Origin of the sequence: Caldivirga sp. MU80, assembly GCF_001663375.1 — an archaeon.
GTDB lineage: Archaea > Thermoproteota > Thermoprotei > Thermoproteales > Thermocladiaceae > Caldivirga.
Window position 1 is genome coordinate 1 of the sequence record NZ_LCTF01000001.1, and the last position, 57,242, is coordinate 57,242.

Annotated in this window: 59 protein-coding genes and 1 pseudogene; 23 read left to right on the forward strand and 37 right to left on the reverse strand. The window is 48.0% G+C overall.

Features of this window, described 5'->3' with window-relative positions:
* The first annotated feature begins 126 nt into the window (after positions 1-126).
* The 3 genes and pseudogenes from AAX04_RS00005 to AAX04_RS00015 all read left to right on the forward strand — a co-directional run bounded on the left by AAX04_RS00005 (position 127) and on the right by AAX04_RS00015 (position 1,674).
* Positions 127-951: a zinc ribbon domain-containing protein gene (locus AAX04_RS00005; protein WP_369818393.1), complete on the forward strand. Its 825-nt coding sequence runs from the start codon at positions 127-129 to the stop codon at positions 949-951.
* A pseudogene (locus AAX04_RS00010) lies at positions 897-1,181 on the forward strand (SDR family oxidoreductase); the annotation flags it as partial. The gene AAX04_RS00005 and the pseudogene AAX04_RS00010, both read left to right, overlap by 55 nt.
* Before the next feature lie 142 nt (positions 1,182-1,323).
* Entirely contained in the window at positions 1,324-1,674 is a 351-nt protein-coding gene (locus AAX04_RS00015) for an arcadin 1 (protein ID WP_066792513.1), read from the forward strand.
* Between the two features lie 136 nt (positions 1,675-1,810).
* Here AAX04_RS00015 and AAX04_RS00020 read toward each other — a convergent pair whose 3' ends face one another.
* From AAX04_RS00020 to AAX04_RS00035, 4 genes are all read right to left on the reverse strand, one after another.
* Positions 1,811-2,011 carry a 30S ribosomal protein S27e gene (locus AAX04_RS00020; protein ID WP_066792515.1) on the reverse strand — a complete coding sequence of 67 codons (201 nt, stop codon included), beginning with the start codon at positions 2,009-2,011 and terminating at the stop codon, positions 1,811-1,813.
* Between the two features lie 75 nt (positions 2,012-2,086).
* Positions 2,087-2,347: a 50S ribosomal protein L31e gene (locus AAX04_RS00025; protein ID WP_066792692.1), complete on the reverse strand. Its 261-nt coding sequence runs from the start codon at positions 2,345-2,347 to the stop codon at positions 2,087-2,089.
* Between the two features lie 5 nt (positions 2,348-2,352).
* On the reverse strand, positions 2,353-2,511 hold the full coding sequence (locus AAX04_RS00030; protein WP_066792517.1) for a 50S ribosomal protein L39e: 159 nt from the start codon (positions 2,509-2,511) through the stop codon (positions 2,353-2,355).
* A 4-nt stretch (positions 2,512-2,515) separates the two neighbouring features.
* On the reverse strand, positions 2,516-2,866 hold the full coding sequence (locus AAX04_RS00035; RefSeq protein WP_066792519.1) for a DNA-binding protein: 351 nt from the start codon (positions 2,864-2,866) through the stop codon (positions 2,516-2,518).
* A gap of 391 nt (positions 2,867-3,257) precedes the next feature.
* Between AAX04_RS00035 and AAX04_RS00040 the strand changes: the two genes are divergently transcribed.
* On the forward strand, positions 3,258-4,514 hold the full coding sequence (locus tag AAX04_RS00040; RefSeq protein WP_066792694.1) for a Glu/Leu/Phe/Val dehydrogenase: 1,257 nt from the start codon (positions 3,258-3,260) through the stop codon (positions 4,512-4,514).
* A 169-nt stretch (positions 4,515-4,683) separates the two neighbouring features.
* Positions 4,684-5,736 carry a M42 family metallopeptidase gene (locus tag AAX04_RS00045; RefSeq protein ID WP_066792521.1) on the forward strand — a complete coding sequence of 351 codons (1,053 nt, stop codon included), beginning with the start codon at positions 4,684-4,686 and terminating at the stop codon, positions 5,734-5,736.
* 22 nt (positions 5,737-5,758) lie between these two features.
* Here the strand turns inward: AAX04_RS00045 and AAX04_RS00050 are convergent, their stop codons facing one another.
* Entirely contained in the window at positions 5,759-6,931 is a 1,173-nt protein-coding gene (locus tag AAX04_RS00050; protein WP_066792695.1) for a UxaA family hydrolase, read from the reverse strand.
* Between the two features lie 5 nt (positions 6,932-6,936).
* On the reverse strand, positions 6,937-7,257 hold the full coding sequence (locus AAX04_RS00055) for a UxaA family hydrolase (RefSeq protein WP_066792523.1): 321 nt from the start codon (positions 7,255-7,257) through the stop codon (positions 6,937-6,939).
* 194 nt (positions 7,258-7,451) lie between these two features.
* Between AAX04_RS00055 and AAX04_RS00060 the strand changes: the two genes are divergently transcribed.
* Genes AAX04_RS00060 through trxB form a run of 3 tightly spaced genes read left to right on the forward strand, consistent with a single transcriptional unit; the run spans position 7,452 to position 10,099 of the window.
* Positions 7,452-8,336 (forward strand): NAD(P)-dependent oxidoreductase, encoded by an 885-nt coding sequence (locus AAX04_RS00060; protein ID WP_066792525.1) that lies wholly within the window; start codon positions 7,452-7,454, stop codon positions 8,334-8,336.
* 40 nt (positions 8,337-8,376) lie between these two features.
* Positions 8,377-9,006, forward strand: coding sequence for a V-type ATP synthase subunit D (locus tag AAX04_RS00065; protein ID WP_066792527.1), 630 nt, complete (start codon positions 8,377-8,379; stop codon positions 9,004-9,006).
* Positions 9,007-9,064: 58 nt separating this feature from the next.
* Positions 9,065-10,099: a thioredoxin-disulfide reductase gene (gene trxB, locus AAX04_RS00070; protein ID WP_066792529.1), complete on the forward strand. Its 1,035-nt coding sequence runs from the start codon at positions 9,065-9,067 to the stop codon at positions 10,097-10,099.
* Positions 10,100-10,132: 33 nt separating this feature from the next.
* On the opposite strand, the gene AAX04_RS12440 is transcribed toward trxB, so the two are convergent.
* The 3 genes from AAX04_RS12440 to AAX04_RS00080 all read right to left on the reverse strand — a co-directional run bounded on the left by AAX04_RS12440 (position 10,133) and on the right by AAX04_RS00080 (position 10,887).
* Entirely contained in the window at positions 10,133-10,255 is a 123-nt protein-coding gene (locus tag AAX04_RS12440; protein ID WP_255363384.1) for a hypothetical protein, read from the reverse strand.
* Positions 10,256-10,352: 97 nt separating this feature from the next.
* Complete coding sequence (locus AAX04_RS00075; RefSeq protein ID WP_066792535.1) at positions 10,353-10,592, reverse strand: Lrp/AsnC ligand binding domain-containing protein; 240 nt, start codon at positions 10,590-10,592, stop codon at positions 10,353-10,355.
* 73 nt (positions 10,593-10,665) lie between these two features.
* A complete protein-coding gene (locus AAX04_RS00080; protein ID WP_066792537.1) occupies positions 10,666-10,887 on the reverse strand; it encodes a hypothetical protein in 222 nt (73 codons plus the stop codon).
* Positions 10,888-11,068: 181 nt separating this feature from the next.
* Here AAX04_RS00080 and AAX04_RS00085 point away from each other — a divergent pair, with 181 nt between their 5' ends.
* Positions 11,069-11,695 carry a superoxide dismutase gene (locus AAX04_RS00085; RefSeq protein WP_066792539.1) on the forward strand — a complete coding sequence of 209 codons (627 nt, stop codon included), beginning with the start codon at positions 11,069-11,071 and terminating at the stop codon, positions 11,693-11,695.
* A gap of 35 nt (positions 11,696-11,730) precedes the next feature.
* On the opposite strand, the gene AAX04_RS00090 is transcribed toward AAX04_RS00085, so the two are convergent.
* From AAX04_RS00090 to AAX04_RS00100, 3 genes are all read right to left on the reverse strand, one after another.
* Positions 11,731-11,961: a hypothetical protein gene (locus AAX04_RS00090; protein WP_066792540.1), complete on the reverse strand. Its 231-nt coding sequence runs from the start codon at positions 11,959-11,961 to the stop codon at positions 11,731-11,733.
* A gap of 67 nt (positions 11,962-12,028) precedes the next feature.
* Entirely contained in the window at positions 12,029-12,520 is a 492-nt protein-coding gene (locus AAX04_RS00095) for an Lrp/AsnC ligand binding domain-containing protein (RefSeq protein ID WP_066792696.1), read from the reverse strand.
* 138 nt (positions 12,521-12,658) lie between these two features.
* Complete coding sequence (locus tag AAX04_RS00100) at positions 12,659-13,681, reverse strand: hypothetical protein (protein ID WP_066792697.1); 1,023 nt, start codon at positions 13,679-13,681, stop codon at positions 12,659-12,661.
* Positions 13,682-14,095: 414 nt separating this feature from the next.
* On the opposite strand from AAX04_RS00100, the gene AAX04_RS00105 reads away from it, so the two are divergent.
* On the forward strand, positions 14,096-15,601 hold the full coding sequence (locus AAX04_RS00105) for a hypothetical protein (RefSeq protein WP_066792541.1): 1,506 nt from the start codon (positions 14,096-14,098) through the stop codon (positions 15,599-15,601).
* A 234-nt stretch (positions 15,602-15,835) separates the two neighbouring features.
* Here AAX04_RS00105 and AAX04_RS00110 read toward each other — a convergent pair whose 3' ends face one another.
* The 9 genes from AAX04_RS00110 to AAX04_RS00150 all read right to left on the reverse strand — a co-directional run bounded on the left by AAX04_RS00110 (position 15,836) and on the right by AAX04_RS00150 (position 22,262).
* Positions 15,836-16,603 (reverse strand): isopentenyl phosphate kinase, encoded by a 768-nt coding sequence (locus tag AAX04_RS00110; protein ID WP_066792542.1) that lies wholly within the window; start codon positions 16,601-16,603, stop codon positions 15,836-15,838.
* A gap of 50 nt (positions 16,604-16,653) precedes the next feature.
* A complete protein-coding gene (locus AAX04_RS00115; RefSeq protein WP_066792543.1) occupies positions 16,654-17,973 on the reverse strand; it encodes a glycoside hydrolase family 76 protein in 1,320 nt (439 codons plus the stop codon).
* Positions 17,974-18,017: 44 nt separating this feature from the next.
* Positions 18,018-19,286 carry a tRNA (N(6)-L-threonylcarbamoyladenosine(37)-C(2))-methylthiotransferase gene (locus tag AAX04_RS00120; protein WP_066792545.1) on the reverse strand — a complete coding sequence of 423 codons (1,269 nt, stop codon included), beginning with the start codon at positions 19,284-19,286 and terminating at the stop codon, positions 18,018-18,020.
* A 116-nt stretch (positions 19,287-19,402) separates the two neighbouring features.
* Positions 19,403-19,762: a hypothetical protein gene (locus AAX04_RS00125; RefSeq protein ID WP_066792546.1), complete on the reverse strand. Its 360-nt coding sequence runs from the start codon at positions 19,760-19,762 to the stop codon at positions 19,403-19,405.
* Positions 19,763-19,910: 148 nt separating this feature from the next.
* Positions 19,911-20,255 carry a cupin domain-containing protein gene (locus AAX04_RS00130; RefSeq protein WP_066792547.1) on the reverse strand — a complete coding sequence of 115 codons (345 nt, stop codon included), beginning with the start codon at positions 20,253-20,255 and terminating at the stop codon, positions 19,911-19,913.
* Between the two features lie 36 nt (positions 20,256-20,291).
* A complete protein-coding gene (locus AAX04_RS00135; protein WP_066792552.1) occupies positions 20,292-20,513 on the reverse strand; it encodes a hypothetical protein in 222 nt (73 codons plus the stop codon).
* A gap of 105 nt (positions 20,514-20,618) precedes the next feature.
* The gene (locus AAX04_RS00140; protein WP_066792560.1) at positions 20,619-21,125 is read right to left on the reverse strand and encodes a hypothetical protein; all 507 of its coding nucleotides are present in this window, start codon (positions 21,123-21,125) and stop codon (positions 20,619-20,621) included.
* 301 nt (positions 21,126-21,426) lie between these two features.
* Complete coding sequence (locus AAX04_RS00145; RefSeq protein WP_066792565.1) at positions 21,427-21,849, reverse strand: UPF0179 family protein; 423 nt, start codon at positions 21,847-21,849, stop codon at positions 21,427-21,429.
* 35 nt (positions 21,850-21,884) lie between these two features.
* Complete coding sequence (locus AAX04_RS00150) at positions 21,885-22,262, reverse strand: roadblock/LC7 domain-containing protein (RefSeq protein ID WP_162270093.1); 378 nt, start codon at positions 22,260-22,262, stop codon at positions 21,885-21,887.
* Positions 22,263-22,396: 134 nt separating this feature from the next.
* On the opposite strand from AAX04_RS00150, the gene AAX04_RS00155 reads away from it, so the two are divergent.
* The 3 genes from AAX04_RS00155 to AAX04_RS00165 all read left to right on the forward strand — a co-directional run bounded on the left by AAX04_RS00155 (position 22,397) and on the right by AAX04_RS00165 (position 26,270).
* Complete coding sequence (locus AAX04_RS00155) at positions 22,397-23,569, forward strand: LUD domain-containing protein (RefSeq protein ID WP_066792569.1); 1,173 nt, start codon at positions 22,397-22,399, stop codon at positions 23,567-23,569.
* Positions 23,553-25,271 carry an amylo-alpha-1,6-glucosidase gene (locus AAX04_RS00160; protein WP_162270094.1) on the forward strand — a complete coding sequence of 573 codons (1,719 nt, stop codon included), beginning with the start codon at positions 23,553-23,555 and terminating at the stop codon, positions 25,269-25,271. Before AAX04_RS00155 ends, AAX04_RS00160 begins: the two co-directional genes overlap by 17 nt.
* Positions 25,272-25,649: 378 nt before the next feature.
* Positions 25,650-26,270: a hypothetical protein gene (locus tag AAX04_RS00165; RefSeq protein ID WP_066792573.1), complete on the forward strand. Its 621-nt coding sequence runs from the start codon at positions 25,650-25,652 to the stop codon at positions 26,268-26,270.
* Positions 26,271-26,287: 17 nt separating this feature from the next.
* Here the strand turns inward: AAX04_RS00165 and AAX04_RS12445 are convergent, their stop codons facing one another.
* The gene (locus AAX04_RS12445; RefSeq protein ID WP_255363387.1) at positions 26,288-26,410 is read right to left on the reverse strand and encodes a hypothetical protein; all 123 of its coding nucleotides are present in this window, start codon (positions 26,408-26,410) and stop codon (positions 26,288-26,290) included.
* Between the two features lie 83 nt (positions 26,411-26,493).
* On the opposite strand from AAX04_RS12445, the gene AAX04_RS00175 reads away from it, so the two are divergent.
* The 7 genes from AAX04_RS00175 to AAX04_RS00210 all read left to right on the forward strand — a co-directional run bounded on the left by AAX04_RS00175 (position 26,494) and on the right by AAX04_RS00210 (position 33,417).
* On the forward strand, positions 26,494-26,730 hold the full coding sequence (locus tag AAX04_RS00175; RefSeq protein ID WP_066792577.1) for a hypothetical protein: 237 nt from the start codon (positions 26,494-26,496) through the stop codon (positions 26,728-26,730).
* A 44-nt stretch (positions 26,731-26,774) separates the two neighbouring features.
* Positions 26,775-28,028, forward strand: a complete 1,254-nt coding sequence (locus AAX04_RS00180; RefSeq protein WP_066792579.1) for an SLC13 family permease — start codon at positions 26,775-26,777, stop codon at positions 28,026-28,028.
* 97 nt (positions 28,029-28,125) lie between these two features.
* Entirely contained in the window at positions 28,126-28,488 is a 363-nt protein-coding gene (locus tag AAX04_RS00185; protein WP_066792581.1) for a 4Fe-4S binding protein, read from the forward strand.
* Positions 28,489-28,673: 185 nt separating this feature from the next.
* Positions 28,674-30,110: a nitrite reductase gene (locus tag AAX04_RS00190; RefSeq protein WP_066792583.1), complete on the forward strand. Its 1,437-nt coding sequence runs from the start codon at positions 28,674-28,676 to the stop codon at positions 30,108-30,110.
* Positions 30,111-30,184: 74 nt separating this feature from the next.
* Positions 30,185-31,015 (forward strand): DMT family transporter, encoded by an 831-nt coding sequence (locus AAX04_RS00195; protein WP_066792698.1) that lies wholly within the window; start codon positions 30,185-30,187, stop codon positions 31,013-31,015.
* 958 nt (positions 31,016-31,973) lie between these two features.
* Entirely contained in the window at positions 31,974-32,477 is a 504-nt protein-coding gene (gene tsaA / locus AAX04_RS00205) for a tRNA (N6-threonylcarbamoyladenosine(37)-N6)-methyltransferase TrmO (protein ID WP_066792586.1), read from the forward strand.
* Between the two features lie 169 nt (positions 32,478-32,646).
* A complete protein-coding gene (locus AAX04_RS00210; protein ID WP_066792588.1) occupies positions 32,647-33,417 on the forward strand; it encodes a hypothetical protein in 771 nt (256 codons plus the stop codon).
* Positions 33,418-33,500: 83 nt separating this feature from the next.
* On the opposite strand, the gene AAX04_RS00215 is transcribed toward AAX04_RS00210, so the two are convergent.
* From AAX04_RS00215 to AAX04_RS00260, 10 genes are all read right to left on the reverse strand, one after another.
* On the reverse strand, positions 33,501-33,860 hold the full coding sequence (locus AAX04_RS00215; RefSeq protein ID WP_066792590.1) for a hypothetical protein: 360 nt from the start codon (positions 33,858-33,860) through the stop codon (positions 33,501-33,503).
* 140 nt (positions 33,861-34,000) lie between these two features.
* Positions 34,001-35,344 carry a hypothetical protein gene (locus AAX04_RS00220; RefSeq protein WP_066792591.1) on the reverse strand — a complete coding sequence of 448 codons (1,344 nt, stop codon included), beginning with the start codon at positions 35,342-35,344 and terminating at the stop codon, positions 34,001-34,003.
* Between the two features lie 609 nt (positions 35,345-35,953).
* Positions 35,954-36,703, reverse strand: coding sequence for an SDR family NAD(P)-dependent oxidoreductase (locus tag AAX04_RS00225; RefSeq protein WP_066792593.1), 750 nt, complete (start codon positions 36,701-36,703; stop codon positions 35,954-35,956).
* Between the two features lie 178 nt (positions 36,704-36,881).
* Positions 36,882-37,706, reverse strand: a complete 825-nt coding sequence (locus AAX04_RS00230; RefSeq protein WP_066792595.1) for a YhfC family intramembrane metalloprotease — start codon at positions 37,704-37,706, stop codon at positions 36,882-36,884.
* Positions 37,707-37,715: 9 nt separating this feature from the next.
* Positions 37,716-38,084 carry a heavy metal-binding domain-containing protein gene (locus tag AAX04_RS00235; RefSeq protein WP_066792597.1) on the reverse strand — a complete coding sequence of 123 codons (369 nt, stop codon included), beginning with the start codon at positions 38,082-38,084 and terminating at the stop codon, positions 37,716-37,718.
* A 466-nt stretch (positions 38,085-38,550) separates the two neighbouring features.
* Positions 38,551-39,612 (reverse strand): RNA 3'-terminal phosphate cyclase, encoded by a 1,062-nt coding sequence (gene rtcA / locus AAX04_RS00240; RefSeq protein WP_084761102.1) that lies wholly within the window; start codon positions 39,610-39,612, stop codon positions 38,551-38,553.
* Between the two features lie 180 nt (positions 39,613-39,792).
* Positions 39,793-41,142, reverse strand: a complete 1,350-nt coding sequence (locus AAX04_RS00245) for a signal recognition particle protein Srp54 (protein WP_066792599.1) — start codon at positions 41,140-41,142, stop codon at positions 39,793-39,795.
* Between the two features lie 7 nt (positions 41,143-41,149).
* Positions 41,150-42,121 (reverse strand): ATPase domain-containing protein, encoded by a 972-nt coding sequence (locus tag AAX04_RS00250; protein ID WP_084761103.1) that lies wholly within the window; start codon positions 42,119-42,121, stop codon positions 41,150-41,152.
* A 184-nt stretch (positions 42,122-42,305) separates the two neighbouring features.
* Positions 42,306-43,871, reverse strand: a complete 1,566-nt coding sequence (locus AAX04_RS00255) for a PINc/VapC family ATPase (RefSeq protein ID WP_066792601.1) — start codon at positions 43,869-43,871, stop codon at positions 42,306-42,308.
* Positions 43,872-44,327: 456 nt separating this feature from the next.
* A complete protein-coding gene (locus AAX04_RS00260; protein WP_066792603.1) occupies positions 44,328-47,024 on the reverse strand; it encodes an alpha-L-rhamnosidase in 2,697 nt (898 codons plus the stop codon).
* 110 nt (positions 47,025-47,134) lie between these two features.
* On the opposite strand from AAX04_RS00260, the gene AAX04_RS00265 reads away from it, so the two are divergent.
* Both AAX04_RS00265 and rhmD read left to right on the forward strand, forming a co-directional pair.
* On the forward strand, positions 47,135-48,181 hold the full coding sequence (locus AAX04_RS00265) for a galactitol-1-phosphate 5-dehydrogenase (RefSeq protein ID WP_238377736.1): 1,047 nt from the start codon (positions 47,135-47,137) through the stop codon (positions 48,179-48,181).
* Between the two features lies 1 nt (position 48,182).
* Positions 48,183-49,379 (forward strand): L-rhamnonate dehydratase, encoded by a 1,197-nt coding sequence (rhmD, locus tag AAX04_RS00270; protein WP_084761109.1) that lies wholly within the window; start codon positions 48,183-48,185, stop codon positions 49,377-49,379.
* Here the strand turns inward: rhmD and rqcH are convergent.
* The 5 genes from rqcH to AAX04_RS00295 all read right to left on the reverse strand — a co-directional run bounded on the left by rqcH (position 49,376) and on the right by AAX04_RS00295 (position 56,693).
* Positions 49,376-51,319 carry a ribosome rescue protein RqcH gene (gene rqcH, locus AAX04_RS00275; protein ID WP_066792607.1) on the reverse strand — a complete coding sequence of 648 codons (1,944 nt, stop codon included), beginning with the start codon at positions 51,317-51,319 and terminating at the stop codon, positions 49,376-49,378. The genes rhmD and rqcH overlap by 4 nt on opposite strands.
* Before the next feature lie 369 nt (positions 51,320-51,688).
* Positions 51,689-52,369 (reverse strand): translation initiation factor IF-6, encoded by a 681-nt coding sequence (locus AAX04_RS00280; protein WP_084761104.1) that lies wholly within the window; start codon positions 52,367-52,369, stop codon positions 51,689-51,691.
* A gap of 41 nt (positions 52,370-52,410) precedes the next feature.
* Entirely contained in the window at positions 52,411-53,112 is a 702-nt protein-coding gene (locus tag AAX04_RS00285) for a ribosome assembly factor SBDS (protein ID WP_066792609.1), read from the reverse strand.
* A 31-nt stretch (positions 53,113-53,143) separates the two neighbouring features.
* On the reverse strand, positions 53,144-54,385 hold the full coding sequence (locus tag AAX04_RS00290; protein ID WP_066792611.1) for an enolase C-terminal domain-like protein: 1,242 nt from the start codon (positions 54,383-54,385) through the stop codon (positions 53,144-53,146).
* Between the two features lie 121 nt (positions 54,386-54,506).
* Positions 54,507-56,693, reverse strand: coding sequence for a sodium-translocating pyrophosphatase (locus tag AAX04_RS00295; RefSeq protein WP_066792613.1), 2,187 nt, complete (start codon positions 56,691-56,693; stop codon positions 54,507-54,509).
* Positions 56,694-56,847: 154 nt separating this feature from the next.
* Between AAX04_RS00295 and AAX04_RS00300 the strand changes: the two genes are divergently transcribed.
* The gene (locus tag AAX04_RS00300) at positions 56,848-57,219 is read left to right on the forward strand and encodes a hypothetical protein (RefSeq protein ID WP_066792616.1); all 372 of its coding nucleotides are present in this window, start codon (positions 56,848-56,850) and stop codon (positions 57,217-57,219) included.
* Positions 57,220-57,242 lie beyond the last annotated feature (23 nt).

Sequence of the window (57,242 nt, forward strand, 5' to 3'; positions counted from 1 at the left end):
GGTAGGGTTAAGTGGAGTGGTAAGCAGGGCGTACTCGTAATTAAGCTTGAGGGCAATAGGTGGTTTGCCTATGTGCCAATAAGCATTGGTGAGAAGCCTGCTAGGAGTAACCCGAGGGGTTACGTGATGGGTGTTTACGAGAAGATACGGATTGAGGAGCCTAGGGGTGGTAATAAGGCATTCATAGACATTGGCTTAAACAACTTGTTTGCTGTAGTGTTTAATCACACTGACGTTGCAATCCTAATCAAGGGTTCGACGATTAAAGCTGAGTACTATTACTGGAAGAGGGAGGTTAAGACCTACCAAGCCATTAGGGATTGGTTGAGGAACCACGGATTCAAGACATGGCGTAAGTACCATGCATTCTACCTTCATGCTGTTTACAAGAAGAGGGAGAGACTTAGGCATTACTATCGTACAGCCATTAGGTTCCTGGCTAAGGCACTGTGGCAGATGGGCATTGATGAAGTCTTCGTTGGCTACCCATACATGGTGAGTCAAGATGATGGCAATGAGTACAACACCAATGTTTGGTGGTTCAACAAGATCATTAATTGGCTTAAGGATGTTCTTGAGGAGTATGGGATAAGGCTCAATGTGGTGAATGAGTATGGGACTAGCAAACAATGCTCCATCTGTGATATGAAGCATGAGAATGGTAGAGTGAAGAGGGGACTCTACATATGCCAGACAACTGGCATAGAAATCAACGCCGACCTAAACGCAGCAAGGAATATTGCAAAAAGAGTGGGCTATGAGACGCCTATACCAAAGAAGATACTGAGCTACATAATCACCACTAACGGCGTAAAACCAATAACCCCCAAAGAGGGGGCAACTGTCGAGACCCCCACAATGAAACCCTCGCCCCCAAAGGGCGAGGAGGGGGTCATCATGCCCAACACCCAGCCGGTAGGGTTGGGGATCCGATGGATGTGGCCAACCTAGTGGCCTTCCTGGTCTCCGACGAGGCCTCCTGGATAACTGGCGTTAACTTCACTATAGATGGTGGTATGACGATTAAGATGATTTACATGGACCCAGACGTTATAGGTGGTTCAATAGGCACGTTGGTTCAGGATCCTGAGGTGGGTGAGTTAATAATGAGGGTGCTGCTCAGTGGGAGGGATAAGGTGCAGGAATTGAAGAGAGTGCTTAAGACACTTACGCAACAGTAGCGCTCATCAATGGTTCATGGGTCTCATTGAGTAAGCACCATAAGGTTTTATCATCATCAGTATTCATTGTTCATGTTTAAACGGTGATGGCCTATTAATAAGGCTGCGGAAAGTATATTAAGTTAATAGAGGTCACTGAACTATGGCTGGGTTTAAGGGTTACGTGGTTAGTAAGACACTGGTAATGGATCCCTTCGGTGGGAGGATGTTTAAGATCGACATTGTTGAGGAGAGGGAGAATCCTGGGCTTGTTGCCACAACCTCAGGTGAGTCTGCTGGGTTAACTAGGGATATGCTTGAGATGATGCAGAACATATTCAGGTCCATACCAATGCTAGGCCAGATGGTCAGTGGTAAAATACCCGTACCCAGGGTGACTCTTATGTTAACTGAGGAGGAGATGGAGGAGTTAGGTGGGAAAATTGACGTGGGTGAGTACGTCTACGTTAAGATACAGGGCGGGAAGATAGAGATACTTAAGGAGGAGCATTAAACCGCTAGGGGTAGGGAGTATTTTCCACGGTAACCAGCATCCCTGTTCCCTGATATTAGGCTTTCACCTTAGTGGTGAATAGCAATGGAGAGGAGATTCCCTACCCTAATGGGTAGTATGAAATGGAAAGGGCAGGTTACTCAAGTACCTTAACCACGGTACCCAGTATCTCAGCCCTACCCCCAGTTGGCCTAGCTAGCAGGTTGCCGCATACTAGACACCTAACCTCCACTGTGGCGTGATCAAATATCACCTGCTCGTTGCCGCACTGGTTGCACCTAACCCTGATGAACCTTGACTTGGGTGCCGGTATTAGTACGTTCCTGAAGTTCGGCATACCCGTGCATGCAACTCATTGGGTTTTTAAAGATTACTTAACAACACACCGGACAATGGCCACGTTTTAATGAACTTAGCCCTGGTACTCAACGAGGACTGTGCCGTCCTCACGCTTAGTTATCTTAACCTTGATTTTAGACGGTGGCCTTTGTATGCCATTACTCCAGAGCACGTTATTGAGGCTTTCACTCAGCTTAACCTTATCCTCATCAACCTTTGCATGCCTAGCCGCAATACTCTTGATTAACCTAGCGGCGTATGGGGCCCTTCTGGTCCTTGAGGCCTTCTTAACATCCCTCAGGTTTATGGATAACACCACCTCATTACTGGCCATGGCCATCACCCTAGTTCAAGCTTCACCCTCCTCCAATTTCTACGCTTAACGTTGTACGTGAACCTCCTGTTTGTTTTAACCATAACCCAGGCTGGCGGGTTCCTATTTGACTTCCCCGCTGACGCTAGCCTTAACTTGAATGCCGGTGATTTATGGGTTGCCATGCCATCACCTGAACCTAATCCTATACTCCCTCCTGGTTTGGTTATAGACGGCCTCCAGTATCTTTTTAAGTTCTTCGTCCGTTATAGGTACCTTAATCCTACCTGACTGGGCGAGTGTAATTAACTGGCTTTCAATGGACTCAACAAGCTCAGGCTTAACAAGCCTAAGGTTATCCAGCCTACTCCTGGCCTCTGGTGTCAGAATAACCCTAATAATGGCTCTCCTTTGGGCCTCCTCGGCCCTTTTCCTCTCCTCTTCCTCTGCCTTTCTCTGAAGTTCCTCAAGCTTCCTCCTCCTAGCCTCCTCAAGTTCTTCATCATTAACCGTGTCTTCTTCGTCATCGTAGTAGCTCATACATCACTAAGCCCACGCATAGGTTTAAAAACCTACTGCATCCCGAGATACCTCCGATTCACAGTAGCCGCTAATAGGTTTATTTTCGTATAAACCCGGGAATAACCGTGAATTGGTTCATCTACGTGGTAAATAGTCATTAAGGATGGGTACTCATAACGACTGTGTTGGGTGAATCAATAGTTGTAAACATCTCCATATTTTACAAATTAAAAGTATTAATGATAAGTACGAAGTGATCAGTTCAGTTTAAAGCTACTCACCTTTACACACTCAGGTAATAAAATATATATTATATATCGATATATTGTGTTAAATAAAATAATTAGAAAAATTTATAAATGCAGAGCCGCTAGGCTGTTCGGTGAACTAAGTGAGCTCCATATTTGGAATGCCCATGCAGTCGGTGTTCCTACAGGACACGTTAAAGATCCTTAAGAGGGCCGTTGAGATAGGCGGCTTCGATGAGGTAGTCTATGATTACCTATCTAGACCTATGAGGGTTGTGGCTGTGTCAATACCGGTGAAGGTTAATGGTTCAGTTAAGTTATTTGAGGGTTACAGGGTTCAGCACAATAATGCCTTGGGGCCATTTAAGGGTGGCATTAGGTTCCACCCCGAGGTAACCCTTGAGGATGATATAGCTTTGGCTACTTTAATGACACTTAAGAATAGCCTAGCCGGCATACCATACGGTGGTGGTAAGGGTGCTGTTAGGGTTGACCCAAAGGCCCTTAAGCCAAGTGAACTTGAGGAATTATCCAGGGCCTACGTAAGGGCAATCTACATGGCCATAGGCCCTGAGGTGGATATCCCAGCACCTGACGTAGGAACTAACCCCCAAATAATGGCCTGGATGGTTGATGAGTACAGTAAGATAACCGGCAGAAATGTTCCAGCAGTCTTCACAGCCAAGCCAATTGAGCTGTGGGGTAACCCAGTCAGGGAGTACGCAACTGGCTTTGGCGTTGTGGTTATGGCTAGGGAGGCGTGGAGTAGTCTATTCAACGGTAATTTAAGTGGCGTTAGGGTTAGTGTGCATGGCTTCGGTAACACGGGCCAGTGGGCAGCCTACTGGGCTAGTAAAATGGGTGCCAAGGTGGTTGCGGTAGCTGATACGTCAGGCACGGTTTACGATCCAAATGGCATAGACGTTGGGAAAGCCATGGAGATTAAGAACAAGACAGGTAAGGTTATCAACTACCCAGGTGGGCAGAGGCTAGCCCCCGATGACGCACTGTACGTTAATGCCGATGTGCTGATGCCCAGCGCCATAGAGAACACTATTAGAGCTGATAACGTATCCAAGGTTAAGGCCAAGTTGATAGTTGAGGGTGCCAATGGGCCAACAACACCTGAGGCTGAGGAGTACCTAACGAAGAGGGGTGTCGTTATAGTGCCTGACATATTGGCAAACGCAGGTGGTGTCATAATGAGTTACCTTGAGTGGGTTGAGAATCTGCAGTGGATGACTTGGAGCGAGGAGGAGACTAGAAGCAGGCTTGAGAATATACTAATCGGCAACTTCAAGAGGGTACTAGACGAGTACGGTAAGATTAAGAGGGAGGGAGTCACAATGAGGGATGCAGCAATAGTGCTGGCTGTGAGTAGGGTGGAGAAGGCGATGAGACTTAGGGGTTGGATCTAGGAGCTACGGTGATTGTTTAAACCCACAGTTTTTCCAAACTCTTATAATTATCATTAACCTGATGAAGATGCCTATCTTTCATTTAAAAATCAACAATAAATGGTAGTACAATTTGCTGAGACCGATCACCGGAGGTTAAGCATTAATACTCCGGCATTATTTAGGCATCATGGATACCTTGAGGTTATCGAGACTAACCCTCGAACTAGGCCCCTCTGGTTTTGAGGATAGGGTGGTGAGGTTGATACTAGGCATGGTTAGGGATCACGTCGATAAGGTTAATATCGACAACATGGGTAATTTAATAGCCAGGGTTGGTAACGGGCCCTTTAAGATAATGGTAAGTGCCCATGTTGATGAGGTTGGGTTCATGGTCTCTCACGTTGATCAGAGGGGGTTCATTAGGGTTGTGCCGATTGGTGGTATTGACACGTGGACAATGATTGAGCAGGAGGTGGTTTTCATGGGCCGCAATGGTGATGTCTACGGTACGGTGGGCGTTGATCCACCACACCTCAGGAGGGAGAAGCCGCCATCACGGTTTGAGGAGATTTACATCGATGCAGGTTTTTCTTCGGCTGAGGATGCGTTTAAGAATGGCATAGCGCCAGGGGTAGCGGGGACCTTCGCCGGGTCGTTTAGGGAGAGGGGTGGTGTGGTTATTGGTAAGGCCCTTGATAATAGGGTTGGCTGCGGCGTGTTAATAGACATTGCGGAGGATGCTGGGAGGTTGGTAACTGGTGACGTTTCACTTTACATGGTGTGGAACACCCAGGAGGAGGTTGGTTTAAGGGGCATTAATGCTGCGGTTAACGCAATCAACCCGGATATGGCTATCGTGGTTGAGACCACCGTGGCCGCTGACGTACCGGCAAACCCTGAGAATGAGTGGGTCACTAGGGTTGGTGGCGGCGCCGCCATTAGGGCTCTGGATAGGTCAATGGTAACTAATCCACGCCTACTCTCAGCGGTACTGGGGCTTGCATCGTCAAGTGGAGTCAAGTATCAGGTTCAGGTTAACCCCTACGGCGGCACTGATGCAGGGGTGGTGCATGTGCATGGGGTTGGTGTTCCAACAGTAGTGATTTCAACACCGGCAAGGTACATCCACACGCCTCACTCTGTGGTTAACCTTGATGATGTTAAGCAGGTGGAGTCCCTGGTAAGCCTAGTGATAAGGGAACACGGAGAGTTGAGTAAGGCAATTAAGATTACCCTATAATTTCACTTAACTCGGCTGCGCATTAAAATGATGGTATGATCTTGTGTATTACGAATTCCCTGAAGCCCAGTAACTCAGCCTTAGTTTGCCTACCCCTGGCAACCTCAAGCATTAGGTTGAATAACCTCTCCCCAGCCTGCTCCACAGTCTCCACACCCCTAACAACGGTGCTGGCATCGAAGTCGATGTTCTCCTTCATCTTGTTGTAGGTGTATGGGTTGGCGGTTACCTTTATGACTGGGGCAATTGGGTTACCGGTTGGAGTCCCTCTACCCGTTGTGAAGATCACCAGTGTTGCGCCGCCTGCCACCATGCCAACCACCGACATTATGTCGTAACCTGGGGTGTCCATTATGAACAGCCCCTTCCCCTTAACCTCCTCAGCGTAGTCTAGGACACCTTGTATTGTCCTTGAGCCACCCTTAATTATGGCGCCGAGGGACTTCTCCTCTATTGTGGATATGCCACCAGCTATGTTACCTGGTGCTGGTTGAGTACCCACTAGGTCGACGTTGTATGAGGCCGCTAACCTAACCCACTTACCAACAATCTCGTAAATCCTATCAGCCACCTCCTTGGACACGGCCCTCTTAGCCAGTATCTCCTCAGCCCCTATCATTTCCGGGGTCTCGGATAGGATTACCGTGCCCCCGAGGTCAATTAACTTATCTGACACGTAACCCACGACTGGGTTTGAGGCTAACCCCGACGTTGCATCTGAGCCGCCGCATTCAACCCCCATGACTAGTGATGATGCATCAACCTCAGTGGGCCTTTGGGCCAGGGTCTCCTCAGCCATCCTCCTCAACAACGTAACACCCCTCTCTATGGCTGCTGGTGTGCCGCCGTTAACGTCCTGTATTACAATCCTCTCAACCGGCTTACCAGTCTTAGCAATCTCATCAGCCACTTCATCTGCCTGAATCTGCTCACACCCAAGTCCAACAACTAGGACGGCGCCAACATTAGGATTCTTCGCCATACCCACCAACGTTCTCTTGGTTACTTGTAGGTCTGGTTCAAGTTGGCCACAGCCGAATGGGTTCTCAATGGCCACAGCCCCATTAACCTGCTCAGCTATCCTACGGGTAACCACACTTGAGCATATCACGGTTGACATGACTAGTACGTGGTTTCTAATACCCACCCTACCGTCAGGCCTAACGTAACCCATCACAGTTGGAGCATTGGCCATTCCAATCACCCTTTACAGGCGCTGTGAACTGAGGTTAAACTTTCAACGTTATGAACGTGGACATGCTCCCCAGCCTTAATATCCCTCTTAGCCCTACCAATCACATGCCCATACTTAACCACTAACCCGCACATTGGTATATCCCTCACGGCGAACTTGTGGCCGAAGGGTATATCATTAAGAAGCCTAATCACCACGGTTGAGGAACCGATGCTTAACTTCACTGCATCTCCAGCCTTTAAATCCCTTAACGCTATGGCCACGTTATCGCTTGGGTTAAGTAGGGTAGCATCCCTAACGTCAGGTAGGCTTTGCGCAGTCTGCATTACCAGGACACCCACGCATTGAATTTAAGTACTCCGGCGTAGACGAATCCACCCTGGAAGCTGAGGGAGGTGGCGTTTACAATGTTTAGTGTAAATTATGTCTTTCACTAGGCTATAGGGCCTAGGCTGTATCATCATGAGTGTTTAAGGGGGTTGTACGAAAATGTTTTAAATGACGGCGAATTTTGTTGCTTATGGTCCTTAGGGTTGGTTTCATAGGGTTGGGAACGATGGGTGCGCCGATGGCAATGAATATCTTTAAGGCTGGTTTTCCGTTAATCGTCTATAACAGGACCCGTAGTAAGACTGAGCAGTTCAGTAGGTTAGGTGTGCCAGTCGCCTCATCGCCTAAGGAGGTTGCTGAGAAGTCGGATGTAGTGGTATGCATGCTTGTTGATGCTCCAGATTTAATGCAGGTATTGTTTGGGCAGGGTGGTGTGGTTGAGGGGAGGCATGATGGATTAGTGGTTGTTGATATGAGCACCAACTCACCGGACCATGCTGTTGAGTTCAGTGAGAGGTTGTCTAAGTTTGGCATTGAGTTCCTTGATGCACCAGTGACTGGTGGTGATAAGGGGGCTAGGGAAGGTACCTTAACAATAATGGTTGGAGGTAGACATGAGGTCTTTGAGAGGGTTAAGCCCGTCTTCGAGGCGATGGGTAAGGTGATAATATACGCCGGTGACGTTGGGTCAGGGCAACTACTCAAGTTAATCAACCAAGTCGTGGTTGGGTTAAATACATTGGCTATGGTTGAGGCGCTTGCCTTAGCTAAGAGGGCTGGGGCTGATATCAATAAGGTTCAGCAGGTACTGATGAGTGGCATGGGTAATTCGGAGGTTATTAGGCAATTAATGCCAAGGGTACTTTCAGGTGACTTTAAGCCGGGCTTCAAGTCCTCCCACCTCAGGAAGGACTTGAAATATGTCGTGGATCTGGCCACTAGGTTAAACATGCCGATGCCCGGTGTTGGCGTGCTACTGCAGCTCTACAATGCCCTAGTGGCCCTTGGGCTGGGTGAGGAGGGTACCCACGCATTGGTTAAGTTATACGACCTGTTGATGCAGGGTGGGGCTTAAACTTTTAAAATAAAGCCACTGCCCAGTCGAGTTGAGAGTAATGTCTGTATCGGCGCTTCAAAGGCCAACTCCATCAAGGCTAATGTTGATTAGGTTAAGGACCCAGGAGGCGCTGTATAGGAGGATTAGGAAGACTATTGAGGACGCCAGGAACGCCACCCTACAGAGACTGAGGGCGCTGATACCAACGCTTGAGAGTAAGAGGAAGGTTTCCTATGGTGAGATAGGCAGGGTTGCTGAACTTTACCAGGCGGCTAAAAATAGGGTTGGCGCGGAGGCGTTGAATCTAATGGCATCATCAACGAGGGTTAGGGTTGATGGCTACGTTGAGGATAGGGTTATTGGTGGGTTAAAGTTCGGTGTACTTAACGTCAAGGGCTTTGGCGGCCCAACATACGGCATATACAGCGTGCCCACGGAGCTTGACTCAGCCCTAACGGAATTAGTCTCAATATTACCATCACTAATGGAGTTAATTAACCTGGAGAACATATTCTACACCCTCCTATACAGGGTTAGGGAGTACCAAAGGATGATAAACGCCATTGATAACGTAATACTACCCAGGATAAGGGACTCATTATCGTTCATAAGGCTTGCCCTTGATGAAATAGAGAGGGAGGACTTCATAAGGAGGGTAATAATAAACAGAATAATAGGCACCACCTAAACTAAACCAGCGGTGAGGCTTGAGAAGGGTTTATAAGTGACCTGGATAATGAGGCCTTATGTCATCTGGAGGTGGTTTATTAACGTCAACGCTGCTCAACACCACAGGCCTAGAGTTATCCGGTGAGGTGGCTGAGAAGTTTAAGGGTAAGGTACTTGATACCATAATAGTTGGTGGTGGACCAGCTGGGCTCAACGCGGCCATATACGCGGCTAGGTTTGGGTTAAGTTCAATAATCATAACTGAGGAGGTTGGTGGGCAGGTTGGTAAGGCTGGTTGGGTTGAGGACTACCTAGGCTACACTAGGATAACTGGACCTGACCTAGTGAATAAATTTGAGGAGCACGTTAAGTACTACAACGTGCCAATACTGCTTGATTCAGTGGAGAAGGTGGTTAAGGAGGGTGAATTATTCAGGGTGATCACGGTATCCGGCGACGAATTTACCTCTAGGACCGTTATAATTGCTGTTGGTGAGAAGAGGAGGAAGCTTAACGTACCTGGTGAGGATAAGTATAACGGTAGGGGTGTTAGCTACTGCGCACCCTGCGATGCACCATTATTTAAGGATAAGGTGGTCGCCGTGGTTGGCGGTGGTGACTCGGCGGCATCGGCAGCGTTGCTGCTAACTGAGTACGCAACTAAGGTTTACATGATACATAGGAGGGATAAGTTAAGGGCACAGCCTATATACCAGGAACTTTTACTTAAAAATAACAAGATAACCATAATATGGAACACGGTGGTTAAGGAGCTTAAGGGTGACAAGGTGCTTAAATCGGCGGTACTGCAGAGGGTTGACACTGGGCAGATTACCGAGCTACCCATAGACGGCATATTCGTTGAGATAGGGGCTGAACCACCCATCAATTTCTTTAAGTCAATGGGCCTTGAACTTGACGGCAACGGTTACATAGTAGTGAACCACATGATGGAGACCAGTGTTAAGGGCGTATACGCAGCCGGCGACTGCGTGAGCCTAACACCAAGGGGGTTTAGGCAGATAATAGTGGCCGCGGCCCAAGGTGCCCTAGCAGCCTACTCAGCCTATAACTACATACTCACTAAGTATGGTCAGAACAGGGAAAAGTAAAAATTTTAAATTAATTCTTTACCGCATTAAATGTTACTTTAACCTAGCCTTAGCGTCAATCATAGTTATACCCCTAACCCTATACCCAAGGCATAGCCTTGGGTATAGTATCTGACAGGGTGAATACACGTAATTTCTAAGGGTAATTATCTGCATACTTCCCACCAAGTATTAGTACTCTAATATGCTTAAAAAACTTACGCAGATGTAATATTATGCATCCTTTTCAGACTAAGCTAGAATTATGTCCAATTCAGCCGTGTTTCCTAATGACCATTGCTGTTAAGGTTCTCTCAACACCATCAATCGAGTGTATCATTTTTATCAAGTTCTCCAGGTCATCAACCCTATCCACCTCAGCTAGGGCGATTACATCGTAAGGGCCGGTTACTGAGTACGCTACCTTAACCCAGTTAATGGCCTTTATCTTCTCCGACACCTCAAACACCTTTCCAACCCTTGTCTGGACCAGGAGGAAAACCTCAAACGCCATATATTACTTCACCTGGTTTGAATTTATAAATATTTAGCATTGGGTAGGTTTAAATGAATTTAACTAAGAGGAATTAGACACTATTATGAACGTTTTGGCCGTTATAATATAATACATTCCTTATGTACTGCACGGCTTGAAGCCCAGTTAACACGATATTACCGGTTATCACTATTGGCGTGGGGAGTTCATCGCCATAAGCCTTAATCAACTTAATGTTGGCGGCACCCCTATTTAACAGGTCCTTAATTAGACTCATGGTTGAGTCATCGTAGATCAGCGTGATCGTGTCCACACTGTTACCACCTATTGAGCGATTTTTAAGTAGCGGATAATATAACCAGAGTCCCCTGCACATAAATAACCACGCACCAAGACTGAAATTTAAGTCTCATGATGCATCACTAAAAGTTTTAATCCACAGCGAAGGTTAACAGCGGTGAATTATTTATAAAGGGTTAACCGGTGGTTGAGTTATGGCTTCCCAATACCTATTCAAGAGGTATGAACTACCCCCACTACCGTACTCGGTGAATGCACTTGAACCACACATAAGCGGGCAAGTCATTGACGTACACTATAACGGCCACCATAAGGCCTATGTAAATGGCGCAAACGCCACCATTGAGAGGCTTGAGAAGGTACTTAGAAGCGAGGTCACCAGCTACGACATACAGGGGCTACTTAGGAGCCTATTCTTCAATATAAATGGGCATAAGCTACACACCCTGTACTGGCACTCAATGGCCCCCGCTGGGAAGGGTGGGGGTGCTCCAGGTGGTTACCTTGGCGATTTAATAGTTAAGCAGTTCGGCAGCTTCGATAGGTTTAAGGCCATATTCACGGAGACCATGAGGTCACTACCCGGCTGCGGATGGACAGTGCTCTACTACGATACGGAGACCGGTAACCTAGAGTTCACCACCTTCGAGAACCACTACAACCAGCACATAGCTGAGTTACCGATACTGCTGATAATTGACGAGTTTGAGCATGCATACTACCTACAGTACAAGAATAATAGGAATGGCTACATAGACGCCATTTGGAATGTGGTGAATTGGGAGGAGGCCGAGAACAGGCTGAGGAAGTACACGAAGTAAATATGGCAATTAGCAGTGCAGATTAACATTTAATTTCAACTAGTCCTCTTTCCACGAGAACCATGATTCATAATAATATTAATGCTAATTAGGTAGAGGCCAAGTATAAAGAGGACCAGTGTTGATGTGTATATTGCTGATGCCAGGCGTTTAAGGAATGGTAAGGTGGCTATTAGTAGCGGCATGAGGATTATCAAGGCACCTACCGATACCACGTGGTTAAGGTACCTCCTTATATCCGTGGGTTTGCTTAGGGTTCTTCTCATAACCTTAAGTTTAAATTATGCTAAATAAATGTTGGTTTTAAATTAATTTTAAATTGAGTAGTGTTGATTACTCCTTAATTACCTCAAGTGATATGAACGTCCTGGTGTCCTCAATACCCTCCATTTGGCTCATTATCCTTAAAAGATCGTTTATGTGTATCTCCCTAGCTATTATTACCAAGTCGTAGTCACCTGAAACCCTGTAGGCCTTCTCTATGGGTAGCTCCTTAAGCTTATCGTAGACCTGTTGCCTATACTTAGGCGCAACCTTAGCCATTACTATGGCCTCAGCCCCACTCATCCTAAGGACCCTAAGCGCCTTCTCCGTAACATCAACGAACTCCCTACCCGTCCTTATTAGGCCAAAGTCCTTAAGCTTCTTTAGGTGGACAGAGAGGGCCTGCCTAGTCATTCCTAGTTCCCTGGCTATTTGATCCTGGTCGGCGTAGACTGTGTAGACCCTCAGTGGTTGAGCCTTCTTCAGGAGGAACTGTAGTATTTGTAACTGCCTTTCCGTTAACTCCCTCCCAATGGTCTCAGTTTCAACTTGACTTTCCATACTCATCGAAAAACTAAAAACGGCACTGGTATATATACTTATTGGTTTATCTACACTATATGCTAAGGAGATAAGGCATTCTGTTTAAAAATGAGTCCGAATTAGGGATATATCACCTTATTTTATTTAAATCTTTCTCTAAGTCTTAACAATTATCCTCCTGCCTAAAGCGTAATGAATGATAATGTCGATAAAGGCGGTGTAAAGTGCAAGTAGTGATACGTATAATGCCCATAGGCCGAAGTAGCCATACACCAGTCTGAGTAGTGCGGATGCCTCAACCAGTATTGGGGTTTCCCACCCATAACCCCTCGGCCATAGCCAAAGGTAACCGGGTATTAGCATCGGTACACATAGCGACGACATCATGACGGCGATGAAGCCCACTAGAATCATGTGAACCACGTCCAACTGTGGCGCGTACAACGAGGCCGCTAGGGATACAGCTAGGCTAAATCTACCTAAGACAGCCCCAATTGGGTACGCTGCAGATAGGCTACTTCGCTTAGGCAATGTTGAGGGTATTCCAATGGCCATTAGCTCAAAAAGAACCAGCAGTGACACGGCTACGTTACTATCAATGAAGTACATTAACACTGGTATCGTGAAGAATGGTGCATCAAGGTAACTTGGCTTACGCCTATCCTCAACCCTCCTCATTAAGCTGGTTAATGAGGCAAGCGGGAAACCCACCAATGAGAGGGGGTTATTAGTGAACACGGCGGTTAACATCGAGGCTAAGCCAATTACCGTGAATGCATTTGGGTAAAGCAGGGGAATCCTACCCATCCCCCTCTCGACGAACACCATAATATAAAGAACAACCCACGCAATCAATAGGGCCTTCCAGATAAATGAACCCAAGTTTAAAACATAGGTTAAGGCCCATGATATTGATAACGTTGCTATTGCCAGTGAAACCAGCCGTGAAGGCATAAACCTAGTGAAGCCAGGGTGTTGACTATACATTACGCTTAGGTAAAAGAGAACTAGGCCACTCACCATCACCCTCCCATGGGTGATTGTGAGTGGTGACAGTATGGGTCCAGTTATAAGTAATGCTAGGGATGCTATGAGGATTACCTGGGATACCCTAACCTGGTACTTAAACAGCCTACTGTATATGCTTGGAGGCAGCCCACTTGTCACGTAACCAAGCATTGCGTTAAGGACTGGGTTAAGTTTATTAGCATTAAGGCTAGTTGAGTATTGGTGATGAGCACTCCTGATCATGACTGGTGAATGAGCCATGCCCCAGACTGAGGGTAACCATTCACTACCATTCACAGCTAGGCGTTAGGCACCTAAACCATGGTGAATATAACCACCAATGAGCATTACTAATGGGTTTAATCGGCATCATGGGTAAAGTTTAAATAATTGCTGTGGTACATTAGGTTAATTGGCCGACGCCCAACCGGCCCGCCGGTGACTCCCGGGTTCAAATCCCGGCGGCCCCACCAGGAATCTTTGTTTCAACACTGCTTAATCAATGTTTGAGTGTTTCCCGTGGGTATAGGATGAATAGTGCAGTGGGGTAGGTTTTTATAAAGGTTTTGTGGGGTGTGGGTTTTGATGGGTGTGGGTGGGTTGGTTTGGGTTGTTTTGTTGATTGTATTGGCTGTTATCTTGGTGACAGCTCTAATACTCCCCACAGTGCATGTTGCCAGTAAGCAAGGCACGCCGGCGAAGGCTAACTCCAATGCACCAACGCCAATAAGCCCACCAATTAACACCAGCCTAAATACGCCAATTTACGTCATCGGCCCACAATCACTAACCCAAAGACTAATCAACACCGGCATACCACAATCACTGATTAGGTTCATTACTGTCCACAACTTATCCCTCGTTCCCCCTGGCTCCGTGGTTGTTATTGATTGGGGCTACTTACTGAGTTACCTCGGCAACAACGCATCCTTAGTCATAGACTCGCTGAATCCATTACTTAAGGGTGAGGATTTAGTCATTATTGCTGTTCCAAGCCCAGGCAAGGCACCAATAGCCTTTAACGCATTGGCCATTGCGTGGGCTAGGGCTTACGGTAGTAAATTCACAATGTCTCCAGCAATTGGTGGATTATACGTGGCGGCCTTCGGTAATAACCACAGCCTAATATTCACAGCAAGTTATAGTGCCAAGGGAATAATAGGTTTCGTAAACGAGTACGAGAACATTAGGGAGGCATGGGCTGAGACGGCACAGGAAACTGAGGCAAACCTAAATCTAGGTATTTATGAAGACCAATTAAGCCCAGGCACAAACATGTTAGACCCATGTTTCGGCTCCAACCTTCAAAATGGTACCTATGAATTAGCGTTTGGCTACGTACCCATGTATGATGGTGTAGATTTGCTGGCTTACAGTGATGGAAACGGATCTTTCCTTTATGACACCTGCATTTTCATTCACAAGGATTTAATCAATGCAAGCGGCGTTCTCGAGTATGCCATAAACCCCGCTGTGTGGTTCGCTTACATTCCAAGTAATGCAATAATTAGGAATGGTGGTCGTATACAGTATTTCATTGGTACGTTTGATCACGAGAGCGGTTGGATTGATTACGTGTATCATTACGATAAATATCTAGGAACACCCATAAACTCATACACTGAGTATACTCCTCCCTCGGCAAGTCCATCGTCTACATATGGTGAAGCATCATCGGTGCATGTGATACAGGAAAACACAGGCGGTACTAGTAATTACGCCTTAGTTAATAACACTTGGTATTTCTACTTAAGTGGCCCTGAGATGGTGAATCAACCATACTCGGTTGCTTACGCAGAAGCTGCTACGTGGGCCTTGCCTCAGGGTAATGAGACCTCCCAGACAGCCATTTTGTTTGAGGAGTTTGGTGTGAAGTTATTAACAGCCCGCTTGGTTAAGTTTCAGTTCCTATTTATCTGCTACGTGGAATATGACCACGAGTTTGTATGGACGGACTTCGCGTGGGTGCTCCATTACTCACCTAAGTCCGGCATGAGTGCCAGTGGTTTGATAATTAATCAGCAAAGCCCATACTACGTCAGTGGTATCTCCTCATACAACCAAACTGTGTACGTAGGTTGCCTAACCTAATAAGTAAAACTTAAGATCGAGATGCTTCCTTTCACCTTTACCGCACGGCTCACTGATTATTTAATTCACGCTTACTACCATGACTAGGGCATCGCCATTAAATCATCAAATAAGCCTAATCAATAACCTCATGAGTAATGGGACTCAAGGAACGGATAAATGATGTTTTACTAAAATCCATAGCTTCTCTCCATTTAGATTACCTGCGCTATGGTAATTCATGAAGTGGTTAAGCTAATCAGCCTCAACCTTAGTGCACCTCATGGGCTTGATGCCGCTTAGTACGCGGCTTATTGATTCCCCGTCGTTAATTGAGCATAGGTATGTCTCTACGCCTAGGCTGGATATCTTAATTGCGCTGGTTAACTTATTCGCTAATCCTCCTGTGGCGTCTATGCCACTGTTACCATAGGCAACCCTCATGCTTGGCTTAAACACCCTAATCAACTCACCCCTACCAGGTCCCTTCGTGTAGACGCCGTCAACGTCCATTAGGAATAATGCCTTACTTGGCTTAAGCGCCCTAGCTAACTCAACCATTATGTCGTCACCACTGAGTATGCTAAAGCCAAGTTCATCGTCAATTATAACGTCACCGTACAACATGGGTATGACACTCATGCTAACCAGTCTCCTCATTAGGTGGACTGCGTCGTCACTTAACCTAGGTTCCCGCCCACTACGCATAAACACAGCCCCTGTCCTTAGGGTGTATGTTGGTAACCCAACGCTTGAGAATATTGATGTTATCCTCCCGTTAAGCATGGTTAAGGTTAGTGAGGTTAAGGCCACCCCTATCAACTGCCCCTCATCCCTAATACCCCTATCCAACCCATAGGCCTTAGCCACGGGGTGGGCAAATGAACCACCACCATGTACAATCACCGGCACCATGCCGTGGGACCTTATTAGTAGTGCTAACCTTCGTATTGGTGCCTCGTTGAATGATAGCGGAATAGTCTTATTGCTGAACGCCGACCCCCCAATTTTAATGATGATCATTGAGGCTGTTCTAAGGCCTAGCTTTTAAACAATTCACCATGCGCTTCCCGTTAATGTTTAACCCCCTTGAGGATTAGGTAAATTGCAATGGCTATGGCCGCTACTAGTATCAATACTAGGGTTGTTGATGTGGTTAACCACGCCTGAGAAGGCCTAGGCGCCTTAATGGGGGTAAGCGCCGGTTGCTGGGCACCCGCTATTAGTGAGTATAGTTGAACCATTGCCGCGGTCCATATTTCCACATCATCTGGGTTCACTGAGCTTAGGGGTTGACCCATGGTTATTAGGCCGGTTTCCTGATCCCTATAGGTTAACCAGGTGTTGTTAACGTACTGAAGTAGAAGGTTCCAGTACATCTTGGCTAACGTATTGTTGTTACTTATGGTAATAACCTTCCTGATACTTCTGAAGTATATTGCGTTAAATTCAGGTGGCTGGGAGTATATGGCACCTTGGCTGAAGTAGCTTAGTGATGAGTAAGCCGAGTCCTCAGCTAACTTCAGGTAAGACTCGTTGTGAGTGGCCTCGTATATTGATACTGCGGCCGCTGCTGTGGTGCCCTGGTTGTAGCTCCAAATGGTCTCGTCAATGGTTCCGTCTGGGTTTATGTGGTCGTAATAGAGGTGGCTTGGTGAACCTAGACACTTGTTAACCCAGTTGAGTATCCTAATCGCCCACCTAAGGTAACTCTGGTCACCAGTTATTAAATACAGCTCAGCCGCAGCCTCGGCTGCCGGTGAGTTTGAGCATGTGTTTCTCGATAGGTCACCAACCCTCCAGTATATACCGCCTGGGCATCTTAACGATGAGTTGCTGCTCCACCCGCTGATTATGAAGTTGAATAGCTCCTCAGCCCTATTAAGGTAACTTGTGTTGTTGGTGATCAGGTACATGTCTATTAGGGCTAAGGTAACCCACTCATTATCATCGTAATAAGTGTCTCCACCTGGACCCAGTGGTGGTGTTACCGTTGACTCGTACCCTGATAAGGGATTTATGGGGTTAGCGTAATGGCTTAAACCCGAGTAGTAACTGCTGAAAAGTGTCGTGAAGTTGCCTAGGCCTGGGGTTAATGCCAGGTAGACCACAGCCGACATTACCTGGGAGTATGTCCAAAGACAGCTGTACTTGCCGCATGTTAAGCCTCTGTACAGGTTTAACCCACTTAAGTAGTAATGGGCCTGAAGTGAATTAAATGTTTCAACAGCCCTCTTGGCGTATAACTCCCTTAAGCTTGATGGTACATAGGTATTATTAGTTTCGGTAGCCTTAACAAGCCCCATTGATGTGTATGCAGCTAGCAGCGTCAATATTATTGACGCAACTATCTTTAATGTGAGGGAAGTGTTACGTATCTTGCTGTTACCCATGTGCTGGTTTAGTTAACCCTGCACTTAAAAATCTGCAACCTAAGCTACTCCAGAACCTCACCCACCAGGTTTATTGGTGTGGCGTCGGTCACCTTAACCTTGGTGAAGGAGCCTAGGAAGCCCTTTTCAACAACCACGGGTCTATAGTCCATTAACCTAACCATTAGGCCCTTACCCCTAAACCCCACCGAGCTTACAATGCCCTCGTAAACCCCACCAACGTACTGGAGGTTCCTTGAATAAGCCACTTCAAGGGCAACCTTACTGAGGGTGCTGCTCCTCTGCTTCTTAACCTGGTCAGGGATTTGCCTCATATACGCCGCCTCGGTGAATGGCCTTGGGCTATACCTGGCCACGTGAACCTTATCTATGCTCAAATCTTTAACAAGCCTAACGCTCTCCTCAAAATCCTCCTCAGATTCCCCAGGGTGCCCAACTATAATGTCGGTGGCTATGAAGGTTGTTGGGAAACTCCTCCTAATCAGGTTAACCTCCCATTTAAACAGATCCACATCGTACTTACGCCTCATTAACCTAAGAACCCTATTACTGCCGCTTTGGACTGGTATGTGGAAGAACCTGTAGACTCTCCAGTCACTCTTAATAACGTCAATTAGCCTGTGTATTATTCTTTCAAGTTCAAGGGGCTCGAGCATGCCAAGCCTAATCAGGTACCTTCCATCCACGCCCTTTAGTATTGACTCAAGTAGGTCGACCAAATCGTAGCCCTTATCCTTACCGTACGCTGAAACCTCCTGTCCAGTTAGGTAAATTTCCCTAGCACCCCTGGCCACGGCCTTAGCTACGTACTCCTTAACCATGCCTAGGTCAGCGCTCCTAACCCAACCCATACCACCCCTCGTGTACTTGACCACGCAGTATGTGCAGTTACCTAGGCAACCAACTTGAATGGGCACCACGTAAATGTGTCCAATCCCATTGAACTGGGGTATCCTAGCCATGGTGCGTTCACTCGGCTCCTCACCACCCTGAAGAACCCTTGCAGCGTTCTCAACAGCGTTAGGCGTTAGTAGCTGGACGTTGGGGGCTATCTTCACTATCTCACTGGGTCTGGCCTTAGTTAGGCACCCGGCTACCATCAGTCTCTTACCTAACCTGTAGTACCTCTCAATAGCCTTAAGCTCCCTAGCCTCTGAATCCTCCCTAACTGCGCATGTATTAATCACTATTAAATCAGCCTTAACTGGGTCGTCAACCTTAACGTACCCCATCTTACCCAAATCCTCCTCTATCAAGGCTGAGTCGGCCTTGTTAAGCCAGCAGCCGTAGGTCTCGATATAGTACGTGGGCACGTTACCACATGCCTAAACCAGCTTTAAAAAACTTGACAGTAGGGTTAACGGCAAGTCGACTCTGACTTAAACAATGGCGTTAAATAGCTTTATTGCCTTTATCCTTACAAGGAGCATTACTTTATAGACCTTGTAACCTTAACTTCATAAGCCTCCCTGACCACTGCGCCTCCTTTTCTCAACTCGTCCACGGCCTTTTCGAACAAGCCATCCTTGGCCTCATAGATTAACAGTGCCATTGCTAAGTCTTCGCTCACGGTATATAGGTATGTTAGGACTAGGTTTAGGCCCAGTTCAGCAAGTGAGGAGGCTAGCCTCGCCAAGGCACCGGGCCTATTGGGAAGGGCTATGAAGAAGATGAAGACACCACTGGGTGAGGCCAAGATACTCCTATACACGTGGCCAAAGACATTACTGACCTCGCCAAGGATTGTGCTTAATGATTCTGGGCTATTTGCAAATCTAATAGCCGACATACACGTGCCTGTGGTTTATGCTAATTTAAGGTTTTCGCTGTTTTTATCTTAGGCAAAAATAGTTACTGATTTTATTCTAGGCCTAACAGCAAGCATATTTTTACATTATCTTAGGTTAAATTTTAACATTATAAGGTCGCTTACTCAGCTACCTCAAGTACTTGTCCTCACCCCTAAGCCAATCCTCCCTAATTGGACTATAGACATCTATTACTATTGAGTCTTCAAGTACCTCAACCTCGTGCTCCACGTTGGGTGGTATGTAAACCACATCACCATCACTTGCCACGTACTCTTCATCACCAACCCTGAACCTTAACCTACCCGTCAGTACTATCGAGAATTGCTCATTGATGTGGGAATGCCTCCTCACCCTAGCCCCCTTCTTAAAGGTGAAGTGGGCTATGGTAACCCTCTCACCATTAATATACTTCCTTGTGGTTAGTTCATTAACCGCCTCCCCCTTAATGCTGCCTAACCTGTACAACGGCATTTTTAGTGGGCCCAGTGCAGGCAATTAAACTTAACCTCACAGCTTCGCTTGGTTGACAATTTCCATGCCCCTACTCACCCTATCCCCAATACTATAGCTCACGTGTCTAACGTCAAGCTGATTAAACCTGTAGCCGCAGTATGGGCACCTCCCACCCGTCCTCTTAATGAGTAGCTCCCAGACCTCACTATAGGGTCTTAATCTCCTAAAGACCATTACAACCCTGCCGCAGTTTACGCAATACAGTATTATGGCCATGTGTCGGTGACCCTTTGGTGATATTTAAGGCTATCGTCACCATATCTAACAGGAAATACTGAAGTAATATCACATGCATTAACAGTACGCTACTTAAGCATCGTTTTAATTAACTATGAAGCTTATCGACTCTTTACCACCAACCCTAATGCCACTTCCAACCCTCGCCAGGAGTATGTTGCCCATGACGTTAATGTCACCTGGCATGCGAACCTCAACCACCTTACCAGGTAGCCACCAAAGTATGTCGTAGGGGTACTCTGTGACCTCCTCCTCATATTCATCATCGTAGGTGTTTAAACCACTCCTTAAAGGACCCCTGAAGGTTATTAGGAATTCTATGAATGGTGTGCTTATGGTCATTAAACCGACGTTAACGTGAATGACCCTAGCCCTCACCCTCTCCCCATTAATCCTGATAACCTCCTCATCTAGGAACTGCTGCATGTTACGTCTCAGCATGTTAAGCTCCCTCTTAAGCTCCTCCTTGGATAAGCCTGCATAGTAGTGGTCAGGGTCTGTGTAGAAGAAGACCGTGTACTGCTTAACAACCCCCTGCGTATCCATGCTGAAGAAACCCTTAGCGTAAATAGGCTTAACCCTCTCCGACATTAAGTTACCTCACCGTCTCTCTGGAGGTGGTGGAGGCTTGATGCCTCTACCGTCCTCTTCTTGGTGGTCTTCCTGGGGCTGCTTACCGTAGTGGCTCCCCGCCCGTCGCCGAGGGTTCCCAGCCTCTGTGGGTCTTGGGATCCCAGGGGCACAATTAAGAGTGTTAAGGTTAGGTTAAAAACCTAACCGGAGATTAACCATCAACAGAAATAAACACTACAAAATGATTATGAAAACCGAAACAGCCCAATTCTTAATAAGGATTTAATCGCCCTAACTTAAGCTCAACCCCTTAGCATTTTTAATCCAGGGGCTTTGCCTCAACTATGAAGAACTGCTCGTTGCCGCACTGCCTCCGCTCAATCACCTTAACAACCTTAACCTTACTTGGTAATGCCCCAGTGGGGCATGGGTAGCAGGTGCACCATGACTTGTCGAAGGAGGTCACAACCCCCTCAATTACGTAGGGTAACTTAACTGGTAGTATCAGGTTCTCCTCTTCCACGACCACGGGCACCATTTCATCGCCGTTGAGTAGGCACCTGTATGGTGACGGGTACTTAAGTGGCCTCACCTCAATTATCCTATAAACCCTACCTGGCTTCAACCTACCCATACATATGTCGTATAACTTGCACCTGCCGCAATCCTCAGGTATCTTAAATACCCTGAAGCTTCCATTAACCCTGGCCTGTGGTTTACTCACTAATGTAACTATGGCCACTGCGGATTATAGCTGGGTAGATTAAAAAGCGTTAATCACCGTTTACCAGTTAAGGAACTGGTTATTAACGCCACGGCCATGTTTAACTCATCAGGGTTGTCATCGATGATGGTTACGGCGTAGTCGTTAAGCCTGAAGTTTATTATGAAACCTTTATCCGACTGTATTAAGGTGTAAATATGCCTGTGGTTACCTGCCATTAGGTTAGACATCTCCTTAACGTAAGTACTACCCAAGGCAGCCAGGGTGGCGGTTAAGGCAGCCCACTTATCAGGATCCCCTGCACCAATGTAGCTAACCAGAAGGCCGTCTAGGCTAGCCACGTAGATTCCCACAAGATTCTTAAGCCTGGCCTTGACACTATTAATTAGGTCAATATCAATGCTGCCGACACCCTGACCAATTATATTCATTGGTGACATTAATTGCTCGTCAAAAATAGCCTTTTTAAAGATGCCTCCATGACCTAGTGTGCACCCTAAATTAACCCAACAGTGTTAGTGTTTAATAAGGAGTAACCAGGCTGTACTGGAGTTAGTGAGGTTAAATGGGGGTTGATGAGGCGATTAAGAGGGCGGTTGAGGCCAACGTACCTAGGACTATGAGTATACTTGAGAAGTACCCCTACGTAACTGAACTAGCCAAAGAGCTCAGGAGGGCTAAGGAGGAGGTCATTAGAAATCTCGATTACTACGTCGATAAGACCATTAAGTCCCTTGAGGCCATTGGGGCTAGGGCTTACCTGGCTAGGGATGGTGAGGAGGCCAGGAGTATAATCAGTGGTATTGTGGGTAAGGGTAAGGTGATAGTCCTCGGTAAGACCATGGTTGGGGCTGAGATTGGGCTTAGGGAGTACTTAACCAGCATTGGTAATGAGGTTTGGGAAACCGACCTAGGTGAATTCCTCCTCCAGTTGACTGGGGATAAGCCAACGCACATAGTAGCCCCGGCGCTCCACATGACTAGGGAGAGGGCTGCTGAGGTGATTAAAAGGAAACTTGGCATTAACGTTAAGGCTGATCCCTCGGAGATAGCCCAGGCGGCCAGGAGGTTTCTTAGGGATAAGTTCTTTAGGGCGGACTTCGGGATAACTGGGGCCAATGCGGTTGCTGCTGATACGGGGGCTGTGCTGTTGATTGAGAATGAGGGTAACATAAGGTTCACCACCGTGTCACCACCAGTCCATATAGTGCTGACGGGTATTGAGAAGATTGTGCCGACTCTTCACCATGCAATGATGGAGGTCCTTGTTCAAAGCGCCTACGCCGGCCTATATCCACCAACTTACGTTAACCTGGTGGCTGGCCCATCATCAACCGCTGATGTTGAACAGACCAGGGTATCCCCATCCCATGGGCCTAGGGAGGTTCACGTTATTCTACTTGACAACGGTAGGTCTAAGGCTGCTAAGGATGAACTGCTCTGGGAGGCCCTACTATGCATAAGGTGCGGTAGGTGCCACTTCCACTGCCCAGTCTACAGGGCACTGGATGGTTCATGGGGGGAGTCACCCTACGTAGGGCCAATGGGGGTCATGTGGACGGCCATAGTTTACGGAATAGAGAAGGCAGGTCCACACGCAATGCTCTGCATGCACGCGGGTACATGCCGCGAGGCCTGCCCAATGAAGATAAACATACCTGAAATCATCCAAGGCATTAAGGCCAGGTACGTGAGACTAATGGGCAATGGGGGGATGGTTCATGAGGATCGCCGGTAAGAATGAGATTTCAGGTAACATAATGTCAATAGTGATGAATAGGGATGGAATAGGGTTAGGTAGGATCTTCTACGGTGAGTATGTTGAGGGTGGATTAATTGGTGAAGCCGGTAAACTACTAAGTAGTGTATGGGACTTTGGAGGTGTAAGGAGGCGTTGGGGTAACGGGGCCAGTGAATTCGCCTCAATCTACGGTGACTTAGCAATATACGTGCTGAGGGGTTATAATGGAACCCTTAAGGGTATGTTTAAGGTTAGGGGCTTCGGTGGTGCTAACGAGCTTAATGATGGGTCGATTGACGTTAAGCATGAGGGTGGCGTATTTAGGATTAAGCCAAGTCAAGGAGTCGAAGTCAACATAGCCGGCGATGGCTTTGAGATTAAGGTCAACACCAGTGGTGAGTTTAAGGTTGCCTTCGCCGGGGGAGATTACGTAAATAGCATTGACAGTGCGCTAAGGGATGAGGGCTACGTTGAGACTAGGAGGAGGTATTGGCTAAATGCACTGATGAACGGCGTTGATGGACGGTATTTAAGGACTGATTTAATGAGACTGTGCTGGTACGTTATATTGACCAATAGGTGCGTCGTTAAGAACCACCCAGCGCTAAGGTTGCCATTCAACATGCCCAGTAAGTACGTTTTTAGGCACCAGTGGCTGTGGGACTCATCATTCCACGCAATAGTGTTGAGGCACTACGACCCGAGAACAGCCATGGAGGAGTTAGAGAATCTACTCCTAAACCAGAAGCCTGATGGTAGGATACCGCATGAAATATTCATGTCGAAGGAGGCCTGTAGATCCTTCTGGGGCATTGACGATTACTCACCCTGGACAACCCAACCCCCAGTCCTGGCCGTTGCGGTTGACGCGGTGCTCTCTAAAGCCTGGAACAGCGAGTTCGCTGAGAGGGCCTTAAAGGTGCTGGTTAAGTATGATGAGTGGTTTAGGGCTGGTAGGGACGTTGACTCGGATTACCTGTACTCTTACCTTGACCCCTTGGAGAGTGGCTGGGATGATAGCCCCAGGTGGGATGAGGCTATAGGCATGTTTAAGGCTAACCCTGGGCGTTATGGGAAGTACGGTAAATTAACCATGGCCCCGGTGGAGGCTGTTGATCTAAACAGCCTGATTTACCTTCAAAGGAGGGTTATCGCAAAGTTGGCTAGAAGGCTTGGTGATCCTGGGCTTGCCGATGAGTACGATGACTTAGCTGATAAGACCGCTGAATCCATAAGGAGGGTCATGTGGAGTGATGTGGATGGCTTCTTCTACGACGCCTACGAGGAGGACCACAGGTTGATTAAGGTTAAGACACCTGCGGCTTTCTTAACCCTATTCGCCGGGGTGGCAACGGCTGAGCAGGCGGAGAGGCTGGTTAGCCACTTGTTCAATGTGAGGGAGTTTTGGACCACATTCCCGTTACCCAGCGTCAGTGCTGATGAGAAGACCTACGACCCAACAGGCTACTGGAGGGGTAGGGCCTGGTTAAACCTAGTCTGGTTCACCTACCATGGGTTAAGGAACTACGGCTACTTCAATGAGGCTTCGAGACTGCTTAATAGGGTTATTGAGGTGATGAGCAGTAGCATGACGTGTAATGAAAATTACAACAGCCGCACCGGTGAGCCAATGGGTGCAACTGACTTCGGCTGGTCAACGTTAGTGTTAGATATGGTTATTAGCGAGGCGGGTTCCTAGAGCTTGGCTTCATCGCTCTTTTTCCCTCCCAGTGCCGTCTACGGGGCTGACTCCCTTCGAGGACACGGGGGAGTTTCATTGGGTGTCTCCCTCTGCCTCGCGACTGCTCATCGGCTTCACAGTGGCACTCTCCAATTAAAAATCCGAAAGAAACACATTATAAACCCTCCGCCACCTACTTAACAGCATTAAAGAGACTTAGAGGTAATCAAAAACAATGATATAGTCATGTAAAATGTTACAGGCTGAAATTCCCTTTACTTAAATCGTTATGGCATCTTTGCTAATTTAAAGAAGCTAAATAGGGCTTAATAGATACATACTGAATAACCTTTATTAACACCCCCTCCTCTGAATTCTAAAGAGGAGGCGGGAATTGTGAGCACCCACACCTGCGATAGGGGTGAACTGGAGAACGCGATTAACCAGTTGATAATGGATGATTTAGTTAATAATATTCAAAACATAAGCCCTAACGAGATTAGGGTATTAGCATCCTTTGCTAAGGACGACTTCATAATCTACATCAGGACTCTCCACGGGGGTGGGTCCCTGAACTACCTATGTAGACTTTATAGGAGGGGTAAGCTAAGTGATTTCATTAATGAGTGGGTTAGCCTATGGATAGTTAAGTGGAGGCAGAGGGTTAAGTTAATGTTCCGTGAGGACCAGGAGATGCAGGAGGCCGCAGACCTAGATGACCTAAAGATGATTGGCAAGAGGGTGGTGGGTAAAATAAGTAGGATCATTAGGAGGGCCTTAATTGAAAACAACGAAATATGTGGTATTGATGCAGTCTCCAATTACCTAACCGTGCAGTTCCTAAGGGAGTTAATAGACCTATACGGCGTGACCAAGGTCCGTGAAATGATTAAGACAAGTGACCCCAATGTACTGTCATACGTGGTTTCCAGGGTTAGTGACATTGCCAGGTCACAGCAGCCACTGGTCATACTGTTCCTCAAGATAGATGAGAGGAGGCAATTATTCATGTATTAGTAGGTTCATGGGTTAGGTTAGTTTGCGTTTAACTGCCTGACCTTAACGCCGTAATGCCTAAGGCGCTCTGCATTAGTTGGGTGCTCCCTAATTATGACTATCCATGGGTTATCCCTAAAACTATTAGTGTACTTATCCACATTACTCAGGCAATTAAGGCCTACTTCAGTGTAATGGTTAAAATAACTATTAGCCTGATAATTCTTAACCCAGTTAATAAGCAATGGCCTTTGAAATTAAACTAACCCTAACCTGCCCCCGTTGCGGTAGTAGGTTAACGTTAAGGGAGTATGGTAAGTACGTTCAGTTGTACTGCAGTGAATGCGGCTTGAGTGTAGCCATAAGGAAGAGGGTGATTTTAATGAGACATGTTAACTACGATGAGGAGGTCTTGGACTGGTCAAGCGCATTGGACTTCCTGTACTCACTACTGAAGGGTAAGGCAACTGCCTCATACTAGCCATGGGCATAGTTTTATAAAGCATATGTCACTTGGGCATTGGCATGATGTATAGGCTCATAGCGGCCTCAATAGCGTTAATAATCACCTACAGCCTGATAGCGCTTAGGGGGGTTTCAAGGAGGATTGATGTACCCGCCTGGGTAGCGATGCTAATAGGGGCATCAATAATGATAGGGACTGGTGTCGTCACCCCCAGCGAGGCCTTGAGTTCAATTAACCTCAACGTCATCCTATTCCTATTCTCCCTATTCACAATAGCCTCAGCCCTTGAGGTTAGCGGCTTCCTATCCTACGTAGCCTACAGGTTAGTTTCATCAACTAGGAGGATGTACAGCCTAATAGGTAAGGTCTTCCTAACATCAGCCGTGTTAGGCATGTTCATCTCAAATGATGGCTTAGCCGCCAGCTTCACGCCAATGATAACTGAGAGCAGTAAGGTAGCTAGGAACATTGACGTTAAGCCACTCCTCTACGCACTGGCCTACGGAGTCACCATAGGCTCCGTAATGCTGCCGATAGGCAACCCGCAGAACCTCCTCATAGCCATCGAGTCGGGTATACCTAAACCCTTCATAAACTTCGTGAGGTACCTGGCAATCCCAACTTTAATCAACCTAGCCGCCACATACGCCATAATGCTCCTCCTCTTCAGGAGGAACGCCATGGATGACCTTGAGGTTAAGGGGCTTAACGTAAGGATAAGTGACCCCGCCCTATCCAACCTAGCCCTAGTGGTCCTAGCCCTAATAGTCCTAACACTGGTGTTAACCGACTTAATGGGGCTTAATCTGGATGCCGCATTGGTCGCTTTAATTGGGGCCACTGTGATTTACACATTAAGCGGTAGGAGGAATGAGGTGTTAAGTAACTTGGATTGGCAAACCATAGTGTTCTTCATAGCCCTCTTCATAGTTAGTGAGGGGGCCTACACGTCCGGTGTCTTAAGTTACCTGGCTCACCTACTACCAGCCCCAACAACACTGTGGGGCATATTCACGGCTAGTATACTACTTAGCCAGGTCATAAGCAATGTACCCATGGTTGCCCTATACCTACCACTAATGAGGGGGCTGGGCCTTGGGCCAGGCAATGTGGTTGCTTGGGTTGGTTTGGCGGCTGCAAGTACCATAGCCGGCAACTTAACCTTAATAGGGGCTGCCAGCAATATAATAATACTACAGGCTAGTGAGAAGAGGGGTGGGCCACGCCTAAGCTACCTCGAGTTCTTGATGTACGGCATACCGGTTACGCTGGTTAACGCCCTAATCTACTACGTGTACCTCAACATTATATAGGCGTGTGAATCTACGTGGACTGTTAAGTAGAATCCACGTAAGGAGTACCTATGGTAAAGTGTATAAGATGTGTTGGGTGAATCCAGCCGGTGGTGGTATGTCTAGGCGCAGTGAAATACCAACCACACCTGAGGGTTTAAGGAAGTACGTGAGGGTTATTGATGACCAAGACATATGCATTGGCTGCGGCGCCTGCGTCTCCGTATGTCCAACAAATGCGTGGGAGCTTGATGAGAACGGTAAAGCCAGGTTAATATGGGACTGGTGCATTGACGACTTCAGCTGCATACCAGTATGCCCAGTGAACTGCATATGGAAGACACCAGAGGCACCTAACACGGCTAAGCCTAAGGATAACTGGTACAGGTTCAGCCATGAATTAACTCCGGAGGAGCAGAAGGTATTCGAGGAGTGGGCTAAGAAATTCGGCATAACCGGCAAGCCAGCTAGGGCTGCTTAGAGGGGATGGTGGTTAATCAAATATCTTAAATAATCTCCTTGTTACCTAACATTGATTTAAGTTAATTCTCAGAATTGCACCTTACTTATGCATCAACTTTAAGTTAAATGTTACTAATCAGTTCCCTAAAAGACATCCACGTAACATGGCATAGGGTTATTAAGATGCCTGACCTAACCTCCCATATGAGTGGGTTCAAGTACTCCGATATTCATAAAATTATTTATCCAAGGAGACATGAAGGCATCTATAAGAATCGTGGTGATAACCCATGGGTTTCGGTTAGGATTAGGCAGGGTGTTGGTAGAGATCCCAGCAAGTGGTTCACCGATCAACTGAGGACCTTGGCCGAGGTCTCCAGGAGGTATGGTGATGGGAGGGTTATGCTTGGGACTAGAGGAGACGTGGAGATATTTAAGGTTAATTACAGGCTCTTCGATGAAGTAGTCTCTAGGCTTAAGGCCGTGAACCTAGACCCCAGGGACTCCTGTGGAAATTCCGTGCGGAACCCAATCCCATGCCCAAGCAACCACTGCCCCCTCGCCCAGGTAAACGCTGAGGCATTGTCAAAATTCATAGGTGACTACTTTAGGTATAAGGCTGAGTATGAGGGCCCATCAGCAATGCCCCATAGGTTTAAGATCTCCATATCCGCCTGTGAGAGGGCCTGCGCCATCCCAGTGGCCCAGGACGTGGGTATAGTGGCTAAGGGCCGCGACACCTTCGACGTCTACGTGGGTGGTGGTATTGGGGAACATGCCTTCTCAGCTAAATTAATGTTCTCAGGAGTTAAGGCGGAGGATCTCCTGCCAATAATAGTTGGTGCAATTGAGGTCTTTAAGAGGGAGGGTGAGAGACGTGGGTTTAAGTGGGTTGTGGCTAAGTACGGTATAGATAGGGTTAGGAGCATGATACTTGACGTTGCCGGTAAAGTTAAGCAAACACTACCGGCACCAGATCTAAGCCCAAGGTTCATCAACACCAGGTTGATTAAACTCCATTATCCCACTGGTTGGGTTGAGTCGAGCGAATTGGAGAGGATAGCTGACATTGCTGGTAAACACGGGTTAGGCTACGTCATACTCTTCAATAACCAGACCATATACGTGCCTGTGAGGGTAATGAGCAGTGAGTTAAATGATGTTGAGGTTAAGGATCCGGGGCCATTCAGCACCGAGGGTCCAACCACAGTGGCTTGCATTGGTAGTGAACTATGCCCACCTGGGCTCATTAACACAACAAGCCTCGGTTCAAGGATACATATACACCTTAAGGGCACTAATAGGCCCATTAGAATCGGCATTAGTGGGTGCACTCACGACTGTGGAATGTCGTGGGTATCCGACATAGGGCTGGAGCCATACGGCTTTAAAACTAGGATTCTCATAACCCTAGGCGGCGGTCCCACTGAGCTTGGGTATGTGGTGGGTACTATTGATCCCATGGATGCTGAGCAGGCCGTTGATCTAATACTCAACATGTATGTTGAGTCCAATAGCCAAAGTATAACCGAATTCATCAGTAGGGTTGGTGTCGATAAGGTTAGGGAGGTGCTTGCGATGAGGATACCCTCATTTAAGGCCCCGGATAAAAGCATCTCCTCAGTCTTCGGACCCAACTAATGCCATCCCTACTCACCACTAGGGTGGGAGCCTCAAGGTGCCAGGTTTATTTACTGACACAATTAACCATCTCTATGATTATTGATGCTGCACCGGCACTATCCACGGCGTTCATATGGGCTTGGGCATCTATAACTTACGGGGACTTCATGAGGAGGATTAAGCCTATTACCGTTAACTTCCTTAGAATGCTGTACGCATCCACGGCTCTCCTGATCCCGGCCATTTTGCTCAGGTTTAATGTGGGCGCAGTATGGGGTTCATTAAGTGGGTTACTGTCGCTGGCCATCGGCGACTCCCTTTATTTAATGTCGATAAACTACTCAGGCGTATCGGTGGCTGCGCCGGTATCCTACACCTACATACCCATTACCGTGCTACTGGCGACGCTGCTGGGTGAACCATTAACAGCGCTTAAGGTTGCCTCGGGCATACTAGTCGTGGTGGGTGTTTACCTGCTTTCCCACGGCGAATCGAGGGTGACCATTAGGGGTGTTTTACTGGCACTTGGTGCATCATTGGCGTGGGCCATTGGCCAAACACTGATTAAGGTCGCCGACGTCAATGGCCTAAACCCAATAACGCTGGCCTTCACCAGAGTTGCGGCAGCCTGCATAATACTCCTCATAGTTAACTACATTACGCATAATGATTTAAAGGGCGCCATCAAGTCAACCATACGCACTAGGCTACCCCTAGTGGCGATACTTGATCTGGGCATTGGTGTAGCCCTATACGCATACTCAATCGACCTAATAGGATTAGGTTTAACAGTCATAATGACCGGCAGTATGCCACTCATTGCTCAAGCCATGGCTAGCGTAATGGGTAGGGAAAGATTAACAATCAATAGGCTACTGGGCGCGGTGGTGGTAGTACTAGCCATATTGCTAATATTCCTGTAACTTATAACTTAACTTGCCTCCACCTGACTAAAGGTAAGCCTGAAGCCACCATGTATCAGCTTAACGCATCACGACTCAACTACGGCTAATGTTAATGAATTTTGAAACAATGATGAAGAGAGTTTATGCGCCTAATGCCATCCTTATTAACAGCTCTTATGAGTAATAAACATCATTGTTCTTACCATCCACGAGAAGTCTAAGAGGTGTGTCTCCCGGCTAGTGTTCTTTGCCGTTGGGTTAACGAGGACTTACCAGTCCTCCTAAAACCAAGCACCAACGTTATTGGTGAATATAAACCCTCAAGTCCCTTAAGTTTATTCAATTCCTCCTAACTATCAAATAAATCATTCTTATCCTCCTTAGGCAGTAAATCAAAAAACACTACCACCCCCGGAAGTAGCTTCCGTCCCCAGAAGCTTAAAAACTAATGTTGCCGTGAAGCATGACGGCTATGACAACAACAGCAAGCCTCGCCCTTTAGGGCGGGGTCACCCCACTACGTGGGGTCTTATGCGTCAGGTTATAAGTTCCAGTTTTGCATGGGTGTTTGGTGCTTGGGTTGGTGCCTCCGGGAGGGGGTTTACTTCTCTTCATCAGATGGGTCGGTGGGGCGATACCCCACCCTCACCACCACCCCAAGAACAAAACCACCAACCCCGCAGAGGGAGTAACTGACGAGACCCCCACAATGAAAAACCCCGCCTCCCCGAGACGGGAAGGGGGTCATTTAAACTCCTGAACCTTGTCGAAACTTGAGATACTTTTGCTTAGCCTTTCGTAAAGCTCAATGTGAAGGTGGAGAGCAGTAGGAGTGTTGAGGATATAGAGGAGAATGCTGATTACAGTTACTGGGTCTCTAAGGTAAGCGAGTTGAAGAGTAAATATGGAGTTAAGTGAGGGCAAACCCCACTGCGTGCAATGCCAAGTTTATAAAACAATGTAAACCACTTAACCAATGAACGAGTACAGGTTTAAGCCCATTGGGATTGTTGAAGTTGGTTTCCCAAGGCCTAACGATCCTGAGAGGGGTCGCTATGGAAGTAGGTATGAGTTCGTGGGGGTCATTAGGGTTTACGATGAGTATACAGATGGTCTACTAGGCCTTGGCGAATACTCGCACGTAATACTAATCTACGTGCTCCATGAGGCTAGGGAGGTATCGCTAAGGGTTAGGTTGAAGGGTTTTGATAGGGAGGTTGGCGTATTCGCCACCAGGCATCCCACAAGGCCTAATCCCATTGGTCTATCCATCCTAGAACTCGTTAAACTTGACCCACCTAGGCTTTGGCTTAGGGGCCTTGACGCGTGGACAGGTACGCCAGTGCTTGATATTAAGCCGTACGATTACTATGACGTTGTTAAGAGGCCAAGGGTGCCTAGGGAGTTTGAGGAGGAGTGGTTGAGGAGTTACGTGGAGAAGGGGTACGGTGTGCATGCACCTTGGATGGGTCCATGTTAACGATCCCTCAAGTTTATTTCAAAAGTAAAGCCATCTCAAGGCGCAGTGATGCCTCAGGTCACTTGAAGGGTGGGTGGACTGCTTAATGGGGAGAGTAGTTACCATTACCATTGGGGATTGGGTGCAGGTAACTTGGGTAATGTTAAAGCTCCAAGGGTCCATTAACCATGTGCAGGCTACTGGTGTTAGGCGAAGTGTCCACTTTGATAGTGGCGCTGTCTCAGCGTTGGCATCCTCATACGTGGCATCCCTAATCACAGTACTGATCCTGGGTCCAGTAAACCTAGTTAGGTTGATCCTGGTGGCTGGCCTATTTGCGCTTAATATCACTAGTCTAACTAGGGTTCACCTCAGGTTGGTGTCAAGGCCCAGGTTAACGGACTACGCACTCTTCACGGTTAACGTAGTACCTTACGCATACCTCCTCTACCCAAGGCCACCGGCATGGTTAACGATATCTGTGGCGCCACTGGTGTTATTCATGCTTGAGGTGGCTAAGGGGAGGGGTAGGGGTGCCTTAGCTAACGTTGCCGGCACGGTGCTTATCGCCTCAGTTTACCTACCATTCTACGCCCTAATGGGTGGAACAGTGTCAATGCCCGTGCTTTATGCAGCCTTAACCTGGGTGGCCTATCACGCCTTCTCCGCAGTTTACGTTGAGGGTAAGCTACCCTTTAGAAGCGTTAAGCCTTGGTTATCCAGCGTACTATGGTTCACGGTTACGCCTCCTCTGGCTGCATTAGCCATCACCCACCTTAACTGGTACTTCACAATACCCCTCATAGAGCCTAGCATAAGGGCAATTCACGCATTGGGCGAGGGCAAGATTGATAGGAATGAGTTAAGGGTTAGGATTAGGAGGATTGGCTTCGGTTCCTTAGCCGAATCACTGGCACTGGTTGTAACTCTGCTTGCATTGATCGCGCTCTATGGACACTAGGCATTACGGGCTTGAGGGTCGGTAATGCGTATTAAAACCTCTGTGGTATCTTTCTTACCAGTGCATAATTCAAAGCATTAATATTAAAGCACCATGTATGTGATTATAGCTAGTATTATGGCTAATTCGAAGGATTCGTAAACACCGTAGTACCTCAATGAACTAGGGCTGGCGTAACTGGCTAAGTAACCCCTCAGGTACATGTAAGTGCCGATTAGGTGGGTAATGAGCATTATTATTACCAATACGGTAAGCCAAATTGGCAATATGGATAGCATCAATGTTGTGAGTGAAAGGTAGTAGAGAGATTCGTAAATGGAAACGTAAACACCAATCCCCCTCGGCACAGTTAACCCTCTAAAGCCCAGGTAGGCACCAGCCGCATGGATCAGCACCATAACCACCGACGCCGCCAGCATAATGAGTGCTGGTAAGGTAAGCATAGGTGGATTAGCCCGAAACCCCTATATATGCTAAACCTAAGTTACCTAGCCCATTACCAGTATGGTAACGCCACATAATATTATCTTCATAGAGGTAACTAAAGATAATTATATTTTAATGTTATTTTTACCCTAATTTTTCATGTATTGGTACTTATCACTGCAACAGATGTTGGGTAAACATCAACAGTGACACTTATTGGACTAGGTGAATTAAAGCAACCAAAGAAATTGCCGAATAGGGCTGTGGAATTTATTGTTTCGTATAATGGCGGATACCCACCTGATAGGTTCGGGTTTAGTTGGAAGATGTCGGCAGGCACTAGTGTATAAGTTGTTTCAGTTGATGGATTGTTAAAGGTCCACGTCAATTCATCCTGCCCCTCAGCTGGGAAGCTAAGGTAGTTCCAATCGACCGAGCCCTGAGTTATTGTCTCACTTACAGCAACGTAAACTCCACTTCCGACACCTATTTGATAACTTATTGTGACTTGGTTACTTGACGCTCCAGTTGGTGCCGAATCAAATAGTACCTGCCCGGGCCATATGGAGGTATAGCCATTAATCGCCTCATTAGCTTGACATGGAGTAAATGGTGGAGATAGATCATGGGGATTAAACCCTGTTATATCATGCTTTACCAGGTTTAGGAAGAAGTAATAATTATTTGCTGTAGTGTAGTAGAAATCAACTCTAAGGGCTTGCTGGCCCGCCAGGTTACCGTACCAATCGTAGGTATTTGTTGCATACCAGCCAACATACCCAACGTAGTTAAAGCCCTGTATATTAACTGACAGTGATGACCCAGATTGCTGGAATAGCGCCTTGGCAGTATTCATCGCCAGTGATGGTACTAGCGCGTAGAGTGGTAGGTTGGTTTTAATTAATGCATTGTTGTGGTTCTTCCAAATACTTAACACGATGTACGTGATGTTTGTTAGTGGGGTGTTTACATAAACCTCCCAGATAGTGGGGTATCTCGTTGCGTTGCGTATCGGTATCACCGCTATTCCAAGTGCAACAACGTTTACGGGCAGTTCTGGCCTTAACTGCTTACCATTACCAGTGGGTATCCCTACTATTAAAGCCGCCTTACTGGTTATGAAATTGCCCACAACCATGAGTAATGAGTTACCTGCGTCAGGCCCTACGGCAACCATGGGTAAGCCCCTCTGCATGGCATTAATTATTACTCCCCTGTACCTATTACCTAAATTCTCTAACCAATCACTGCTAATTACTAGGATACTGCACCTAACAATTGACTGATTACTTATACCTATGGTGACCGTGTAAGGCACACCAACCCTACCTAAACCAGTCGTTAAATTGCCTATATACGGGTTCGTGGCATAGCCCACTATGCACACGGTTGGTATAGGGACACCACTAAGGAGCTCCTCAATACTGTACGTACCCACTGACCCATGGTAATGAACTCTAGGCAAAATTACGAGCATTGCAGTGATTACTGCGGTAACCACTAAAGCGAGTACCATATATCTAGTTTTAACCATATTAAAGGTACCTATCACTGGGCTTTTTTTAACTCGTTTGTTCATTTAAAACACATAACTGCCATGTGATAATTATGAACTAAGTCATGCAATGAAGAGAAACGTTGTCACGAAATAGCCAAAGAATTTTCCCCTGATTTAATGTGAGATTTCTAAATTATACGATGATTACTCTCAATGATGAGACGTAACTACTGAGTAATGGTTATTATGGCATATCCTTTATGCCGCATAGGCATGGGCATAGGAACGTGGTTGTTGCACCGATAGTCATGGTCATAGCCTTCACGTTCCTGTTTAATATGCCACTTAGTGTTTGTGATTTAGCAGTCTTTATGGGATTTCTTATTCATGAGTTGATGCATAGGAGGTTACCAGGAGGTTGGGTTACATAGCTTACCTCAGAGCTTAGTTCAATGAATTCTTCATGGTGGCCATCCCTAGCGTCACCGCTATTGGCTTAAAGGTTTGGGTTACTTAACATGTAATGATGAGTTTAAGATTGCGCTGACAGCACCAGCTAATAACATGGTCTTTGCCGTGATTCTCCTACCTCTCTCGCTAGATTAACCGGCCTTAGGCTATTGTCCACCCACCATCAATAACAATCACGGCGCCATTGATGTAACTGGCCTCATCAGAGACTAGGAATGCGACGGCTGAGGCTACATCATCAGGTTTACCAAGCCTACCGGCTGGTATTACTTTTACGAGCATCTTAACCTGCTCCTCATTTACGCCTTGGCTGACGCCAGGTGTTTGAATGGCACCAGGGGCTATCGCATTAACTGTAATACCATAAGGTGCTAGCTCAAGTGCGAGGGCACGTGTGAAACCAACAATACCAGCCTTTGATGCGCTATAGTGGGTTAGGCCTATGAAACCCTTGACGACGCCGGCTATTGATGCTATGTTTATTATCCTACCATACCTCTGCTTAACCATGTAAGGCACCACGGCTTTGGTTACGTAGAAAGTCCCATTAAGATTAACATTAATGACCCTGCCCCAATCCTCAATGGTCATATCTAGGAATGATTTAAATGGATAAATGCCAGCATTATTAACAAGAATGTCCACCCTCCCGTATGCTTCATAAACTCCCCTGGCAACCTCCTCAGCTGACTTAGGGTCAGTAACATCAAGTCTAAGCGCCATCCCCTTCCCACCCATTGACTCAACCTCATTAATGGTTTCTCTCTCCTTTCCTGTAATATCAGTGGCAACCACTATAGCCCCCTCCTTAGCCAGGGCAATGGCAATACCCTTACCTATGCCCTGACCAGCCCCAGTAATTATGGCTACCTTACCTGTTAGTTTAGCCATAATTTGCTTGTTGCTTATTGATTCTTAAACTTTACTATTATTCATCTTACCTATGAAAACATTAATGCAATAATTTATAAGAGATCCTTTAATTAACATTCCACAGATACGCCTTTACCTTTCATTTCCTAAAAATAAGAAGTCCATTAAAGTAATCCTTACCTTTACCGCATGTGGATCATGAACTGGTATGATATTTAACCTTGTTAAGGCCTATTATGAAGAAGACAATTGATATCACTATTACTGTACTAAAATACGCCATTAAAGTTACCATGAATAATATACCTGTTACTGTTAACAATTCATAGAGTATGTAATTTAGATATAGGGTGAGGGAATCAGCGTATGTATGGGCGATAATGGTTGCGGCTAAGCCCCTTAAGCCCCTCCCATTAGCCTGCATGGCTCTTAGAAACATTGATGCACCTGGGTGGAATAGAAATGAGACTAATGGTTGAACGGCAATGCCAACGTACTGGATGGTCAACAATGCCTGAAGTTGATTTTTAAAGGGTACGATGGGTAAACCCATGCGTGCTACCGCTAAGATGCTAACTAGGCTGAGCACACCCACGGCAATGTCGATGAGGGCGAAGCCGTAGCCTATGTATAGTGCTGAGGCTGGTTCCCTGTCCTTAACGGCGAAGTACCTTGCAATCTCCTGGCATATACCGGCCATTAAGCCATAGTACAGTATGAGCCATGGTATGTAGGGCTTCAGTAAACTAAGCAGCAGGGAATTAATCTCCGTGATGCTCTTAACACTTAATATTAACGGCAACTCCCTAATCAATATTACTAATCCTGGGATCTGCTGGAGCACGTATTGAATGATGATGGCTAGTAGCATGTAGCCCACGCCGATGAAGACCCAGCCCCTATTACCCCTCCACAATGCTCTATTAAAGGCCACGTAGGCCGCTATTGATGCGGCTACCCAGTAAACAACTGCAATAGCCAGTGCTGAGGCCGCTGAGACTGAGCTGATGACGCTGGGCATAATTTTACCTTACTCCATTACCACACGGCTACTTCCCTGTTCAGGCTCCACCACGACTGCTGTGCCGTATGCTATTATCTCGTCCATGTACTCGCTTATTTCGTTTGAATCAAGCCTGAAGCTTATCACTGCATTTGCCCCAAGCTCCTTGGCATGCTTAATCATCCTCTCTATAGCCTGCCTCCTAGCCTGCTCAGCAAGTTCCGTGAATTCTTGAATCTCCCCACCAACCAGTGACCTGAGTCCGGCCAGAAATCTGCCGCCAAGCCCCCTTGACCTAACCGTGATGCCTAGCGCAATGCCAATTACCTTAACCACCCTGTAGCCTGGTATGTAGGGTGCTGTTGCAACGATTACATCACCCTCCCTAATGGCCATATTAATATTTCATGGCATTACCTTTTAAGTATTTATGCAGTTAACTTAGTTAAATCCATAGTGGGCATAACCAGTTATTTACGTTGACTCAGCGTGAGACAAGGTTCGTCACCGTTCCGTTGCTGCCACGCATCATCACTAGCCAGTTGGTATCTGTTGGAATGCTTAATAACCCTTATGCTGCATACATCACACATGATTAATTACGATTCAGGTCTACCGTATGTCTCTTATGTAACCTAAGATTTATAGATCCCTAAACAGCCACAATGAAATTGGTTAATTGTAAGATTGTAGTTAATTTAGCCCTAAGGAGAGGTTAAGATGCTTAAGCTTACCCTCAGGGCCCTCCTTACTTTCAATAATAGCCTTTGTCAAGGCTCTTAGGTAGAGATCTTGCTTAGTCCCTCTTGCTCTAAGCCTAAGAGGTGATGTGTTAAGTCGGTATGGTAAGCTTAAATCCTGTTTATCTCAGGCCTAACCCAATACCCTTCACCTTAATTAGGACGTTGCTTGTACGTTTAATGGCCTCTATCTCCGTCTTTATGAACATCTTGACGACCTCTATGTTTGTTGATAGGTGGGAGGTTAGGTTGGCCACTGTGTATTGGGATTCACCGTTAGCTAGGGCTAGGAATGGGACCAGCATATCCCCCATGTGGTCATCGAAGGCTGCGCCGGCCTTAATCACCGCAGCTAACCCCTCAGCCGCCTCCCTACCCACAGTCTCAGCTGGCTTACCACGCTCACCCAGTGCATCTGAGCCTATCCTCTGTCCATTGGTTGACTCAGCCCACAGTGTTATGCCTGAGCCTGGGCCCAGGTGTGGGTCACTGCCCTGCTCATAGTATTCAAGCGTTATTTTAGGGCTTAAACCCAATTGAGCTAGGTACTCCTCAGCCGCCTTGGCTTGCCTAACCGCAACATGGCTTGGTAGCCTAACGGCGTGTGATATACCCCAAACGCCCCTTAACTCGCCCAGTTCAGTTATCCTGATGGGCCTTAACTTGGCTGCGGGCTCAACAGTCACCTTAACTCTACCACCACCCCTTGGGTAGTGGCCCCTCCTCATGACCTCAATGTTGAGCCTGGGTCCCATTAAGGATAGGTTGTGGGCTAGGACATGGCGCATGTAGTCTATTGGAGGTGCCTTGGGTACGTCAGTGCCGCCCGTTATCTCCAATGTGACCCTATTGCAATTAGCAATTACCAATACGGGTAGTAGCGTCTGGAGGACTAGGCTGATGCTGCCCGCGGTCCCTATGTCAATGGTGTAGTCACCGCACTTAACGCTGTGGGGTTCGAAGGTTATGCTTGTTGAACCCCTATAGGCACCGTCAACCCTAGCCCCACTGACCTTAGCAGCAGCCATGACGCTTGTTAGGTGTTGTTGCTGCAGCCCTGGGTTACTCCTCCTAGCCCTTATGTTAATCATCCTGAAGGGCTCACCTGTGACTATGGATAAAGCCAGCGCCGTCCTCAGTATCTGCCCACCACCCTCACCCATTGAGCCATCTATGGTTATCACGCCGCATCACCACATGGTTCAGGTTGACCTAAGCTAATATTAACTTTACTGCATTAGCATCAAACATTGATGCACCATTGTGACCCTATGGGCGGTGGCTGGGTAGGGTTATTAAGGTGGTGGCTGTGTGCCGATTAGTGATGAGAAGGTTTCCGGAATGATGGGTGATTGGTTCACCCCTTACTGACCCTGGTTTAGGTTAAGCCTCTTAAATAGGCTGCCTAACCTGCGTTGACTCTTCCTAATGCTGCTCATCATCCTGCTCATCTCGTTGTAGTACCTTAACAGCTCCCTAACATCCCTTGGCGTAGTCCCTGAACCCTTAGCTATCCTCCTAATCCTTGAGGCGTTGATTATGTTTGGGTTTAGGAGCTCCTCCCTAGTCATTGACCTTAATATGGATAGCCACCTCCTCATCCTATCCTGGGCGTTGGCCAACTGTTCATCAGATAAACCCTTCAACTGTGGCATTAACCCAATGGGCAGCATTTGGAGGATCCTACTGAGGGGTCCAAGCTTACCCATGGCCTCAAGCTGCTTCATCAACGTTAGTAGGGTGAACTTACCGGATTCAATGTCCTCTAGGACCTCTTCCTCCTCCTCAATGGCCTTAACCCTATCCAGCAGCGCCTCCACGTCACCCATCCCCATTAGCCTAGACACGAACCTCCTTGGGTTAAAGACCTCAATGTCCTCTAAATCCTCCCCATTACCAATGAACTTGATCTTAGCCCCCGTCCTAACGGCTGAAACCAAGGCCCCACCACCCTTGGCGGTGCTGTCCAGCTTAGTCACGAATATGGAGTTGATGGGTATGTACCTGCTGAACGTCTCCGCCTGGGCCCCAACCTGCTTACCATTGGTTGCATCCACGATTAGCATTACCTCGTTGGGCTTAACGGCATCGTAAATCCCCTTAACCTCCCTGAGGAGCTCCTCCTCATTCCTATGCCTCCCAGCCGTGTCTACTATGATCAGATCCGCCTTACCACTCCTCATCCTCTCTAAGCCAGCCCTTGCAATGCTTATGGCATCGCCTAGACTTGGGTCACCGTAGAACATTGCCTTAACCCTCTCAGCTAACTGTCTCAATTGGTCGAAGGCCCCCGGCCTAATGGTATCCGTCTCTATTAACCCAACCCTAAGCCCCCTCTTAATGTAGAATAAGGCTAACTTACCGGCTGTGGTTGTTTTACCGCTACCCTCAACGCCAACGAGCATAATTACGTACGGCTTCACCTTAATCTCAACGTCGGGCTCCTTATCGCCGCCAAGCAGGTCCGTGAGTCTCCTGTACAGTAGGTAGATTAGGTAGTCCTTTGCCGTTAAGCCCGGTGGCAACTCCTTAGCCTCCTTGAACTCCTGCTCAATGCCCTTGGTTAAGTCGTAGACTAACTTAACGTCGACGTCAGCCCTTATCAGGGCTCTCTGTAAATCCCTCAGTATGCCCCTAAGCGTCTCCTCATCAATAACCGTGGAGCCCCTAATCCTACTTATGATGCCGCCTAACGCATCCATTAAATCCCTCATTACTTAATCACTGGGTTGTGTACGGGTAGTAGCCGTACTGGTACCCCTGTTGAATGTACCTAAGCACATCGGGTAGTAGACCCCTTATCACAATGCCCTCACCCCTCTGTATCTCGTAAACCAGCTTAACGGGTGGTATCGGCATCCACCTCATCTTCCTTATATACATCACCCTGAAGATTTGGTGCATGATGGGTTCCTCGAAGAGTTGAAGCATCAGTACGCCGCCTGCTAAGTACTCCTCAACACCAAACCTACTTACCTTAGACTCACCCGTGGGTATCTCTGAGGTTAATAGGGTTGTTGTGTCTTTGTAGCGCTTAAGCTGGAAAACAAGCTCCCTTAGGTACTCCCTAACCCATAGTATGTCCTGGTGGCCGGTTATTAGCAGTGGTGCTATTGGGTCAATTACAACCCTCTTAGCCTTATTCCTCTGAATGACGTCAATTATCATCTTAGCCACGTCCCTGGGGTCGAGGGTTAATGCCGCCCCTTCCTTGGAGTATAGTTTAAAGTGGGTCCTGAAGTCGTATATGATAACCCTACCCTGCTTCTCATAGGCATCAAGATCCCAGCCGAGGGCCTCATAAGCCCCCCTCTTAACGTCCTCACTGGGCTCATCAACACTAATGTAGATGCCCGGTTCACCGATATCAGCCCCAGTCTTAAGGAACTTAAGGCTGAATATCGTCTTACCTAACCCAGCCTCACCGGCAACTAGGTAAACCTCACCCCTTTTAAGTCCACCGTACAGTAAGGCATCCAGGTAGGCTATGCCGGTGGGTGCCTTATTGGCGTATAGGCTGTATTGCAATTGGGCGGTGTAGTACTGGGTTACATCAAACGGGTATGTTTGGCTACTATAATTATTACCACCGTAGGTATAATAATTCCCGTAGTCGTAAGGGTAATACTCGTACTGCTGGGGCTGCTGCGAATCCGCAGTAGCAGCATTACTGCCCTCCCTCCTTAAACTCATATGCCCTAAACCCACAGTGGATATTTATACTTTTACCTTGCACAGGCTATAATTGAATGTAGATAACTAAAGGCATCCTCACCCTTAGCAATGGGTTACTTCGGGTTTATTGCAGTTTCTTCAGCCTTAATTACCTCTCGTTACTTCTAAATTCCTAATTATGAGACTTCTCGGTTGAGGCATATTACTGCCTTGGCTCTATTCTAATATCAACCTTAAACTTCCTCTTAATCCTACCAATCCTAGGCAGGCTCTTCGCCAGCACAACACCGTAGTACTCCTGGGGCACCTTAATGACCACTGTATCCTCCCTGGGCTCAATAATGACCTGGTTAAGTGGAGCGTACTTACCAATAACCCTGAGGACCTGGTCAACAGCCCTCTTACTAACCTCAACACTCCTCCTCTTCAATGGGACCACGAAGGTCTCCTCACCGAAGACGTAGATCTCGTACTCGGGCTCCTCTGTTATGAAATCCCTGACAATGACCACCGGCCTTGTTAAGTCTTCCTCCCTTAGGCCAGCCGGGATCTTAACAGTCATCTCCAGTGAGTAGACCTTACTCACGTTACCCTTATCTATGAAGATGACGGTGTCTATTATTGACGGTAACATGCCCAGTTCAACCCTACCTATGAACCTCTGTATGGAGTCTATGGGCGACGTGGCGTGGATAACACCCACCATGCCTATGCCGGCTAGCCTAAGGTCAACGTAAAGCTGTATGTCGGCGGTATCCCTCATCTCATCGAATATCGTGTAGTCGGGCCTTGACAGGAGCAGTATGTCGTGGAGCTCCTCCGGGGTGGCTAAGTTCTTGGATAATTGCGTCACCTGGTCTGGAAGCACCATGTCCCTGGGCGACTCAATTGTCTTAACCACCCTGTTCTTCGAGGCGTAGAACTCGGCTAGGGCCTGGGCGAAGGTCGTCTTACCCGCACCTGGGGCCCCACCTATAAGTATTCCCTCAGCCCCCCTCTCAAGCCTCTCAACAACCTTCGGGTGTAGGTTATACTCCTCAATGCGCTTCTTAACCAACGGCCTAACGGCTGTTATCTCTATACCATCCGACACGGGTGGGAACACAGCCACTATCCTAATGTCCCTGTACTGGACTATGAGGGAGTGGCTCCTCATAACCTCAATAACCGCCCCATTACCGCCGCTGTACGCCGTGGACAGCACCTCCCTAACAACTCTCTCAAGGTACTCCCTATTCAACACCTTATTATCCAGGTAAACAAGCTCCCAGTTGCCTGGGGAACCCCTCTTAGCCATGGGTAGCGTGTTCTCCTTGAGGTGTACCGACATTATGTCTGGGTATCTTTGGAACCACTTCTCAATCTCAAGTAACCCAGCCCCCTTACCTATGTAAACGTGCCTAATCCCCATGGCCTCGCAAACCCTCTTAATCATCGTATCGCTGGTTATCAGCGTGGCCCCAAGCTCCCTAGCTGTGCTGAGTATCACGTTCTCGGGGTCCTTTGGGTCAGCTGACCTAGGCACCATGTCCACGTACTCAACAGTAACGTCACCCATCTTAGAGGCCATGTTGTATATGGCGGCAACCTCCTCAAGACCCAGGATGCCGAGGGAGGAGCCCAACTTAGCATCATCCTCAAAGCGCCTAATTATGGCTGTGTGAATGAGCAACCTACCCTTAACCCCGCCACCCTGCAGATACTCCTTTAGGGACCCATCTAGGAAGACTGACATATCCGGTATGTAAATTTCCCCAGCCGCAAGCATTAAATATCAAGAAAAACCATAACCAGGAGGCTTAAAAACTTATAGCATAGGAACCAGTGGTGATGTAGCCACGCAGGCCATGAGGGAATGATGATCGACCTAAAGACTGACCATACAATCAACCTTAACTCAGACTCACGCATGAGCCTTTAGGGTAGGGGTACCTTAAATCCACTGATTTTAAAAGGATGGCGTTGCGTGTCCAATAATTGGACACGCAATTTAAAAACCTTTCTATGCATCCGTTCAATGTTAGTGCTGCGTGGTTTAATTAACCCAACCTCGGACGTTAAGTGCCTTTACCTAACTTAAATTATCATTGGTGTACTGGGGCATGCGCCAACATGCCGCAATGAAACCAGCAATAGCCTTAATCCATGTTAATACTTTACCGCAACCAGTGGTTAGCATGTAGCTGGGATTATTATTTTTTATCTATAATAGATTGGCTAGCGTTTAAGAGTTAACCTTAACACCATTGGCCGTGAATATGTACTTCCCTGAACCAATCTCAATGATTATGCTGTTTCCAGCATCTCTAATTGACAGTACTCCAGCTCCTGTTGTCAGTACCTTGCCCTGGCTCCAAATTACCCTATCACCTTCCCTAATCGCCATGGATTCACTGATCTTGGGTATGTGAACCTCGGCCGTCGTGTTGACTGGTATGGTTACCACCATGGTTAATTCACCATCGCTCCTACTCCACTCGACGGAAACCAAGCCCCTGACCGTGTATAGTGAGGCTGAGCAGTGCCTTATGCCACTTGGCATAATTGGCTTTATCATTATCCTGCTGAACCCTGGTTCAAGGGGTATTATGCCCCCTAGGTTCCTGTAGAACCACGCATCCACGCTACCCAGCATGTGGTGGTTGAGGGAGTTCATGCCACCCCCAGTTATCAACTCCCACCTCTCCCACAGGGTTGTTGCACCCTCCTTAACCATGAAACCCCAGCTTGGGTATGTTTCCTGTGTTATAGCCTTATAGGCCAGGTCCACGTAGCCGTGTTTAACCAGGACCTCGGGCACGTACTTGGCTCCGAATATACCCACCACCAGGTGCCTATTCCACTCAACCTCAACATTGTTAACGAGAGCCTTAACAATGTCGTTAACCCTGTTACCGGGCACCATGTCTAGGTATAGGGGTAGCGCATTGCATGTCTGGGAGCCTCCAAGCACCTTAACTGAGCCATCTGGTGCCGTGTACCTTGAGTAGTAGCCGCGCTCGGTTAAGAATGCTCTATTGAACGCCTCCCTAATCTCCTCCGCCTTACCCTTGAAGTAACCCTCATCCTCACCCTTACCCAGCACCCTGGCTATTTGGGCTAGGGTTAAGGCATCCCTGTGGAGTATCCATGTTGAGAGTATTTCAGGTGGGCAATACTCAATGGAGTGTATTCTACCTGGAGGCACCCACTCACCGTACTTACTGAAGTACAATAAGCCATCCTTAGCCTTGGACCATAGGAAATTCCACCACTTCTTCATTGCGTCATAGGCCTCGGCTAGGATGTCAACATCACCGTAGTGCACGTAGAGTAGCCAGGGGATGTAGATTAGGGCAGTCCCCCAGGCTGGGTCGGCTGGGTAAAGGTTCCAGTAGGGTGGCACCACGTCCGGTATTGACCCATCATCCTTTTGGGAATCCACCATATCCCTAATGAACTTCTCGTAATACTTAACCATGTTGAAGTTGTAGGCCGCTGAGTCTGAGGATAGCCAAGCATCCCCAAGCCACCCCATCCTCTCATCCCTCTGGGGGCAGTCGGTGACCACACCGTTCAGTATATTGGCCCTCAGGCTCCACCAGGTTATCCTATGTATGTCGTTAACCATCCTGTCAGAGCACGATAACGAACCCACAGGTTCAAGGTCCGAGTGCACTATGACAGCCTCCACGTCGTCAATAGACGGCACGCCTGAGTAACCAGTGATCTCTGCATACCTGAAACCATGGTACGTGAACCTGGGTTCAAGAACCTCAACACCCCCACCCCTGAGCACGTACGTGTCCGTGGCCTCAGCACCCCTAATATTCTCAACATTAATAGAGCCGTCTGGGTTTACAACCTCACTATGCCTAACCTTAACCTCCATGCCACTTAACCCCCTAACCCTCAACCTAACCCAGCCAGTCATGTTCTGGCCGAAGTCAAATACGTAAACCCCAGGCCTTGGGTTATAGTACTCCCTCGGCTTCAAGGTACCCTTAACCTTGACCCCAGGTACAGTTGCGGTGGACCTAAGCCTAGCACTAGGTGGCTTAACCACGATGCATGGAGCCCAGTTAGAGTCGTTAAAGCCAGGTTCATCCCAGCCAACTGGTTCAAGCCTTGCATCGTACCTGTAACCATTGTAAATGTCATCGTATATTATGGGTCCCTTGTCCAGGCATCTCCAGGATTCATCAGTGGTTATGGTTACTATTGACCCATTCCTCAGCTTAATCCTAATCATTGCGCCTGCCTTAGGTTCATCGTAATACTTGAGGTTCGGTATCTGGGTTCTACTTGGCGAGACTGGGCTATACCTACCCCTACCGAGTATAAGCCCCACGGCGTTTCCACCATTCCTAACCAGGTTTGTTACGTCGTAAACGCTGTAGTAGACGGTTTTATCGTACTCGCTCCAGGGTGGGTCAAGGACCCTATCCCCCACCCTCTCCCCATTAATCCTAAGTTCATAGTAGCCCAAGCCGGTTACGTATGCCCTAGCCTCAAGAACCTCGCCATCGATTTTAAAGGTACTCCTCAGCAACTGGCCTCCACCAATCCACTTCGCCGTCCACTCCTCACCGAGGTTGAGGAGGGCTGTCTCAAACCACTGAATGCTGCTCCAATCCCCCTCAACACCCCTTGAGTCCCACGCCTTAACCCTCCAGTAGTACCTAGTGAAGCTGCTTAGGGGTGGTCCACCGTATTTAACCACCTGATCCCTCGACTCAACCCTACCACTGTCCCAAACATCCCCAATGCCCTTTACCGCGTTTTCTAGGCTACTACTAACGATGATTCTGTATGCAGTTTGAAATTGACCCCTTTCCTCGTGTTCAAGTACCCAGGAGAACCTAGGCCTTTGTTCATCTATGCCAAGCGGGTTCACAGTGAACTCAACCCTGGCATCCGAAACCCTTAAACCACCAGCCACGGTGAATGTGGATATAACTTATTTTTTAGTTTTTAACCTAACAGGTCAGTCCCACGCCTTAAGCCCAGCCCTTAGGACTTAGTCTTATTGAATCGAACAGGTTAGCCCACATGTTTAAATTCCAACTTAACGCTATTACTGCTGTGAAGGCCCTAGTTTGGACTGCGGTTAGGAGGATGGAGGTTAAGGATGTTCCTACGCCAACACCACAGCCCGGCTGGGTATTAATGAGGGTTAGGTACGTTGGCGTATGCGGCTCTGATGTTGGAGGCTTCCTGGGTAAGAATGAGCTACGTAGGCCACCGTTAATAATGGGCCATGAGTTCACGGGCGTTGTTGAGGAGGTTGGGCCAGGTGTTTCAAAGGACTTGATCGGCAGGTTATTTGCCGTTAACCCAATTATTGGCTGTGGGCATTGTAGGTACTGCAGGAGTGGGTTGAAGAACCTCTGCCTAATGAGGAAGATAATAGGCATAGATTACCCAGGCGCCTACGCAGAGTACGTTGCCGTGCCAGCCGATAACCTATACCCAGTCAGTGACCCGGTTAGGGGTGCCTTAGCCGAGCCATTAGCCACTTCAATGAGGGCTGTTAGGCTATCCGGAGCTGGCCTAGGCGACTCAGTCCTGGTTATTGGAGCTGGGCCCGTTGGGGCATTGGCAGTTAAGTTACTAAGCATAGGTGGCGTTAAAGACGTAACTGTGATTGATATCAACAGGAATAGGCTTGAATGGGCGGGGAGGTGGGGGGCATCCTCAACGCTGAGCGTGACCGGTGATGAGGCGCTTAAGAGCCTTAGGGAAACCCACCCCGAAGGTTTCGATGCCGTTATTGATGCGGTTGGATCTGAGGACACCAGGGGACTTGCCATTAACGCTGTGCGTAGGGGTGGTAGGGTTATTTTCGTTGGGCTCCACGACAATGAGGTTACCATACCGGGGAACCTGATAGTGAGGAGTGAAATCGAGATTAAGGGCTCCTTCTCCTACACCGATGAGGACTTCCTTAAGGCCGTTAGGGTACTGGAGTCAGGGCTACTGGACCCGAGGGAGGGTTGGGTTGACATCAGGCCCCTTGAGAGGGGGCAGGAGACCTTCGAGGAGTTGGCCGGTACGGAAACGAAATACGTCAAGGTCATGTTTAACCCAGGTGGGTGACGTGGGTAGGGTTGATGTGGAGGTTGAGTTGAAGAGGATTAAGGAGGTTAGGGCCTACGTGGTTAAGGGTGGTGGAGCGGATTACCACGACCAGTCAAGTGGACATTGGATACTCGGCTACATAGCCACACCCATATCGATTTACCCTGAGTACAGGGCCAGCAGGGCCTCCTGGGGCTTGAATGTACTGGGCTCTGTGGTTGTTGAGGTTGAGACCAGTGACGGCGAGGTTGGGTTTGGGGTTAGCACCGGTGGTTACCCGGCGGCGTGGATAATTGAGAACCACCTATCCAGGTTTGTGGTTGGTAAGTACGTTGGTGAGGTTGAGAAGACCTGGGATCAGATGTTTAAGGCAACCATATTCTACGGTAGGAGGGGCATTGTGATGAACGCCATTTCAGCCGTCGACCTAGCCCTATGGGACCTCATGGGTAAGGTTAGGGGCCTCCCGGTGTATGACCTATTGGGTGGGCCCGTTAGGGATGAGCTAGTGTTCTACGCCACGGGCCCAAGGCCTGATGCGGCAAAGAGACTGGGCTTCATAGGTGGTAAACTGCCCCTCGTCCATGGCCCGGCGGATGGGGTTGAGGGTTTGAGGGATAACGTGAGGATCTTTAAGGAGGCTAGGGAGAAGGTTGGGGATGACTTCCTCTTAATGTACGACTGCTGGATGAGCCTAGACCTACCCTACGCCCAGAGGCTGCTCAGTGAGCTTAAGCCCCTTGGGTTATTCTGGATTGAGGAACCCTTCATACCTGACGACTACTGGTCCTATGGCGCATTAGCCAACGTAGCCCCACCAACGTTGGTTGCCAGTGGCGAACATGAGTCGACGATCCACGGCTTCAGGTTGCTGTTGGAGGTTGGTAAGGTTAATGTTATCCAGCCTGATGTTACTTGGGTTGGTGGAATAACGCCAATGATTAAGATAGCTGCCCTAGCCGAGGCCTACGGTGCCTGGGTTATTCCACATGGCTCGAGCGTGTTCGGCTACCACTTCATAATAACCAGGGTTAATAGCCCATTCGCAGAGTACATAGTTACCTCACCTGACGCCACGGAGGTCACCCCACAATTCCACCCACTGCTTAAGGATGAGCCGGTGCCCCAGAACGGTAAGGTTAGGTTAAGTAGGAGGCCTGGTTTTGGCGTGGAGTTGAATAGGGACCTGCTGATAAGGCCCTTTAAGGCGGCTTAACCGGCAATCCTGTTAAAAACCTCCTTAACCCTACCCCAATCCACCGGGTTACCCACACCCACGCTTATTATCGTTGAGGGGCCTGGTACATGCTCCATGATGTGCTCCACCGGTATCTGCCTGACCGCTGGGTGTTTGCCCATTAGCAGCTCCTTAATGTCACTGGCCACCTTGCTCCTCTCAACATTACCCGGCTTAAGTATGATGTAGTAGTTGGCGAGTGAATTAATTGCACCTGGTGGGGCTGAGACTAACCTAACGACGTCATTATCAATCCTAATGCCCACGCCAATCACCAACTCCACCCCCCTAACCCAACCCCTCTGGCCGTAGACCATGAAGCCACCCTTGGATACGTACTCACCGCTTGGAGCCCTCTTACTAACCTGCTCACCCTTGGCGTAGTAGACGTCTATTGAATTAGCCCCAAGCTTCCACGCCTTAGAGTAGGCAGCGGCGTACTGCGATGCCTCAGCCAAGTCCGCCTGCTTAACCTCCTGGCCCTTACTAACCTTAATGATTGTAACTGGGCCCCCTTGGATGTCTGCGTGGAGGAACACGTCCCATGGATTCATGTACCTCTTGACGAGGGTTTCATTCTGATTGGCGTCTTTGCCTGCTAACACCGGTAAGCCACCGCTGGTTATGAACCACCTAAACCTCTCAAACCACTCCCTACTTGCAATGAACCTTACGTTTGCCTTAGCCTCCTCGCTCTCCTCCCTAGCCCTACTCCTCAATTCATCTATCCTACTCCTCAACTCATTCAACTTATCCTCGGCTGCCTTCGCTTTCTTCTCAAGCCTCTTAGCCTCATTAAAGTACCTAGTTGCCGTCTCGCTCGGCTTCTCACCCAGGTTTAATTCAACCTCAGTGTCATTAACCATGACCTTAATCGCCTTCCTCAATGGGTCGTAGTCAATAACCTTGATGTCGCCGTGCACCATGCCCTTGACGTTGGACTTGAATGTGTCCTTACTTTTAGCGTACAGGTTGAGTAATTCGCCGTGGAGTTCATTAAGTTCATAAAGCCTACTCATGATTAACTCACCCCTCCTCCTAAACTCACTTGCCTCGGTCATGTATTTGCCTATGGATTCCTCAAGCTCCCTCACCGATGATTCAAGCCTAGCCGCCTCCTCCTCGTAATCCTTAACCTTGTCCTCAGCTGCCTTCTCCACCTCAATGGCGCTGAAGTATTCATCCACGGCCTTATTGAAGCTGGCCACCTCCCTAAACTCACCATTGATTGTGACAAGTGGTAGTGGTGATACGTATGGGGTGTTTAGGTATATAGTTGGTTTAAGTCTACCGAGGTGAAGGGCCTCGAGTATACCCCTAATGCTGAACCACGTTGAAGCCAAGTCGCTGCATCCAGACCTACTGCAAACCTCCCTGGCCCAGTCCACGCCGAGGCCAAGTCTCCTTGACAACGACTCCACGCTTAGACCAGACTCCTCAGCCACCTTGAGTAGGTTATCGAAGAACCTTGGGTCGAGGAACCTCCTTGGTGGTTCAATGTAAGTTAACCCAACCTTAACCTCCCTATCCTTCCCCCTATACTCATGTAGAACCCACTTGATGGTATCATTAACCGTGAAGATTATGTTGAACGGTGGTATTAGCTCAAAGGTGAGTTTACCGCAGTTCATAACCATGCTTATGACCCTATCCAAGTTGGCTTCAATACCATTCACAACACAGCCCTCCACTAGCCTCCTCAGTGGGCTTGGTGATAGGCCCTGGGGTATCCTCCAGGTTTGGCTAAACCTCCTCGGGTTAGCCACGAGGTACACTATGTCGGTGCGTGTCCTTATCTTGAAGTAATGCGAGTCACCAAGCCTATAAACCCTAATAACCCTACCACCACCCACCACTGGGTTAAGCTCAGACGCTATCGCAACCAGGTCCAGCGCATTGAGGGCCTTCTTACCAAGCACGGGCCTTCCAATTCACCACTGGGTGAGCCTCTATATAAAGCAAATTCATGGCGATGCTCATCATTAAGGCTGAGTAGTAATGTACAAGGTGGCGCGGGTCCTGTGGTTGCCTTAGTTAATTATCAAGGTTAAGGTTTATAATACCTTAACCAGACTTGAATGGTGAAGGTTCGCGGTTTTAAGATGATGAGACGACGGTAACCGGAGTTGATGACGATTAATGGGCGTCCTGACGAAGTAAGCAGCAAACCTCGCCATTCATAGCGTGGCGTCCCCACTGCATGGGTCTTATGGTGGATTTATGAAGCCTAGCTGAGGTATCCAGTAGCTCAGGGGGCCCTCGTCTCTCAGGGCGAGGAAGGTGTCAGCTTACCCTAGAACCTCGGTTATCCTCATCATTTCGAAGCCCGTGGTTGAGTCGCCAACCACCGCGCCCTTGTTATTGGCGACTATACCGCTTCTGATTAGGCTAATACCCCTATTCACAGTGCCCACGCCTATCCTTACGCCGAAGAAGCCCTTGAGGAAGTTGATGTCTTCCTCGTCGACCTCTGGTGAGACTAGGATACCCCTGTCGTTGACTACGGCTAGGGAGCCGACTATGTAAAGGCCCCTAATATCCCTAACCTCAAGTTCAATGTTTAGGTTATCCCTAACAATGTTGAGGTACTCCCTTTCAACTATTGGTGACACTACCCCCCTCTTATTGTTGACGAGTATTAGGTTGGCTATTGCTGTGTACCTTGATGGGAGGACCGCCACGTTTAAGTCGCCAAGGGACTTCCTTAACTGTTCAAGTTCCTCATCCCTAATTATTGACGGCACCAGCACCCCACTATTGTTCATTACCGTGAAGACTCCTAGTAGCGGTGACCTACCCACCGTCAACTTAATCACCTTAACCTTCAGGGTATCCTCAACATGCCTATCAACCTTCTCCGGTGAGTCAGCTGGGATTAAGGCGTACTCATCATTAGCGGCCATGTAAACCCCCACGCTGGCGGTTCCGTATATCCTAATGGGGGTTATGTCAAATCTACTTACCGACACTAACGCAGTTTTGACCAGCCGTTTTATAAACCATTTCAGAATCAGGTTGAGATACCCAGTAGTTTAACCTCCCCCTCACCATGGGTTATTTCATTGACCTTGCCTATCACTGTATCCTGCAGCCCCGCCGGTATCTCCAATTGAAGGGTTAGGTTACCTGACTCATCGTACTGCTCCTTAACAACCCTCCCCATCCTGGCGAGCGTTGACTTAACCCTTTGACTGTACTCAGGTCCCACGGTGATTTCAAGGGTGGCCACGGCCACCTTCACCGGTATGACCCTTTGAATAGCCTTAAGTATGTCGTTCACCTGCTCCTCAACATCCTTAAACGGGTCTATGGTGGCGTTGACGCTGTTTAGGGCTAACTCAACCCTCTGGGGTGGTAGGGGGGCCTTGGTCCTTGCGTCTATGCAATTCCTACTAATCCACTCAATTATCTGCCTCCTCTTATCCTCAATGAGCCTCCTCCTCTGCTCTGAGGTTAGGGGTATCTCGGCGTTCCTAAGTATTATCTCGGCCGCCTTCCTATGGTCCGTGGTTCCGAAGACCTTCTTAAGGGCTATCTCAGACGCCCTCAACCCCCTCTTAGAGTCCCTAAAGACCGTGTCCGTTATCAGCACCCTATCTAAGCCTATCGGCTTACCTAGCTTAAAGTCGAGCGCGTAATCGGGGTCAACGAGTATTTCGAAGTGCTCACCCTTAGCATCATACTTAACCGTAACCACCCTCCTACTAGACATGGGTGCTAATTCCTATTCTTAGTTAAAAACATTACTTAATTTTAGCCATCTTAGCTGCTCCACCTAAGTGATCCCATATCCTAAGCAGCTCATTAGCCTTAGCCACGCGCTCCCCACCCATTATACCAGTCTTGATTATTGGCGACCCGAAGCCAACGGCTATGTGGGCCAGTAGGCCACTTTCAGTGTCCCCAGACCTGTGAGACACCACTATTCTGTAATTGTTGCTGAGGGCGAGCTTAACGGTTTCATGGGTCCTGGTCACCGTGCCTATTTGATCAACCTTAACCAGGATGGCGTTAGCTGCCTTCTCCCTTATGCCAATGGTCAATCTGTCTGGGTTTGTGGTGAATAGGTCGTCACCGACTATTAACCTATCCCTGAACAGCGCCGTTAACTCGGCGAAGGATTGGAAGTCCTCCTCGTGGAATGGGTCCTCAACGTAGATTAAGTTATACCTCTCGATTATGCTCTTAATTCTTTCAAAGTGCTCCCTTGGACCAAGCTCTCTACCTTCATTAGCGTATACGTAGGCTTTACCGTTCCACATGTTTGAGGCGGCTGCATCAATACCTATGCCTATCTCAATACCAAGCCTCTTTGAGACTGACTTAACGGCCTCTGTTAGTACCTCAAGCGCCTTATCTGTGGATATCTTGGCGGTCCAGGCACCCTCATCATTCTTACCCCCAGCGAAGGTTGGGTCCTCCTTGGCCAGTAGCCTACCAACCTCCCTATGCACCTCCATGTTTGCGTATATCGCCGTGTATATATCTGGGGCGCCGTAGGGTAGCACTAGGAATTCCTGGTAATCCGGCCCAAGACCCCTGCTATGCTTACCACCACCTATGGTGTTACCCAGGGGGTAGGGTATTGTATTTGCCAGTGAGCCACCGATCACTTGATAGGGCCACAGGCCCTTGGCATTGGCAACGGCAACCACGTTAGCCATTGATGTGGCCACGGCCACGGCGCCACCTATCTTTGAGAAGTCCCAGGTGCCGTCAACCTCCTCAAGCTTCTTATCCACCGCCACCTGGTTAGACGCATCCATGCCTATGAGGCTTGGCTCAACCCACCTATTGAAGGCGTCAATAGCGGCCTCAATACCCTCATCTGGGAAGTACTTAACCTCATGCCTACCCCTCGAAGCCCCAGCGGGTGCAATTGCCCTACCCCAGCCACCCTCAAGGTAAACCTCAACTTCAACCGTTAAGTCACCCCTACCCGTGAAAACCTTCCTAATGCCTAGCCTACTTATCCTAGTGTCCATGGGCCAAACACAAGGGTAGTGTTAAAATGCATTACCCTAAGTTTGATCAACATGCAGCATAGCCCTACCCCTAAGGTAATGGAAACATCTAGGCAAATAATGCCAGGTTACCTTGCATGATTTAAATAAGGCTGATGGCTAGCAGTATCAGGTAGCCTAGGTGGGTTAGTGGATTCATGGTGCTCATTAGGGCTACTGCTGGGGCAAATACTATGGATACGGTGTTCACAACCTTTATCAATGGGTTTAATGATGGGCCTGCCGTGTCCTTAAATGGGTCACCAACGACGTCACCAATCACAGCGTTCTTATGGGCAATGCTACCCTTACCCCCAAGCCCAGGGTCAAGTTCAGCTTCAATAAACTTCTTGGCATTGTCCCAAGCGCCACCTGCATTAGCCATCAGGAGGGCCCTGGGGAGGCCAACTATAATGGTGCCTAGTATTAGGCCCGCAAGGGCCACCCAACCCAAGGTTAAACCGACAATGACCGGTATGGCGACGGCTAACAGTGCAGGCGCCATGAATTCCCTCAATGCGTGGCGTGTAACTATGTCAATAGCCTTATTGTAGTCCGGCTTCTCCAAGCCCTCAAGTATTTTCCTGGTACTGAACTGCCTCCTAATCTCCTCCACCAGCTCTGATGCGGCCTTACCCACAGCTATGAGGAGCCTTGATGAGAAGACGTAAACCAGTATCGCGCCTATTAGTATGCCGACCAGCAACATCGGGTTAACTATACTGAGGTAGCTTAACGCAGTGCTCAATACATCAGTGTTGGGGTTGTTGTAACTCAACACCTCGTAGATGAAGCCTATGAAGAGCACTAAGGCCGCTAACCCAGCGCTAGCTATGGCGTAGCCCTTGGTGGTTGCCTTATACGTGTTGCCTATGGCATCAAGGGCATCGGTAACTCTCCTCACCTCACCACCTAGGCCAGTCATCTCCGCCAGGCCATTTGCATTATCGCTAACAGGCCCATAAGAGTCGAGGGATATGACAACGCCAGCTAGGCTAAGTAGGCCCACTGATGCTAATGCGGTACCCATGACTCCACCCTCAATGGGCATTGAGGTAGGTATGTAAGAGTAGCCTAGGTAAAATGATGCCCCAAGGGCCAGGGCGACTATGGCTATTATTGGCGCGGCGCTTAGTAGGCCGTACGAATACCCGGTTACTATCACGTTTGATGCCGAGAAGACAGCTTGCCTTGCAATATCCTTAACTGGGCTGTAGGTGTAATGGGTGAAGTACTGAGTAACGTAAAGCACAGCCACGGCGGTTATGAACCCCATCACCACGCTTAGCGATGACGCAATGGCCTCAAGTGTATTCCTTAGTGAGACTAGTGAGTAGCCTATGGTGAGTGCTGAGCCGATTAACACGGTCGCCGTTAGGGCATTGCCAAGCTTCCTCATTGAGGCTGAGGCCAAGTCCTCACCCTTAACATCACCCCTAACCACCTGAACCCCAAGTAAAGTGGCTAGGAGCACCAGTGAGGTGAGTGCAAGGGTTAGTGAGGCCAATGCCTCAGGCATGTTAAAGACGGATATGAGTATTAATGTTCCGGTTAACACCACTATGAAACTCTCATACACGTCACTGGCCATACCAGCTACATCACCCACGTTATCACCAACATTATCAGCTATTACGCCGGGGTTCCTTGGATCATCTTCAGGTATGTTGGACTCGACCTTACCAACCATGTCTGCGCCCCAGTCAGCGGCCTTAGTGTAGATGCCCCCAGCCACCCTGATGAAGAGTGACATTAAGCTGGCGCCAAGTGCCACAGGCGCCAGTGTAATCGCCCAATCCCTAGTTAACGCTGAGTACACTACGTAAAGCGAGGACACGGTCAACACAGCCGCGCTAGCCAGCATAACACCCATGACGCTCCCAGCCCTGAATGAAACCTTAAGCGCCTCACCGATGCCCCTCCTAGCCGCTGTAGTTGTCCTGGAGGAGCTTCTCGTGGTTACGTACATGCCCACGTAGCCTGCTAACCCACTACCAAGGGCACCCAGTGCGAATGAGAGTACTGCGTAGGCTGCCAGTGATGCAGAGTGGAATATTGCGTAGTAAACGAAGCCTATAATCACCATGAGTGCGACACCCGTTGGGAGAATGAGACTATATTCCCTCTTAAGGAATGTCTCAGCACCCTTAGCTATCAGGTCGCTTAGCTCACTCAGTTTTTCATTATCCACGCGCCTTGAAAGGACCCAATGTACGTTGTATAGGGCGTAGGCTAACCCAATTAATGGTATTACTATGGGTAGGCTCAGGGAGACCTCTGGGGTAGTCATTAGTCCCATAGATGAATAGGCTCCTATAAATTTTATTTACAACAATATACTGAGTGCACTATATTCATAATTATAAAAGCGATGCGATATTTCCCATAAGCACCCATGAGTTGCCCCACTTAAAACTTTTAAGTAACTAGGGAATATTTGGCTAATGCTACTTGAGGAGAGGCAGAAGAGACCCAGTAAAGAGGCAGGTAGGGTGATAGTAATGGACTGGTTTACGCCAGCTGTATTAACCGACAGTGAGGTAGCTTTAGTTAAATTCACCGAGGTGCCCCTTAAGGTATTCGTTAACGAATTCAATGATTACGTGGCTCAGGGTATGAAGATCTTTAACATGGTTAACAGTAGGGAGGTGGCATTAGCCCTTAGGGTGGCTGGGGTTAAGCTGCCTAGTGATAGGGTTGAGATGACCATAGATGACGTTAGGTATATTGCGCCAGGTTCATTAATATTCTACGTGTACGTTGATGATAAGGCCAGTGAACCATTGAAAATCTACAAAATCGAATTAAAGGGCTAACGGCAATGAAACAGCTAATGAAT

Bases quoted from the DNA above. Each gene is read 5' to 3' on its own strand.
- AAX04_RS00035 (WP_066792519.1), bottom strand. From the start codon at position 2,866: ATGAGCTACTACGATGACGAAGAAGACACGGTTAATGATGAAGAACTT.
- AAX04_RS00215 (WP_066792590.1), bottom strand. From the start codon at position 33,860: ATGCTTACCTTACCAGCACTCATTATGCTGGCGGCGTCGGTGGTTATG.
- AAX04_RS00085 (WP_066792539.1), top strand. From the start codon at position 11,069: ATGGCTTCCCAATACCTATTCAAGAGGTATGAACTACCCCCACTACCG.
- AAX04_RS00100 (WP_066792697.1), bottom strand. From the start codon at position 13,681: ATGCTTGGTTACGTGACAAGTGGGCTGCCTCCAAGCATATACAGTAGG.
- AAX04_RS00135 (WP_066792552.1), bottom strand. From the start codon at position 20,513: ATGGCCATAATACTGTATTGCGTAAACTGCGGCAGGGTTGTAATGGTC.
- AAX04_RS00175 (WP_066792577.1), top strand. From the start codon at position 26,494: ATGGCCTTTGAAATTAAACTAACCCTAACCTGCCCCCGTTGCGGTAGT.
- AAX04_RS00235 (WP_066792597.1), bottom strand. From the start codon at position 38,084: ATGGCCATTAGGGAGGGTGATGTAATCGTTGCAACAGCACCCTACATA.
- AAX04_RS00020 (WP_066792515.1), bottom strand. From the start codon at position 2,011: ATGCCGAACTTCAGGAACGTACTAATACCGGCACCCAAGTCAAGGTTC.
- AAX04_RS00255 (WP_066792601.1), bottom strand. From the start codon at position 43,871: ATGCTTGCGGCTGGGGAAATTTACATACCGGATATGTCAGTCTTCCTA.
- AAX04_RS00065 (WP_066792527.1), top strand. From the start codon at position 8,377: ATGTCTGTATCGGCGCTTCAAAGGCCAACTCCATCAAGGCTAATGTTG.
- AAX04_RS00180 (WP_066792579.1), top strand. From the start codon at position 26,775: ATGATGTATAGGCTCATAGCGGCCTCAATAGCGTTAATAATCACCTAC.
- AAX04_RS00110 (WP_066792542.1), bottom strand. From the start codon at position 16,603: ATGATCATCATTAAAATTGGGGGGTCGGCGTTCAGCAATAAGACTATT.
- AAX04_RS00230 (WP_066792595.1), bottom strand. From the start codon at position 37,706: ATGCCCAGCGTCATCAGCTCAGTCTCAGCGGCCTCAGCACTGGCTATT.
- AAX04_RS00105 (WP_066792541.1), top strand. From the start codon at position 14,096: ATGGGTGTGGGTGGGTTGGTTTGGGTTGTTTTGTTGATTGTATTGGCT.
- AAX04_RS00160 (WP_162270094.1), top strand. From the start codon at position 23,553: ATGAGGATCGCCGGTAAGAATGAGATTTCAGGTAACATAATGTCAATA.
- AAX04_RS00090 (WP_066792540.1), bottom strand. From the start codon at position 11,961: ATGAGAAGAACCCTAAGCAAACCCACGGATATAAGGAGGTACCTTAAC.
- AAX04_RS00265 (WP_238377736.1), top strand. From the start codon at position 47,135: ATGTTTAAATTCCAACTTAACGCTATTACTGCTGTGAAGGCCCTAGTT.
- AAX04_RS00225 (WP_066792593.1), bottom strand. From the start codon at position 36,703: ATGGCTAAACTAACAGGTAAGGTAGCCATAATTACTGGGGCTGGTCAG.
- AAX04_RS00290 (WP_066792611.1), bottom strand. From the start codon at position 54,385: ATGGACACTAGGATAAGTAGGCTAGGCATTAGGAAGGTTTTCACGGGT.
- AAX04_RS00060 (WP_066792525.1), top strand. From the start codon at position 7,452: ATGGTCCTTAGGGTTGGTTTCATAGGGTTGGGAACGATGGGTGCGCCG.
- AAX04_RS00095 (WP_066792696.1), bottom strand. From the start codon at position 12,520: ATGGAAAGTCAAGTTGAAACTGAGACCATTGGGAGGGAGTTAACGGAA.
- AAX04_RS00250 (WP_084761103.1), bottom strand. From the start codon at position 42,121: ATGAGTTTAAGGAGGGAGGGCAGTAATGCTGCTACTGCGGATTCGCAG.
- AAX04_RS00015 (WP_066792513.1), top strand. From the start codon at position 1,324: ATGGCTGGGTTTAAGGGTTACGTGGTTAGTAAGACACTGGTAATGGAT.
- AAX04_RS00025 (WP_066792692.1), bottom strand. From the start codon at position 2,347: ATGGCCAGTAATGAGGTGGTGTTATCCATAAACCTGAGGGATGTTAAG.
- tsaA (WP_066792586.1), top strand. From the start codon at position 31,974: ATGAACGAGTACAGGTTTAAGCCCATTGGGATTGTTGAAGTTGGTTTC.
- AAX04_RS00005 (WP_369818393.1), top strand. From the start codon at position 127: ATGGGTGTTTACGAGAAGATACGGATTGAGGAGCCTAGGGGTGGTAAT.
- AAX04_RS00075 (WP_066792535.1), bottom strand. From the start codon at position 10,592: ATGGCGTTTGAGGTTTTCCTCCTGGTCCAGACAAGGGTTGGAAAGGTG.
- AAX04_RS00030 (WP_066792517.1), bottom strand. From the start codon at position 2,511: ATGGCAACCCATAAATCACCGGCATTCAAGTTAAGGCTAGCGTCAGCG.
- AAX04_RS00155 (WP_066792569.1), top strand. From the start codon at position 22,397: ATGGGGGTTGATGAGGCGATTAAGAGGGCGGTTGAGGCCAACGTACCT.
- AAX04_RS12440 (WP_255363384.1), bottom strand. From the start codon at position 10,255: ATGCAGATAATTACCCTTAGAAATTACGTGTATTCACCCTGTCAGATA.
- AAX04_RS00285 (WP_066792609.1), bottom strand. From the start codon at position 53,112: ATGTCTAGTAGGAGGGTGGTTACGGTTAAGTATGATGCTAAGGGTGAG.
- AAX04_RS00295 (WP_066792613.1), bottom strand. From the start codon at position 56,693: ATGACTACCCCAGAGGTCTCCCTGAGCCTACCCATAGTAATACCATTA.
- AAX04_RS00140 (WP_066792560.1), bottom strand. From the start codon at position 21,125: ATGTCGGAGAGGGTTAAGCCTATTTACGCTAAGGGTTTCTTCAGCATG.
- AAX04_RS00040 (WP_066792694.1), top strand. From the start codon at position 3,258: ATGCCCATGCAGTCGGTGTTCCTACAGGACACGTTAAAGATCCTTAAG.
- AAX04_RS00050 (WP_066792695.1), bottom strand. From the start codon at position 6,931: ATGGCCAATGCTCCAACTGTGATGGGTTACGTTAGGCCTGACGGTAGG.
- AAX04_RS00125 (WP_066792546.1), bottom strand. From the start codon at position 19,762: ATGTCGGCTATTAGATTTGCAAATAGCCCAGAATCATTAAGCACAATC.
- AAX04_RS00185 (WP_066792581.1), top strand. From the start codon at position 28,126: ATGTCTAGGCGCAGTGAAATACCAACCACACCTGAGGGTTTAAGGAAG.
- trxB (WP_066792529.1), top strand. From the start codon at position 9,065: ATGTCATCTGGAGGTGGTTTATTAACGTCAACGCTGCTCAACACCACA.
- AAX04_RS00045 (WP_066792521.1), top strand. From the start codon at position 4,684: ATGGATACCTTGAGGTTATCGAGACTAACCCTCGAACTAGGCCCCTCT.
- AAX04_RS00195 (WP_066792698.1), top strand. From the start codon at position 30,185: ATGATTATTGATGCTGCACCGGCACTATCCACGGCGTTCATATGGGCT.
- AAX04_RS00245 (WP_066792599.1), bottom strand. From the start codon at position 41,142: ATGAGGGATTTAATGGATGCGTTAGGCGGCATCATAAGTAGGATTAGG.
- AAX04_RS00055 (WP_066792523.1), bottom strand. From the start codon at position 7,257: ATGCAGACTGCGCAAAGCCTACCTGACGTTAGGGATGCTACCCTACTT.
- AAX04_RS00130 (WP_066792547.1), bottom strand. From the start codon at position 20,255: ATGCCGTTGTACAGGTTAGGCAGCATTAAGGGGGAGGCGGTTAATGAA.
- AAX04_RS00115 (WP_066792543.1), bottom strand. From the start codon at position 17,973: ATGGGTAACAGCAAGATACGTAACACTTCCCTCACATTAAAGATAGTT.
- AAX04_RS00190 (WP_066792583.1), top strand. From the start codon at position 28,674: ATGAGTGGGTTCAAGTACTCCGATATTCATAAAATTATTTATCCAAGG.
- AAX04_RS00300 (WP_066792616.1), top strand. From the start codon at position 56,848: ATGCTACTTGAGGAGAGGCAGAAGAGACCCAGTAAAGAGGCAGGTAGG.
- AAX04_RS00150 (WP_162270093.1), bottom strand. From the start codon at position 22,262: ATGAATATAATTGGTCAGGGTGTCGGCAGCATTGATATTGACCTAATT.